The sequence below is a fragment of the Vibrio sp. EA2 genome (assembly GCF_033042495.1).
Lineage (GTDB): Bacteria > Pseudomonadota > Gammaproteobacteria > Enterobacterales > Vibrionaceae > Vibrio.
In genome coordinates this window covers 559,759-617,429 of the sequence record NZ_JAWLID010000003.1, presented here as the reverse complement: position 1 = coordinate 617,429, position 57,671 = coordinate 559,759, and the positions used below count along the sequence as shown (strand labels likewise).

At 46.2% G+C, this 57,671-nt stretch carries 43 protein-coding genes (1 of these 43 running past the window's edge); 19 read left to right on the top strand and 24 right to left on the bottom strand.

All coding sequences use genetic code 11. The annotated features are described in order from the left end of the window. On the bottom strand, positions 1-294 hold the 5' portion of the coding sequence (locus RXX31_RS10740) for a GNAT family protein (protein WP_317589283.1). Its footprint begins 231 nt before the window's first position; only the first 294 of its 525 coding nucleotides appear in the window; its start codon is at positions 292-294; its stop codon lies off the left edge, out of view. Positions 295-803: 509 nt separating this feature from the next. On the opposite strand from RXX31_RS10740, the gene RXX31_RS10735 reads away from it, so the two are divergent. After that, entirely contained in the window at positions 804-1,349 is a 546-nt protein-coding gene (locus RXX31_RS10735; protein WP_317589282.1) for a hypothetical protein, read from the top strand. A 54-nt stretch (positions 1,350-1,403) separates the two neighbouring features. Here the strand turns inward: RXX31_RS10735 and RXX31_RS10730 are convergent, their stop codons facing one another. The 9 genes from RXX31_RS10730 to RXX31_RS10690 all read right to left on the bottom strand — a co-directional run bounded on the left by RXX31_RS10730 (position 1,404) and on the right by RXX31_RS10690 (position 12,119). Then, positions 1,404-1,919 (bottom strand): protein disulfide oxidoreductase, encoded by a 516-nt coding sequence (locus RXX31_RS10730; RefSeq protein ID WP_317589280.1) that lies wholly within the window; start codon positions 1,917-1,919, stop codon positions 1,404-1,406. Next, complete coding sequence (locus RXX31_RS10725; RefSeq protein WP_317589278.1) at positions 1,919-4,027, bottom strand: protein-disulfide reductase DsbD family protein; 2,109 nt, start codon at positions 4,025-4,027, stop codon at positions 1,919-1,921. Before RXX31_RS10725 ends, RXX31_RS10730 begins: the two co-directional genes overlap by 1 nt. 62 nt (positions 4,028-4,089) lie before the next feature. Further along, positions 4,090-4,479, bottom strand: a complete 390-nt coding sequence (locus RXX31_RS10720; protein ID WP_317589277.1) for a hypothetical protein — start codon at positions 4,477-4,479, stop codon at positions 4,090-4,092. Positions 4,480-4,665: 186 nt separating this feature from the next. Continuing rightward, positions 4,666-5,784, bottom strand: a complete 1,119-nt coding sequence (locus RXX31_RS10715; protein WP_317589276.1) for an alkene reductase — start codon at positions 5,782-5,784, stop codon at positions 4,666-4,668. A 308-nt stretch (positions 5,785-6,092) separates the two neighbouring features. Further along, positions 6,093-6,962, bottom strand: coding sequence for a DUF1593 domain-containing protein (locus RXX31_RS10710; RefSeq protein ID WP_317589275.1), 870 nt, complete (start codon positions 6,960-6,962; stop codon positions 6,093-6,095). Further along, entirely contained in the window at positions 6,919-7,512 is a 594-nt protein-coding gene (locus RXX31_RS10705) for a DUF1593 domain-containing protein (protein WP_317589274.1), read from the bottom strand. Before RXX31_RS10705 ends, RXX31_RS10710 begins: the two co-directional genes overlap by 44 nt. A gap of 91 nt (positions 7,513-7,603) precedes the next feature. Continuing rightward, the gene (locus RXX31_RS10700; protein ID WP_317589272.1) at positions 7,604-9,172 is read right to left on the bottom strand and encodes a carbohydrate porin; all 1,569 of its coding nucleotides are present in this window, start codon (positions 9,170-9,172) and stop codon (positions 7,604-7,606) included. Positions 9,173-9,252: 80 nt separating this feature from the next. Continuing rightward, entirely contained in the window at positions 9,253-10,659 is a 1,407-nt protein-coding gene (locus RXX31_RS10695; protein ID WP_317589271.1) for a glycoside hydrolase family 1 protein, read from the bottom strand. 38 nt (positions 10,660-10,697) lie between these two features. Continuing rightward, on the bottom strand, positions 10,698-12,119 hold the full coding sequence (locus tag RXX31_RS10690; RefSeq protein ID WP_317589269.1) for a PTS transporter subunit EIIC: 1,422 nt from the start codon (positions 12,117-12,119) through the stop codon (positions 10,698-10,700). A 672-nt stretch (positions 12,120-12,791) separates the two neighbouring features. On the opposite strand from RXX31_RS10690, the gene licT reads away from it, so the two are divergent. Continuing rightward, on the top strand, positions 12,792-13,637 hold the full coding sequence (gene licT / locus RXX31_RS10685; protein ID WP_317589268.1) for a BglG family transcription antiterminator LicT: 846 nt from the start codon (positions 12,792-12,794) through the stop codon (positions 13,635-13,637). A gap of 14 nt (positions 13,638-13,651) precedes the next feature. Next, positions 13,652-15,586, top strand: a complete 1,935-nt coding sequence (locus RXX31_RS10680; RefSeq protein ID WP_317589267.1) for a beta-glucoside-specific PTS transporter subunit IIABC — start codon at positions 13,652-13,654, stop codon at positions 15,584-15,586. Between the two features lie 48 nt (positions 15,587-15,634). Here RXX31_RS10680 and RXX31_RS10675 read toward each other — a convergent pair whose 3' ends face one another. Both RXX31_RS10675 and RXX31_RS10670 read right to left on the bottom strand, forming a co-directional pair. After that, the gene (locus tag RXX31_RS10675; RefSeq protein WP_317589266.1) at positions 15,635-17,038 is read right to left on the bottom strand and encodes a HAMP domain-containing sensor histidine kinase; all 1,404 of its coding nucleotides are present in this window, start codon (positions 17,036-17,038) and stop codon (positions 15,635-15,637) included. Then, complete coding sequence (locus tag RXX31_RS10670) at positions 17,031-17,756, bottom strand: response regulator (protein ID WP_317589264.1); 726 nt, start codon at positions 17,754-17,756, stop codon at positions 17,031-17,033. The genes RXX31_RS10675 and RXX31_RS10670 overlap by 8 nt, the downstream gene beginning before the upstream one ends. Positions 17,757-17,933: 177 nt before the next feature. On the opposite strand from RXX31_RS10670, the gene RXX31_RS10665 reads away from it, so the two are divergent. Next, positions 17,934-18,272, top strand: coding sequence for a hypothetical protein (locus RXX31_RS10665; RefSeq protein ID WP_317589263.1), 339 nt, complete (start codon positions 17,934-17,936; stop codon positions 18,270-18,272). 101 nt (positions 18,273-18,373) lie between these two features. Here RXX31_RS10665 and rimK read toward each other — a convergent pair whose 3' ends face one another. The 6 genes from rimK to dalD all read right to left on the bottom strand — a co-directional run bounded on the left by rimK (position 18,374) and on the right by dalD (position 26,505). After that, entirely contained in the window at positions 18,374-19,279 is a 906-nt protein-coding gene (rimK, locus tag RXX31_RS10660; protein WP_317589262.1) for a 30S ribosomal protein S6--L-glutamate ligase, read from the bottom strand. A gap of 483 nt (positions 19,280-19,762) precedes the next feature. Beyond that, positions 19,763-21,220, bottom strand: a complete 1,458-nt coding sequence (locus RXX31_RS10655) for a DUF3360 domain-containing protein (RefSeq protein WP_317589261.1) — start codon at positions 21,218-21,220, stop codon at positions 19,763-19,765. A gap of 343 nt (positions 21,221-21,563) precedes the next feature. Further along, complete coding sequence (gene hxpB, locus RXX31_RS10650; protein WP_317589260.1) at positions 21,564-22,217, bottom strand: hexitol phosphatase HxpB; 654 nt, start codon at positions 22,215-22,217, stop codon at positions 21,564-21,566. A 58-nt stretch (positions 22,218-22,275) separates the two neighbouring features. Continuing rightward, positions 22,276-23,550 (bottom strand): MFS transporter, encoded by a 1,275-nt coding sequence (locus RXX31_RS10645; RefSeq protein WP_317589259.1) that lies wholly within the window; start codon positions 23,548-23,550, stop codon positions 22,276-22,278. A gap of 117 nt (positions 23,551-23,667) precedes the next feature. Continuing rightward, positions 23,668-25,128, bottom strand: a complete 1,461-nt coding sequence (gene xylB, locus RXX31_RS10640) for a xylulokinase (protein WP_317589258.1) — start codon at positions 25,126-25,128, stop codon at positions 23,668-23,670. Between the two features lie 9 nt (positions 25,129-25,137). Beyond that, a complete protein-coding gene (dalD, locus tag RXX31_RS10635) occupies positions 25,138-26,505 on the bottom strand; it encodes a D-arabinitol 4-dehydrogenase (RefSeq protein WP_317589257.1) in 1,368 nt (455 codons plus the stop codon). Positions 26,506-26,739: 234 nt separating this feature from the next. On the opposite strand from dalD, the gene RXX31_RS10630 reads away from it, so the two are divergent. Beyond that, positions 26,740-27,681 carry a sugar-binding transcriptional regulator gene (locus RXX31_RS10630; protein WP_317589256.1) on the top strand — a complete coding sequence of 314 codons (942 nt, stop codon included), beginning with the start codon at positions 26,740-26,742 and terminating at the stop codon, positions 27,679-27,681. A gap of 146 nt (positions 27,682-27,827) precedes the next feature. Here RXX31_RS10630 and RXX31_RS10625 read toward each other — a convergent pair whose 3' ends face one another. Then, positions 27,828-28,727 (bottom strand): diguanylate cyclase, encoded by a 900-nt coding sequence (locus tag RXX31_RS10625; RefSeq protein WP_317589255.1) that lies wholly within the window; start codon positions 28,725-28,727, stop codon positions 27,828-27,830. A 376-nt stretch (positions 28,728-29,103) separates the two neighbouring features. Here RXX31_RS10625 and RXX31_RS10620 point away from each other — a divergent pair, with 376 nt between their 5' ends. Then, positions 29,104-29,283 carry a hypothetical protein gene (locus RXX31_RS10620; RefSeq protein ID WP_317589254.1) on the top strand — a complete coding sequence of 60 codons (180 nt, stop codon included), beginning with the start codon at positions 29,104-29,106 and terminating at the stop codon, positions 29,281-29,283. Between the two features lie 200 nt (positions 29,284-29,483). On the opposite strand, the gene RXX31_RS10615 is transcribed toward RXX31_RS10620, so the two are convergent. After that, positions 29,484-31,028: a sensor domain-containing diguanylate cyclase gene (locus tag RXX31_RS10615; RefSeq protein ID WP_317589253.1), complete on the bottom strand. Its 1,545-nt coding sequence runs from the start codon at positions 31,026-31,028 to the stop codon at positions 29,484-29,486. Between the two features lie 451 nt (positions 31,029-31,479). On the opposite strand from RXX31_RS10615, the gene RXX31_RS10610 reads away from it, so the two are divergent. From RXX31_RS10610 to RXX31_RS10590, 5 genes are all read left to right on the top strand, one after another. Next, positions 31,480-32,937, top strand: coding sequence for a circularly permuted type 2 ATP-grasp protein (locus RXX31_RS10610; protein ID WP_317589252.1), 1,458 nt, complete (start codon positions 31,480-31,482; stop codon positions 32,935-32,937). Continuing rightward, positions 32,937-33,881, top strand: a complete 945-nt coding sequence (locus RXX31_RS10605; RefSeq protein ID WP_317589251.1) for an alpha-E domain-containing protein — start codon at positions 32,937-32,939, stop codon at positions 33,879-33,881. Before RXX31_RS10610 ends, RXX31_RS10605 begins: the two co-directional genes overlap by 1 nt. Continuing rightward, complete coding sequence (locus tag RXX31_RS10600; RefSeq protein ID WP_317589250.1) at positions 33,878-37,225, top strand: transglutaminase family protein; 3,348 nt, start codon at positions 33,878-33,880, stop codon at positions 37,223-37,225. Before RXX31_RS10605 ends, RXX31_RS10600 begins: the two co-directional genes overlap by 4 nt. Positions 37,226-37,328: 103 nt before the next feature. Beyond that, complete coding sequence (locus RXX31_RS10595; protein WP_317589248.1) at positions 37,329-39,902, top strand: circularly permuted type 2 ATP-grasp protein; 2,574 nt, start codon at positions 37,329-37,331, stop codon at positions 39,900-39,902. Next, positions 39,899-40,780: a transglutaminase family protein gene (locus tag RXX31_RS10590; protein ID WP_317589247.1), complete on the top strand. Its 882-nt coding sequence runs from the start codon at positions 39,899-39,901 to the stop codon at positions 40,778-40,780. Before RXX31_RS10595 ends, RXX31_RS10590 begins: the two co-directional genes overlap by 4 nt. 23 nt (positions 40,781-40,803) lie before the next feature. Here the strand turns inward: RXX31_RS10590 and RXX31_RS10585 are convergent, their stop codons facing one another. Both RXX31_RS10585 and RXX31_RS10580 read right to left on the bottom strand, forming a co-directional pair. Then, positions 40,804-41,412 carry a response regulator transcription factor gene (locus tag RXX31_RS10585; protein WP_317589246.1) on the bottom strand — a complete coding sequence of 203 codons (609 nt, stop codon included), beginning with the start codon at positions 41,410-41,412 and terminating at the stop codon, positions 40,804-40,806. 19 nt (positions 41,413-41,431) lie between these two features. Beyond that, positions 41,432-43,267 (bottom strand): PhnD/SsuA/transferrin family substrate-binding protein, encoded by a 1,836-nt coding sequence (locus RXX31_RS10580; RefSeq protein WP_317589244.1) that lies wholly within the window; start codon positions 43,265-43,267, stop codon positions 41,432-41,434. 176 nt (positions 43,268-43,443) lie between these two features. Between RXX31_RS10580 and dsrO the strand changes: the two genes are divergently transcribed. From dsrO to RXX31_RS10555, 5 genes are all read left to right on the top strand, one after another. Beyond that, complete coding sequence (dsrO, locus tag RXX31_RS10575) at positions 43,444-44,211, top strand: sulfate reduction electron transfer complex DsrMKJOP subunit DsrO (RefSeq protein ID WP_317589243.1); 768 nt, start codon at positions 43,444-43,446, stop codon at positions 44,209-44,211. Further along, complete coding sequence (nrfD, locus tag RXX31_RS10570) at positions 44,208-45,338, top strand: NrfD/PsrC family molybdoenzyme membrane anchor subunit (protein WP_317589241.1); 1,131 nt, start codon at positions 44,208-44,210, stop codon at positions 45,336-45,338. Before dsrO ends, nrfD begins: the two co-directional genes overlap by 4 nt. A gap of 17 nt (positions 45,339-45,355) precedes the next feature. Then, positions 45,356-48,448 carry a tetrathionate reductase subunit A gene (locus RXX31_RS10565; RefSeq protein WP_317589239.1) on the top strand — a complete coding sequence of 1,031 codons (3,093 nt, stop codon included), beginning with the start codon at positions 45,356-45,358 and terminating at the stop codon, positions 48,446-48,448. A 129-nt stretch (positions 48,449-48,577) separates the two neighbouring features. After that, positions 48,578-49,189 carry a c-type cytochrome gene (locus RXX31_RS10560; protein WP_411197976.1) on the top strand — a complete coding sequence of 204 codons (612 nt, stop codon included), beginning with the start codon at positions 48,578-48,580 and terminating at the stop codon, positions 49,187-49,189. 8 nt (positions 49,190-49,197) lie between these two features. Continuing rightward, positions 49,198-50,250: a c-type cytochrome gene (locus RXX31_RS10555; protein WP_317589237.1), complete on the top strand. Its 1,053-nt coding sequence runs from the start codon at positions 49,198-49,200 to the stop codon at positions 50,248-50,250. A 78-nt stretch (positions 50,251-50,328) separates the two neighbouring features. On the opposite strand, the gene melB is transcribed toward RXX31_RS10555, so the two are convergent. Further along, positions 50,329-51,702: a melibiose:sodium transporter MelB gene (melB, locus tag RXX31_RS10550; RefSeq protein WP_317589235.1), complete on the bottom strand. Its 1,374-nt coding sequence runs from the start codon at positions 51,700-51,702 to the stop codon at positions 50,329-50,331. Between the two features lie 361 nt (positions 51,703-52,063). Further along, entirely contained in the window at positions 52,064-54,184 is a 2,121-nt protein-coding gene (locus RXX31_RS10545) for an alpha-galactosidase (RefSeq protein ID WP_317589233.1), read from the bottom strand. 799 nt (positions 54,185-54,983) lie between these two features. Here RXX31_RS10545 and RXX31_RS10540 point away from each other — a divergent pair. The 3 genes from RXX31_RS10540 to RXX31_RS10530 all read left to right on the top strand — a co-directional run. Beyond that, entirely contained in the window at positions 54,984-56,225 is a 1,242-nt protein-coding gene (locus RXX31_RS10540; protein ID WP_317589231.1) for a carbohydrate porin, read from the top strand. A gap of 71 nt (positions 56,226-56,296) precedes the next feature. Next, positions 56,297-57,172 carry a MalM family protein gene (locus RXX31_RS10535; protein ID WP_317589230.1) on the top strand — a complete coding sequence of 292 codons (876 nt, stop codon included), beginning with the start codon at positions 56,297-56,299 and terminating at the stop codon, positions 57,170-57,172. Positions 57,173-57,257: 85 nt separating this feature from the next. Beyond that, the coding region (locus RXX31_RS10530) for a sugar-binding domain-containing protein (protein WP_411197975.1) at positions 57,258-57,671 on the top strand (414 nt) is incomplete at its 3' end.

Genomic DNA, 57,671 nt, shown 5'->3' with positions numbered 1-57,671 from the left:
GCAAGAGATTCCAAAGTGAATTTCAGACCATTCCGGCTTAAGAATAAGCACCAGACAGCCAATTGGCGTATGTGATGCGACTTCTTCAATGACTAGCACTAATAACTGTGCATTTTCCGCGTGGTACTGCTCTCTCCAATGTTGAATAGACTGCAGCGCTTGCTGTTTGCTTTGATATGCGCGACGCGACAGATATAAACAAACCGCTTCATTTCCTAAGTAGTTGTCAAAAAGCGCCTCTGCGTCACACTCTTCCGCGTGTCTTATCGCGACATAGGTTGATTCCATTCTCATACCTACTCCCTTTATATACGTGTTTCTGGTCCTTCCCCACATCTTGCTATAGCAGTTGAACTCGTCGTAAAAGCATAAGACCTTCTCGCCAACTTTCCATATCAGCTTATACAAAGCCCATGCTTTACCGCTGTCAATTGTTTAACATTCCTGCAATCAGCTAGCATCAATCATGCTATATGTAGCAAAAATCATGTATTGGACTTTTGTGTTCTGGAAGCGTTGTCAGAAAAATATGGTAACTATCACTTAATACTCACCGATAAATGAATAGTTGGACATAAAGTCAGGAAAATATATTTTTCAATTTAACCATTAAATACAAGCAAGTTAACTTTATAAAGTTAATAATAAAATCGATGTTTCATATGTATATAGAAACAATATTTAAATTAACATAAAAAACTCATCAGTTATAAAAATAAAGAAAAACAGACCACCAATAGATAATGTTAATCTATAATTAGTTCACTCTCATTCTCATGTTGTATTAACTTGAGGCCATATTTATGAAGTCAGCTATTTATATTTCAACTCTTATCTCGGCAAGCTGTGCTTTTAACGTATTCGCAGCAGATGATTCACAAGCTCTATTGGAAGATGCCCTAAGCGCTGCTCCTCCAACACTTCGCGATAAAGTGACGGTGATGGACTGGGATAAAAATGTTCTACAAGAAGGATCCAGTCAATATACCTGCTTCCCGACTCCTCCTCAACTCGCGGGTGAAGGTTTAGCAGCGCCTATGTGTATGGATGGTCCTTGGATGGAATGGGCAGATGCCTGGATGAATAAGAAGCCTTTCCAAGCTAAAGCGTTGGGTATTTCTTATATGCTGGGCGGCGATGGCGCCGGAGCAAGTAATATCGACCCGTATGCAGAAGGTAAAACCGATGATAATCAGTGGATTACCGAAGGCACACACTTGATGATAATTACCCCTGATCAAGCGTTACTCGATTCATTACCTACCGACACTGAATATGGCGGCCCTTACGTGATGTGGAAAGGTACGCCGTATGCTCACATTATGATTCCTGTTGGAGCCCGACCATAAATCTTTAATTAAACCCGATATTTCAAAAATAGAATATCGGGTTTCTTTGAAAAATTAACTGGCTAACCAAATTCTCGCTAATATTCCCACCGGAGTTGATATACCCGTGGTAATAGAAGCTATTTCACCATCTTTTATAATATAGATGGTTGGCGTCACACCTACTTGCCACGCTTTCATTATTTGGCTTTTGGGATCATTGATATTATCAAATTGATAACCTTTCGATCGCATAAACTGTTCAACTCGCTCGTTATTTCCTGAAGAGCCTGAAACACCAATCACCGAGTAATTCTCGCTTAACCAATTCACACTTGGGCTGACAAATTTACATGCCGGACACCACGTCGCCCAAAAATAGACAACGACAGGTTCTTTATGACTTTTTTCTATCGCATCAACATATCGGCCATTCCCTATGAACGCACTTAACGCCGGTGGATTGTGTTTAGGAATATCTTTTGTGCGGTACCAATCCATGCCAACGGCCACAACTGTCACAACGAGCACAATTTGTAGGAATTGGATTAGCCAATGTTTCCATGATTGTCTTGGTCTTTTCAAGTTCATTAACTGCTTCCCCCACTCGCCTGTTTGATCGCATTCACAACCACTTCCTCAGTCAGAATCACTGGCAGAGGGATCCCTTGTGGTGCTGCTGGTCCATAGACAATGTTAAAAGGGACACCGTAACGTCCATACTGTCGCAGAAAGTCCGTTACCGAGCTCTCTGGATGAGTCCAGTCTCCTTTCAAACTCGCGATACCCGGATTTTGTAATAGCGAATACACCGGATCTTGCCAGATCACCCCTATCTTGTTGGCTTTACAAGTGATGCACCAGTCTGCGGTGACATCAACAAATACAACCCGCCCGTTTGCTACATGCGAATCAATTGCCGTATTCGACAGCTTTTGCCAGGGAAGATCCTTTGGAAGTGGTGTTGCCCAGTAGCTTGCAGTGGCACTAGCGAGAAGCAATCCACCAGCAATGAACAAAACGGAGATTGAACCGGTTATCGCCAACATTCTTTCACCGTAAACCGTTTTGACCCTGGCCATGAGCAAAATAAACCCGGCTAAACCAACCACAATGACCCAGAACACTGGCAGGTGATTCGCTACCAAGGTCAATAGCCAAAGACAGGTCGCCAGCATCATCACGCCAAAAGCAACCTTTACCACGTTCATCCACTTACCTGGCTTTGGTAATTGCAGCGCAATGCCTGGAAAAACGGCGACCAAAACCCAGGGTAACCCCATGCCCAACGCCAGCGCTGTAAACACAGCGAACAGCGTCAATACATCAGCACCGAGAGCAAAGGCAACGGCGGTCCCCAAGAATGGCGCGGAGCAAGGTGTGGCAAGTAAAGTCGCAAACATCCCTTGAACATAGTGCCCCACAAGGGAGTTATTGCCTTTAGAGGCGAGCCAGGTATTCGTGCCAGATGAAAGACGGATTTGAAATAGCCCGAGCATGTTGGCCCCAAACAGCCCAGTCACGAGCACCATCAACCCAAGAAACCAAGGACTCTGGAACTGTACGCCCCACCCGATCGCACTACCTGTCACCTTAAGCACCGCAATAAAGCCCGCCAGGATCCAGAACGATGTCAGAATACCGAGTGAAGAGGCAATAAATTGAGCGCGAATTTGACGACGTTCAACTCCTTGGGTAGCGACAATACTACTCAGTTTCATCCCAAGCACGGGCAGAACGCAAGGCATGACATTAAGGATCAGACCGCCAATCAGAGCAAAAATAAATACGCTAGTTAAAGAGGTATACGGCAACGAATTCAATATCGCCGCCGCTTTCGTTTGGGTCACCTCTTCTGCCAATAAGTTATCGTCCTTTATTGAGACAAACAGTGGCTGGTTATTAAGGTCAACATCTCCTAGCCAAGTATTCACTTTATAGTTGGCCGTCAAAGTATTGCCTTCTATGTATGTGCCATCCAGCTTGAAACTGTAGTCTCGGGTTGAATCATTCACGCCGTCTACCAGCACCTGCGGACGGCTCCATCCTTGAACGTTTGTCAGTTTAATTTGTAGCTTAGACTGGTTGGCGTCCCAGTTTGACTGAGTCACTTCAACAAACGGTGAAGGTTGAGGAACATTGCTTATGGCCTGCGCGTAGCGAAACATCACATCTTCATCCACTCGTAAATCAGCCGGCAGAAACGTAAGCTGAATAGGATAATCAGTCAGCACACAAATTGTGGTACAGGAAGATAAGGTTAAAACGGCATCAATAGCGACCGGCTTTGACATATCTGAAATGTGCACCGTTATCGGGAATAATGTATCTCCTTTGTAACCCTGCGTCTCAATGCCTAGTAGCTGGAACTTTTGTGGGTATGGCCACAGCCAGTCCACTTTGGTCAAATTTTCCGACGCCTGCCAGTCAATAGAGGGGGCAACGCCACCTTCACCCGGTGAGCGCCAATAGGTTTTCCAATCTCCCGATAGCTTTACATCCAGATAGCCAGTGACCGTTTTGGCTTGCGGATCTTGCAAACCGGTCAGTATAAAGCGCGTTTGCACCGGTGGATGTTGCGGGTTGCTCATCCAGCCCGTATCGGGTGTCTGAGCGGAAAGCTGTAGAGAAAATAAACTTAACAGTAACGTTGTCATGAATATCAACGCGACTTGAGTCATTTTAGTCATATGGTTCATAGTGATTCCTGATTAAAAACAAGTGTAGAAGCTCGCTGACCACTAGGGTCAGAAATCACTTGTCACTCGCGGAATACACAAAATGTAAGATGAACACGATGTTTATGCCGTATCGGTTCTGTCCATTGACTGAACGGGGAGAAGGTATCACGTCGACAGACTGCCACCAGCGAGATACCTACAAACAAAACGACAATGAAAAAACCGAGGTGATGTTTGGCAAACAGAATAAGCTTCTCAGATAATTCACACTTATTGGCACTTTTGGCTTCAGTATCATGAGACTTTTCTGCGGAAACGACAGAGCTGGCAACCTGTTCACCTTTCATGGAACATGACGTTACGAAGCCAGAGTTTTGCATCAGGCACACGACAATAACCCAGCCAATGATAGCCAGGAGCCATTTCGCCTGTTTATGCGGCGCGCGATGTCGTGAAATCAATAAGCTCATAAAAAGTGGAATGAATACAGAAACGCTGCAAATAATACGCAAGTCGGGCTAAAGCTCAAGTCGAACTGAATTTCCTTCGCGAACGATGAATAAGTCTCGACGTTGCCAGGCATTTTTGCTGACAATTATGCGCCAACAAAAATGCCGCTGTTAAAAGCGGCATTGTTTAGGCTAGTAATTCAGAAATTAGGCGATATCGAGTTGTTCCTGGTAAGTCGGGTAATCGATATAGCCTTTTTCGTTACCGCCATAAAAGTGTTCACGTTGAGCTTCGCTTAGTGGCCAGTCATTCTGCATACGCTCGACAAGATCTGGATTACCGATATATGGTCGGCCAAAAGCCACCATGTCGACCAACTCTTTATCTAGATAGCTTTGTGCTTTATTTTTATCGAAAGCACCCGCAATCATGAGTACACCAGAATAAGCATTGCGGAACTGTTCCACAAAGCCGGCAGGCATGGTTGTCCCACCCTGAGGAAGATCTTGATCATTTAAGTGCACATAAGCTAAATCACGTTTTGCCAGCTCTGCGCCAAGTTTCAGCCAAGTCTCTTGTTCACCGTCAAACTCAGGCATATCACCATAACGCCCAAAAGGTGAAATACGAATTCCCGTATGTTCTGACCCAATGGCATCACAAACCGCATCGGTGACTTCAAGTGCAAAACGCAAGCGGTTTTCCATCGTTTCACCGCCGTACTGATCATCACGCGTGTTCAAACCAGCATTAACAAATTGCTCAATCAGGTAGCCGTTGGCAGCATGGATCTCAACACCGTCGAAACCCGCTTCCATCGCGTTCTTAGCTGCTTGAACATAATCGAGTTTAACTTGTTGAATTTCTTCAACAGTAAGGCCACGAGCCTGAGAAACCTCAACCTTACCAGCTTGATCATTCTCGTCGTACGCAAAACAAGTGCCGTTCGCTTTTGTATCCACACTGCTTACTGGCGACCCACCATTAGGTTGTAACGAGGTATGTGACATACGACCAACATGCCAGATCTGAATAAATATTTTACCGCCTTTATCGTGTACGGCTTTTGTTGTCGCTTTCCAGCCTTCAACCTGCGTTTTGCTATAAATACCCGGGATATAAAGGAACCCTTGTCCTTGCTTAGAAATTGGCGACCCTTCAGTGATCAGCAAACCGGCTGATGCTCGCTGAGCAAAGTAAATCGCTGTGTTTTCGTCGGCGGCATCATCTGCATTGTGTACTCGAGCTCTGGTCATTGGAGCCATAGCAACTCGATTAGTACATAAAGCGTTACCAACCTGGATAGGGGTAAATAATTTATTCATTGTGAGCCCTGATAATGTATTTAAATTCTAAGATTTGACCCTTAACTATCGGGTAAACATGAACCTAAATAAATAGTCGTTGAGGACAGACATTGAGGAATTCAATTCCATAATGGTATCGATAGCGCTCGCATCAACACTCACTATCGGTTGCAGACGTAGTGTTTGCTCAAACAAAGGTAGAAACCCTAACGTCAAAAGCGTTAGACGAGCAGCACAAAGGAAATACAAAATCCCACCCATTTTACAGGGCGGGATTATGGATATATGACTAAGTCATTATTTAGGTTGGCTTTAGTTGCGAACGGTTAAGGATTGACCGTTACGATGGCACGGCGATAAGAATACAGCTGCGGAGTACCATCATCACTAACTTCCAAAATAATGTGGAACGGCGTCGGTTTGTCTACTTTCGGGGCGACAAAACTTGTCGATACTTTATCGCTGCTCGCTAGCTCAACGGTGGGAGCAAAATGCACCTGTAGTGCATGAGCGGTCGGTTCACCATATTGCCACCAACGATAATTCAGTTTGTTATTATCCGGGTCTTGGCTGCCTGCTGCACTCAATTCAACTTTTTCACCCGACTCCACACTTATTTCTACTGGTTCGAGTCCGGAAACACCATTCAACTCAACCACTGGATTATGGTTAGCGTCTTGATAATTATCAGTCAGTGTCCACTGAATACGGCCAGCAAAATCATTCTGAAACTGATGTCGGAAACGCCAAATAGAGGCCGAAGCGTTACGATATTCACTACCATCAACACTCGTTACCGTATCAGATACACTGGTGCGTAGGCCTCCAGCATCATCATAAGCGACGGAGGCATAACGACCACCCCAGCCACCATATTCTGGATGCTCTGGTGCATTGAGGCCATTTTTCAGTAAGTACATAAATGACGGGCTGTCACCTTCCATAATGTACATCACATCCGGGTATTTCTCACCTAATGGACCTTTTTGGATATGCTGATGCAGCCACTCATTATTAACCTGTGACATATCTCCCCCTTCAGCCATTGGCGCAGAAATGCCAATCCAGGTCGATAGCCAGTAGTCGTTAAAACCGTGCAGACTGCTGATCCAGGTCATCGTAGGGAAATTACGGCGTATCCATGCTCCGGTGTTATCCTGATCTGAAATGGAGTAAACACGGATTTTGCTTGACAAATTTTGCCACTTCCTCCGTACTGCGGTTTTTCTTCACATCCCATAACGCTTGAGCAAGATCGACGCCGCCACCCCACAAGGTAATCCAAACCGGGCGTTCATCGGCTTTATCTACGATATCGATAATACTGCGTGACGCTTCACTACTCTTGCCGTCACCCACTACGTCCATACCAAACCCAGCACGACCGCTGATGATTTTATCTTTTAATGACTCTGGCGTCGGAAAGCCATCAGCATGCGCTTTAAGGTTGTCGTACACTTTCGCGTAAGCGTCTACACGCTCTTTAAGTAAGTCCGGTTGTACTTTATCGCGTTGCCAGGTCGACGTCGTAGCAATGAGCTTCTCGATCTCAAACTCATTGCTGTAAGTAAGAAGTCGAACAAAAGACTGTGAATCATCGGGCTCATTACCAATATCCGTCAGGACAATCATACGGGTCTTATCAATATGTGGGGCGTCTGTGGCTAGTGCACCGCTGCTCGCTCCGATACAAACCGTTGCAATTAGAGAAGCCACTGTGCTCAATTTTCGTTTGATTTTCATCATTTAGCCTATCTTCAAATTTGGAGATAACGATTTGGCCCCCTGCAGTAGGAGACCAGATCCGATTAAATTTAATAGGTTCTAGACTCTTCAGTTAGAACCACCAAACTTCTGCCTGTACGCCAAAGCTAAGTTGGTCATCTTTCTGGCCGTCGAATGAGAAGTCAGTAATCTCATTATCCTGCGCTTTGAGGTATGTGGCGTAAAAACGAATTTCAGGACGAGAACCCAGCATGCTCGTTGCCACTTTATAGGTGTGGTAAGCAGTCAGCTTGTAGCCACTTTCATCATAGCTTTCGCCATCAACTTTATTGGTCTGACTAAAGTAACCCAGCTCAACGCCTGTCTGGTTAAACTGATCCCAGATGTAACCTGGTCTTACAACAGCACGTACACTGTTAAAGTCCGTGTGATCAGTCGCTAAATCGTAGTTGTAAATGTCGTCACCGTGAGAAGCGACAAACGCATGGGCAACAATCACGTTGTTATCAAACAGATATTTTTCACCCTGAGAAACAAAACGTACCGCGTAACCATCAGTATGGTGACCTTGATAGTTATTCAGACCAGTAGAAAAATCAGGGTTAGCCCAACTGGTTGAAGCAAAGCTACTTGCAATTGAGTTAGTGGTGTATTGAAGGGTATATTCGTTGAAACCATTGTTGTCTAACTTCTGATTTACAATAGTTGCCAAGCTCAACGCATCTTTCACATCAGAGTACTGATCAGAGCGTTCTGCGTCTTTCGCGCTCGAACCTAAATTCGCCATCTGATACTTAGCGGCAAGACCAAGCTGTAATGAATCACTCAACTGATAGCCGTTGTAGCGTACGTCTAGAACATTACTGTTAATTTCGACGCCGTTGTCATCACCATTGTTATCAAGATAGTTAAAATCCTCACGCATCAGAACGACGTTCAGGCTTCCTTCCGGCAGAGCGATATTCTCCAGACCAATACCCGCCCCGGAGTTTGTGCGTGAACTCTTCCAGTCCAGCATTTGAATTTCTGAACCAGTAACCGCATGACGGCCGACCCATAATTCTGACTCAGGCAATGCAGGAATAAACCCTTTCGTTCTTACATAGAGATCAAGGAAGTGGAAATAGTTGTCATCTTGCCCTTCCATCTCGAAACCTTTGTTCAGACCCGTATTACCATCTAAAGTAATCACAGCCTCAACTTTCTTACCCAGCTGTTCATAAATACGTTGTTTGAATGTCAGGTCATACCAACCCGTCATTTCATTACCAAAACGACCTAAAGAGCCGACTGCGTACTCTTTTGGCGCACCTTCGTCGGCGGTGTACCAGCCTGCACGAAAGTAGCCATTGAAATTAAATCCACTGGTTACCGGCACCTGATCTGTGAAAGTGGGCAAAGACGGGTCAGCCTCAACTGCCGGAGTGCTTGATGCTGAAACAGCGACAACTTCATCGGTCTGCTCTGCAGGTTGTTGTTCTGCCTGTCCCTGTTGCGAAACCTGGAGCGCTTGTAAAGTCTGCTGCGCCGCCGCTATTTGTGCCTGCAAAGCGTCGATCTGACTTTGTACTGCTTCTGCAGCAAAACCAGACGAAACATAGCCACAGCTCATTAGTGCCAGGCAAACCGGCGTCAGTTTTTGTTTCCAAGTTTTATTGGTAAGCGTATTTTTACTGTTCATCTTAAGTCCTAAAGTTTTTATGTAGGGGACCCACCAGATTCAGGAGCCTCTGGTGAGCCGGGGGGGAGTAACGCTGTTTGTTATTGTTGTGGGCCTTGCAGTATTTCCCCGCGAGAGGAAATTACCGATTTGTACCAGTGGAAACTTTTCTTGCGTTTGCGTTCCAGCGAGCCATTACCCTGATCGTCACGATCTACGTAGATAAAGCCGTAACGTTTCGACATTTGAGCGGTTGATGCGCTTACGAGGTCTATTGGACCCCATGATGTGTAACCCATGACTGGCACACCATCCTGAATCGCTTCGCCAACCTGATACAGGTGGTCATTCAGGTACTGAATGCGATAGTCGTCCACGACTTCACCATTTTCATCCAGCTGATCCTTAGCGCCCAGACCGTTTTCAACGATGAACAGAGGAAGTTGATAACGGTCGTACAAGAAGTTGAGCAAGTAACGAAGACCTACAGGATCGATTTGCCAGCCCCACTCCGATGCTTTCAGGTGAGGGTTCGCGATCATACTCAGCATGTTGCCGCTTGCTTTCTCGATTTCTGCAGGGTCTGCACTTGCACAGCCTGTCATGTAATAGCTGAACGAAATAAAATCGATGGTCTCTTTAAGTGACGCTTTGTCGTCTTCTGTAATATCAAGCTCAACGCCCATTTCTTGGAATTTGCGAGTCATGTAGCTTGGGTAGTAGCCACGCGCCTGAATATCACCAAACATTAGCCACTCACGGTTTTGTGTCAGGGTCTGCATGACGTCTTCAGGTTTACAGGTCAACGGGTACTGCATCGCTCCCAAAATCATGTTGCCGATTTTGGCGTCCGGGATAATGTCGTGACACGCTTTTACCGCTTTTGCGCTGCCCACTAACTGATGGTGAATCGCCTGAAAACGGGTCTGCTCACTACAATCACGTGGCAGACCAGAGCCCGTAAATGGTTCGTGTAACGTCACGTTGATTTCGTTAAACGTCAGCCATAGCTTGACTTTATCCTTGTAACGGTTAAACAGGACTGTGGCGTAATTTTCAAAGAAACCAATGACTTCACGACTTGCCCACCCCTGGTAATTATCCGCAAGGTTAAGAGGCATTTCGTAATGGGAAATGGTTACCATCGGGGTAATATTGTGTTTCGCCATTTCGTCAAATACGCGGTCATAGTAAGCAAGACCCGCTTCATTCGGCTCAGCATCATTACCGTTTGGGAAAATACGGCTCCAGGCAATCGATACGCGCAAACAGGTAAAGCCCATTTCAGCAAATAGCGCGATGTCTTCGACGTAGCGATTGTAGAAATCGATCGCCACATCTTTAATATTGAAGTCACCTTCTTCGCGGTAGACCAACTCTCCCATGGCCCCAAATGGCTGAACATCAGAGGTCGACAAACCTTTTCCATCCTTTGTATGCGAGCCTTCAATTTGATTCGCGGCAGTCGCACCACCCCACAGGAATGACTCAGGAAAACTAAAACTCATCAATATCTCTCCTTAAAATAAAATCTTTGTTGTGACGGTTAATTTGCTTTGGCTGGGGTCAACTTATCTTTAGAAGCCTTCGGCGCACCGTTAACCTGACCAAACAAAATGGTCAGTACGGTTGCGAGAACAATAGAGAAGATGGAAGCAAACACAGAAACCCAAAGCGTTGAATCGATACCAGTTGGTGGAATGATTTGTGGGAATACCAAAATACTTGGCAATGCGAATGAATAGATGCGCACACTGAAGTACCCAATGATCGCCGCGCCGATTGCTCCCGAAATACAACCAATAATAAACGGTCGCTTCTTCGGTAAGTTGACGCCATAGATAGCAGGCTCAGTGATACCAAATAGGCCAGCGGTTGTCGCAGAACCAGCAATGGCTTTCAGCTTCACGTCTTTAGTCATCAAGAAGACACCAAACGCCGCACCAACCTGACCAAGTACCGCTGGTACCAGCAATGGCAGCATACTGTCAGAACCAATGACAGCCATATTGTTTAGTAAGATAGGAACAAAGCCCCAGTGAAGACCGAAGATAACGAAGATCTGCCAGCCTGCACCCATGATAAGACCTGCAACGACGGGACTTGCCGCGTAAATTAGCTCATAACCGTGCGCCAGAAGTTGGCTGACTTGTGTCGCAGCAGGGCCAATAACAAGAAACGTCAAAGGAACCGTAACGACGATACAAAGTAGAGGTGTGAAGAAGTTTTTTATTGCACCCGGTAAGACTTTATTGAAAGCAGTCTCAAGTTTACACGATACCCAGGCAGCAAAAATTATAGGCATTACCGAAGATGCATAATTCATAAAGGTGATTGGCATGCCCAAGAAGGTTAATGCTTCATAACCCGGAGCTTGAGACGCATTAAACGCCGCAATCATACTTGGGTGAACTAATGCACCACCAATTGCCATCGTAACAAAAGGGCTTCCGCCAAATTTAGCACCCGCGGTATAACCAAGCGCTAACGGAAAGAAGAAAAATAATGCATCACTACCAGCAAACAGCAGTTGGTAGGTTCCGCTGTCCGTGGTAGTCCAGCCAGCAGCGATAGCTAAAGCCAATCCCCCTTTGAGAATACCGGACGCAGCCATGATGCCAAGCAACGGAGTAAATATGCCGGAAATCAAGTCGATAAAGGTGCTGAGTACCCCTTCTTTTTCTTTCTTTTCCGCTTTATCTTCACTATTGCTAGCCGTGGATCCACCCATCACTGCCTGAATCGCTTTGAATACAAGATTCACGTGATTTCCCACGACAACCTGGTATTGGCCACCGCTTTCCACCGCTGCGATAACACCATCCAGAGCTTTGGTCTGCTCCTTATCTGCTTTCGCGTTGTCATTAAGTTTGAAACGTAACCGAGTCGCACAATGCACTACGCTAGCTACGTTACCAGCGCCTCCAACTGTTTTGATGATGTCGGAAGCAAGTTGTTCATATGCCATAACTATGCCCTATTTAATTAGCCCCGGGAGCTACTGACTGACAGGCATAAAAAAACCCGAGGATCCCAAATACAATGCATCTGGGTATCCTCGGGTTTTGCCCTGCTAGCGGTAACAATCCCGAAAAACGATAAAATCTGAATTTTATGTATAAAAAAACCTGACCTCTTACCAAGGTAAACCTTTGGGTAAGATGAGTCAGGTTTTGCTCGCCGTAGCGATAACAATCCATATTGCAGTAACAAGGAATTGGCTTAACACCCACCCTTGCCTGCTCTGTTGAGGTGGACAATAAATCCGGCGGTTTTTTCGATCAACTCACGAGAAAACCAAATGTGATTCAGATCTTATTCAATTCAAAAAGTCACTCTAAAATATCTACATAAATCACATTTGTAACCGGTTACAAATCTACTTTATATCCATTATTGTTCGTTGAGATTATGATATGCCCATAACAATGACCGTATATCGGAACAATCAAGTAACCGTGTATTGACTCCCCTCTCGCCTTTTATTGTTGAGATGTGGCGTTATTGATTTTACACCGTTCCTTATTGATAAAAAAATCACTGCCATTTTTTAGGCACAGCCTGAACTCTGGCAAAAAACATTGATCTCCTGCTCAACGCAGAATCTTTACATACAAAGCTGCCTATTAATCTAAACATTATGCATGTATCAAAAGTATTAAATAACAATGTTCTTATCTCTAACGACTCGAGCCAGCGCGAGGTCGTCGTCATGGGACGCGGTATTGGTTTTCAGATGAAACCCGGTATGGAGATTGCCGCAGACAAAATTGAAAAAGTCTTTACCCTGGCCAAAAGTGATGACGATGCCATAGACAATCGCTATCGAGAGTTATTGGAAGAGATCCCTCTAGAGTTGCTTACCGCCACAGAGCAAATCGTCGAGTTAGCACAAAACACACTAAGTGGTGAGTTGCACCCTAGTATCCGAATTTCTCTCGCTGATCACATTCATTTTGCGATAGAACGTTTGCGCACCGGTAAGGTGGTAAAAAACGGGATGTTATGGGAAATAAAACAGCTCTATCCCATGGAGTACGATGTGGGCCTGAAGGCACTAGCATTACTTAAATCCGCCTCAGGAGTGAGTTTTTCTGAAGACGAAGCCGGATTTATTGCGTTACATTTAGTGAATGCGCAACTTAACGAAGATATGAATAACACTATCAGTGTCACTAATTTGATTCGCGATATTGTGCATATGATTAAATATAATTTAGGTCTCGATTTAAATGAGGACAGCGATGAATTTCGCCGTCTGGTGACACACCTAAAGTTTTTCGTCCATCGCCTGATTCATCAAACCACTATTTCCGACGAGGATGATTCGCTCTTCCAGTCAGTGCGCCTAAAATACCCGGCCGCTTTCTCTTGCGTTAAGAAAATCAGCCGTTACGTCGATAAACAGTTCAGTCATGCTATGACGTCAGAAGAAATGATGTTTTTAACGATTCATATTGAACGGGTAAGACGTGCAGCACCTTAACCTTAAGATAATCTATGTCTAACCCAAACCAGTATTACGAGCGTCTAGCCCAGCAAATTGTTGATAGGATCGGAGGGGCATCAAACATTCAGCGAGTGTCCCACTGTACAACCCGTCTCCGCTTCCAACTCAAACGGCTTCCGACAGATGCTGTCAAAGAGATAAACAAACTGCCAGAAGTTATCTCGGTGATACATTCTGGCGGTTTTTTTCAGATTATCGTCGGTTCCCAGGTTGAGAAACTTTATCAATTCGTCTTACCGCTGCTAGGACAACCAGAAAGTACTGATATACCAAGTCACGTATCAAACCTGATTAACACGATAACCAATATTTTTAACCCTATCTTATGGCTACTGAGCGCTGCCGGTATTCTTAAGGGACTCATTTTTCTATTCGTTAACCTTGACTGGCTAGCCGTGGATAGCGGTACTTATCGAATTTTATTTTCCTCTGCTGATGCGGTGTTTTTCTATTTACCCATACTGCTAGGCTACACTGCGGCAAAACATTTTGGCACCAACCCGTTATTTGGTATTGCAATCGCTGGTGCACTGGTGCATCCGGACATTAACCGCCATGTCGATTGGCTATTTTCGCAAAATATCGCGGGGACAGAGATCAAATCTGAGTACTTTCTTGGCTTGCCTATAGAGTTCATCAACTACGCCAACTCTGTTATTCCGATCTTGTTTGCGACTTGGTTTAACACCCGACTGGAATACCTGATCCCTAAGAATATTCCCGACACCTTATATAAGTGGCTCACGCCTTTTTTATGCCTGATTATTACCGTGCCGGCGACATTCCTGATTATCGGCCCTGCGAGTACAACGGTAGCCAAATACATCTCTTCGGGCGTATTTTTCCTTTACCACTCCAGCCCAGAAGTTGCAGGCTTTGTCATTGGCGCGATATGGCAGGTGATGGTGGTTTTTGGTATTCACTGGAGTTTTGCTCCTATCGTAATGAATAATATTGCGGTTAACGGATACGATGTTTTACCTCCATTGCTTCTCCCTGCGGTGTTCGGTCAAGTTGGCGCTTGTGTGGGAGTCCTGCTCCTAAGTATCAAAAAGAAAGAGAAGAGTTATGCTGGTACGGCAGCTCTTACTGCCATGTTTGGTGTCACGGAGCCGGCGATATACGCGGTTACCCTACCACGTAAATGGCCGTTTATTTTTGGCTGTCTATCAGCGGCAGTTGGCTCTAGTATCGTGGCTTACTTCCAGACTAAAGCGTATTCTTTGGGTATGCTCAGCCTGTTCTCATTTGTACAACTCGTACCGCCCTCAGGTATTGATGACTCTGTGATTGCCACCATCCTGGCTACCTTATTAACGTTGGTCAGCGCCGCACTCCTTACTTATTTTTTCACGCCAATGCTAACCGCGCGATTAGATAGCAATCCGGCATCAACGGCCCAACAGACAACACCTCATTCGACAGAAGATAAGGACATAAGGCATTCACCCCAGTCCCACTCGGTAAACAAAGAATACCTTCAGATAAACAGCCCTTTGACAGGAGAAGTGGTTCCACTTGCCATAGTGGATGATCCAACCTTTGCCAGCGAGATAATGGGACAAGGTGTCGCGATCCGTCCCGATCATGGCGAGTTACGAGCACCATTTAACGGTAAAGTTTCCTCGGTATTTAAAACGCATCACTCCATCGGTCTTGAAAGTGATGACGGCGTACAAATACTTATCCACATTGGCTTAGATACCGTAAAACTCGATGGTGAAGGGTTTGAGTTGCTTGTAGAAGCTGATCAAGAAATCACTGTGGGGCAGCCTCTTATTCTTTTCGACTTACAGGTACTCACCACACTTGGCTACGATACCACCACACCCATAGTCATCACCAACAGCGACGACTACTTTGATGTCATCATCGCCAGTGATACCTACACGAAGAGCGGGAAAACGTTGCTAACGATTATTTAGAAGAAGGTATGGTACTGCAAAGGTAAGCAATTAATAGTGCCAGCACCATTACTGAACGACGCTGATAGTAAAAGTACAGATCAAGCCGTGGGGGGTATTGCTGCTTAGCGAGAGCTTTCCACCGTAATTATTAGCAAGTGCTTGAGTTGTCGCCAAACCTAAGCCGACGTTAGAGCTGTCTGTATCTCTGGCTTTATCAAGTCGGCTAAATGGTTTCAGCACTTCTTCAAATTTTGATGGGTCAATCCCGATTCCGGTATCGGAAACGGTAAATTCAATACACTCGGGCCGCTTCGTTACGCTTAAACGAATCTCACAACCCTCCCCGCCATACTGATACGCATTATTAATCAAGTTTTCCACCATTCTGCGTATGGTGATCGGAGGCATTGGCTCAACTAAATGGCCCGGGCTTGTGTAGTGAACCTTGACTGCCCTATCGTCGAACTCATCCACAATCGTTTGTAACAGACTATCGATATTTATAGGCTGTCTTTCTTCTAGATTACTGCCGTCTTTTGCAAAACTCATCGTTGCTTTGAGCATTTGTTCCATGATCGAAATGGATTTAAGCATTTGCTGTTTATCTTCTGTATCCTCGGCAAATTCTAGTCGGAGACGAAGACTTGTTAACGGTGTCCTTAAATCGTGAGAAATAGCAGCAAGTAGGCGTGTTCTTTCATCGATAAACTCAGAAATATCGACCTGCATCTTGTTAAAGGACTTAATCGTGGGGAGCAAATCTTTCGGGCCTTTATCACTCACCAAGGTGACTTTACGTTTCAACGCAAATTCTGTTGCGGCTTTTCCCAACGTTTGTACTGGTCTGAGCGCACGATGAATAATAAAAATAGATAAGGTCAGAGTGACAAACATGACGACAGCTAACGCAACGATGGCGCTAACAGACCAATTCGTAATATCTTCCTGGATGCCTGACGAAAAGTTTAACCACTTACCGTTTTTCAACTCAATTGAACCCTCAATCGTGGCCAGATAACCGATGTGGAGATCCCTTGGCATTGTCATGGTACGTCCAGACATCATGGCGTTGTGCATGTCGCTCATGTTCATTATTGGGCGTGTTCGTTTCACTAACGATAGATTGACTTGTTTTATTCCTTTGTCCCTAAACTTTTCTTCTAATAACCTCGTGTCATCAGAATTCACGTTGGTTTCTACGATCTGTGGATTTGAAGTAATCGAAAGAGAAAGATCCGAGCTACTGCTGGCTTCAACAATTGAGCGATCCAGAGATTCTGGCGTTTGACCCAAAATGTCAACAACAGACAGTACTCGTTGAACGGCTGCGTTAGAGGAAAGTAAGCTCAAACTTTTAGAGCTTTCCGAAGATAATAAGTTGATCGAAAGATATGAGCTAATCCCAAAGCCGATCAACACAATGGCTCCGATTTGGTATATCAACCCAAGGCTTCGAATCCACTTAATCATGGCTGACCTCGCAACTCAGTTGATAGCCTCCACCCCAAATCGTTTTAATCAATTTCGGCTCTTTAGGATCGGATTCGATTTTCTTACGTAGCCGGCTAATAAGCGTATCGATCGCTCTGTCATAAACATCGGCACCTCTGCCCTGAACTAACTTAAGTAAATTCTCTCTTTTCAGAACGACATTAGGGTGAGTCAGAAAAGCCAGTAGTAATTCAAATTCCGTAGAAGTTAAGGAAACCAATACGCCGCTCTGATCATATAACTCCCTCGTCGTTACGTTGAGTGACCAACCTGCGAAAACGTAATTTGTATGGGTTGTGGAGACTTGTTCATTAACATTGGGGATGGTGAAATGGCGTCTTAATACCGACTTGATACGAGCAAGTAATTCTCGGGGGTTAAACGGCTTAGCTAAATAATCGTCAGCGCCTACCTCCAAACCAACAATCCGATCGATTTCTTCACCTAGTGCAGTCAGCATGATGATCGGTATATTCGACGCCGCTCTGATCTCACGGCATAGAGTGACACCATCCTTCCCTGGCATCATCAAATCCAGAATAATCAGATCAAACTGCTGATGCTGCATGACCTTCTCCATACTTTCTCCATCGGCTGCCGTGACAACACTCAGACCGTGCTGAGTTAAAAATCGCTTTAATAAGTCTCTAATTTCCTGATGATCGTCAACGACCAAGATTCGATAGGCGTTTTCCATCAAACAACCTCAATGTCTTATACACATTATTCAATATAAACATTTCGAAAAGGGATGTGTGACAAAGTGTGTCAATCTGAGGGATTGCCAACATTTGTCAGAAACAAAAGGGATTGCGACACACTTCCATTGTCAAAAATTGCTGTAATAAAAATGAATAGAACAGATGGAGGATGAATGATGAAAACGTTCACTAAATTATTGGCCGTAGCGGGCGTATTGGCGATTTCAGCAAGTGTGTTCGCCCATATGAATAACGGCAACAACAACTTTGGTTTCATGCACTCTATGATGAACCCAGAAAGCCCTCAGTATCAGGCTATGCTCAAACTTCATGATAATCCAGAAGCCATGCAAGCATGGATGGAGGAAATGCACGATAACCCAGAAGCAATGCAGGAGTGGATGAACCAGATGCACGGTGGGAACCTAGCTAATAAACAAGCTAGAGGTAACTGTTTTGGCTACCGTTTCAATGGGCAAGAAAACACTCAAGAAGGCGCAACGTCTGAGTAATAAGTACGAGAGAAAAATCCCCCGATTGTTTATTCGAGGGATTTTTATGGGCTTCAGTGCAGAGACTGCTTAAGTTGCTGACCAGGCTGGAACCGACGGAATTAACCTTTGCCTAACGTTCTCGTTCTGTAAGGTTTGGCGTTTTTTTCGATAAACTGGAAAATCATATCTGCGACATCTTTTTTCGTTGCGGTTTCTATCCCTTCAAGCCCTGGCGATGAGTTCACTTCCATTACTACCGGTCCCCGCTCCGCTCTTAGAATATCGACACCACAAACTTTCAGCCCCATCACTTTTGCTGCCGCGATAGCAGTAGCGCGCTCTTCTTTGGACAATCTTACTAAAGTGGCAGAGCCGCCTCGATGTAAGTTTGAACGGAACTCCCCCTCAGCACCTTGCCTTTTCATTGCGGCTACAACCCTCTCACCGATAACAAAACAACGAATATCAGCGCCTCCCGCCTCTTTGATAAATTCTTGTATCAGAATATCAGCTTTGAGCCCCATGAATGCTTCAACGATGGCTTCAGCAGATTTTGCCGTTTCCGCTAACACAACCCCAATGCCTTGTGTGCCCTCCAAAAGTTTTATCACACATGGTGCACCACCAACGTTTTTGATTAAGTCTTTCACATTGTCTGGTCGGTTAGCGAACCCTGTCCGCGGCAACCCAATGCCTTTGCGAGAAAGCAGCTGCATTGAACGTAATTTATCTCGTGAACGGCTGATAGCAACAGACTCATTCACACTAAAGCTGCCCGTCATCTCAAACTGCCTGACAACCGATGTGCCGTAAAACGAAATACTCGCACCAATTCGTGGAATAATCGCGTCGTAATAGGGTAATTGCTCTCCTTTGAACCTTACCGCAGGTTTATTACTCGTGATATCCATATAGCAGTGTAACGTGTCTATGATGTCTACTTCGTGGCCGCGCGCCTCGCCCGCTTCCTTTAATCTACGCGTGGAGTAAAGGTTCTTATTCCTTGATAAAATGGCAATTTTCACTTTTACATCCTTCTTATTGTAGAAATTGATGATTTTATGTCGATTCCAGTCAACCTATGGTTAAACACGTTTTAATGTTCTAAAGAGTGTATTGTTCAGCATCGCTAACTGATACTTTTCATACTACCAAGCCTATTGTTGTTTAACCGACGAATAACTTTTTAAGTGGTCATATTAACAATAGCTTACTCAGAAAAGCATACAACGTCGTCACGCTCTCAGAGGTAAATAAATTTACGCTATATTACTGATTTAGTAATAATTTATATTGTTTCAAATTAGTATGGAGCAAATGAGTCTGGCTTCCACCACCAGCAACTGGTATTCCAGGTTTATCAATTTTGTCCGTTATTTTATAAACCGGCATATCGCTTGGTGGTCAATCAGCGAACTCGTCAATACAAGAAAGAAGTGGACAAGAGTAGAATAGGAATGAGAGAAGGCATAGGTGGTAACCAACTATGCCTTTAGAGCGAGATGATATTAACCGATCAGAGCAGGAATCCCCGGAAGCTGACCAACGACAGCAAGGGAACCAGCACACACGACAAAGGCGGCGCCAGGAATCAGATATTTATCTTTGCTCGATAGCTCGTTGGCACGCTCATGGTCGCCGATAAGTCCTAGATTATCCAGCAGCATAGTTATTGCCCAGCCAAACACCGGGTTAACGAATGCACAGGCAAAAATACAGATACCTGCACTGAGTGAATCTTTATGCTTATGGACCATCTGCATACCCGCTTCAAGAAGTGGCAAGAATACACCTACAATGAGCGCAACGCGTAGAACAGGCTCCCACATCGCTAGATCCATTGGGTAACCAATTACTGCCGCGGCAATACACATTAAACCCGTTAACAGCGCACCGCCTGGAATAGGACGTTTGGCAATTGCGGCAGGAATCATGTACGTACCCCAAGAAGAAGCGAGGTTACCGCCACCTAATAGCGAGCCAACCCCCTGACGAACAGACGCTCCGACCATAGTGTCGTCGACATCCATTAGTACGCCTTTCGCTTCTTTTGGATAGTTAAGTTCTTGAAAAACACGATGACCGAGGTAGTCAGGCGACCACATAGCTACAGCTAGCAGAGCAAATGGCGTAACGGCAATAAAGTGCTCTAGGGTTGGCCAGCCTAGTTGCCAGCCAGTATTTTCACCCCACCAATAGAATGGGCTGAAATTAGGCAGGCCCGGCTCAGTGGAAAAAGCAAACTCAGCCCCCATCGCATAAGCGACAATACCCGCGAGTGCAGAACACAGTGGGATTGCCAACCAACGTTTGTTGATCTTGGCTAAGTAGGCATAAACCATAATGGTCAGACCAATGACTACAAACGAGATGTAACCTTGGTCCGTACTTGCAGCCCACGCCTCAGTCTTATTAATCTGTCCGAGTAACCCAACGGCGCCGAGGTAGATGAGCAACCCACCACGAACCCCGATTCCAGTGAGGGTCATGAGTTTAGACCCACCTTTGGTAAGAGCGAGAATTAAACCAAAAGCACATACCATCAACCCAAGAGCCAGAGGATGTCCCCCTGCTGCAGCAATCATAGGAATCAGCGGTATCATGGGGCCGTGGGTACCAGCCAAGTTTGCGTTCGGGTTTAGGATTGCAGAAAACAGGATAACGAACAGAGCGCCCGCGATAAGCAACTCGTAACGCACGTTTTCTGCAACGAACTCCGGAGATAAGCCGAACTGAACAGCAAAAGCAGACACCATGGCGGTTACCATAACCACTTTACCAATGGTTGCTGCTAATGCAGGTACCCAGTCTTCGATTTCAATACTGTAATCACGTGATGGCAAATGAATACCCCAGCGACGAAAGCTCATGATGGTTAAATCATGATTTAGAAAGTCTTCTCGGTTTTCAAATTCATGCGGTTTTTTGCGCACATCCCTGTAAAAGGTCTTACTTGCGTCAGACATTGAGTTATCCTTTTTATGTTTCGAAGTTGAGCTATGCCAACTAGAGCTTCGCTTGGTTTGGTATACAGACCTTCAACCAATACGAGACGACATCCTTGGCGCTACCGAGCACCTTTATTGATATGAGCTTATTAAGCATGTGTTGCTATCGGTAGGAATATTAGACATTAGTAAAAGGACAACAAAAATCTCACTTATCAAACAAAAATTTAACATTAGATTAAAGAGCGCTGAGCTTTCTTGAGTCATTTTCAAACAGCAAGACAAATGAGGGACGGTCATAACACCAACCAGTGTTTGTATGCTAAAACCGACGCTTTTCTGGGGAAGCTAAAAGAGTTAATTATGCAACTAGGTTTGCATAGTTTTGTACAACACAATCTAAATTGGCATAACGTCCATCTGCGATAGAAAACTTGCTTTGTTGATAATATGGAGAAACCAAGTAAGTCGTCATGTTCGCTCTCTTCGCGGCAGTCAGGCCTGTAAAGCTGTCTTCAATGACCAAGCATTCAGTCGTACCGATTTGTAACTTACGTGCTGCAGTTAAGTAAACATCTGGTTGGGGTTTGCCATACTCCTCATCTTCGGCACTGCAAACAACACTGAATTTATCCCACAACTGTAGGCGATCGAAGACCGCTTTAATCACTACGTGGTTAGACGATGTCGCTAATGCAATCTTTAACCCTTGGCTGGAAAAATAATCTAACGCTTTGTAAACGCCGAGCATCGCCGCTCCATCAGTGGCAATAAGCTGACACAACTTAGTCAGAATCAGGGCTTCCAACTCTTGCGCTGAAACGGACAGTGAATAAGCTTCGCACCAAGTACGCGCTATCTCATCGACACGCTTCCCCATCGTCATCTGTTCACAATCTTGACGGGTTATCCCAACACCAAAGCCCGCAAGTGATTCCATCTGTGCCTGTTGCCACATTGGCTCAGAGTCAATGAGCACCCCATCCATATCAAAAATAACGGCTTTTAAATTCATACTTACCTCAAAAATAGAAAGAGTATGGCAGCCAAAACCACTGCCATACCCAAGTTTGCTACACTACGGTCGCTTTATTTTCACCAACAAATGTCGGTTCAAATCCTGGTTGCTCGACCTTAATCAAATAGGTGAAGAAAAAGGCCAGTATGTACAGCGCGGTATAGGCAACGACCACACCTATTGTGCTGAAATACGGTAGCAAGACCACCGCAATGGCTGGCGCAAGAAAGTTAGACAATCCGGCCGACAAGTTATAAACCGAAATCGCCGCACCTTTGTGGTTAGGCTCTAGCGCAGGAAATACCGCTGCCATCGGAACAAATGCCGCTACGAAGATCCCCAGAGAAATGGCTGGGATCAACGCCATATAAAAGTTGTTGCCGAAATGCTGAGGAATGTAATAGAACGCAAGACTGGAGAGTGCCATTCCTATACAGCCAAACCAACGCACCACTTTCATCCAGCCCAGTTTTTCTCCCATGATGCCCCAGAAAACGTTAGAAAAAATGGTGGTAAAGAAGAACACTGCCCACACCTGAAGCCAGTCGGATGTGGTAAAACCGAGATCATCAACAAACATCATCGGCATAATGACCGCAAAACCAAACAGTGACAGGGTATTAATGATGCGTACAAAACATGAATAGAGTACGTTTTTGTTGGTATAGAGTAACGTCACTGCACGGCTCAGTTCGGTTAGCTTCTGCTTGGTAGTCAAGTTATGCATGTGCGTTGGTGTTTTCACATTACGCAAAGCAATCATCGCGATCAGACCGCCCGCAGCACAAAATGCCAGCGATAACCACAAAGTGCCAAACTCACCAATCCAAGGGATGGTAAAGCTAGGAATATAACTACCAGCAACACCGATACCAATCGAATAGACCGTCCAGAACCAGCCAAGTGCCGAGCTTACGCCATCACTACGAACGTTATGTACGATTACCACGATAAACGAATACAGGAAAAGTGGATAAGCAAGGCCACGAATACCGTAAAATAGCAAAATCAGGGCGTAATTTGACTGGCTTAATCCAAGCGTTAAGAACAATACATGGAAAATACACCAGAGCATAAAACCAATTTTCATCGTTTTCTGCGGCGTAATGATTTCCGCTACAACACCGGATACCCAGGCGGCCAACGCAGCAGCCAGCCCGTAGAGCGTGAAGGCAAAAGAAGACTGAGCTGGAGTAAAACCAAGCTCGGTAATGTAGTGCGACAGAAATGCCAGTTCAAAACCATCACCCGTCATAAAGATAGCGATGGCGATGTATCCCCATATCAGATTGAGCGGCAATCCAAGCCACTGTTTACTTGCGTTTTCCATATATTCCTCGTTTCGTAGGGTAAAGGAATCCCACGCCCCCTCCTTTTTCTTTTTTGGGGGGGCGTAGTCCATTTTTAGTTGTGATGTTCTTTCTAAGTTGACTCTTAACGGCCAGTGTTACGACCGCAGAGTCAAATCGTTTTGGTAAAGGGCGCGAAAACGTGAATATCGCTCGGCCAGTCCTGACTCACGCTCGACATTAGGTTGATAAACACGGTGAATTTCAGGCTTTTTACAGACTTCATCCACCGATTTCCCTGACGCCAGGCAAGCCAGTCGAGCCGCCCCTAACGCCCCACCCGTTTCACCACCTTTGTGAGTGATCGTTGGCAAGCGAAGAATATCCGCGAGTAACTGTGCCCAATACGAACTTCGGGCACCGCCCCCCACCAATGAACACTGTTCAATGTGCGTACCACTTTCTTGCAGAACACGCAGACCATCTGCAATACCAAAGCTCACGCCTTCGATCACCGCATAGCCAAGTAAGGCGCGGTTGGTGGAATGGGTCATGCTGTGGAACATCCCCGTGGCATCCGGATCGTTATGTGGTGTGCGTTCACCAGACAGGTACGGTAAAAAAAGTGGCGCTTTGGCTTTATCTTCTTCACTGAGCTGTTCAATCTCTTCCAACAACTCCACTTCCGTTGTGCCTACTATGCGGCAGAACCATTGAAGACAACTAGCAGCACTTAGCATCACACTCATTTGATGCCACCGCTGTGGTAAAACATGACAGAACGCATGCACTGCAGACTCAGGTGCAGGACGATACTGATCGTTGACGACAAACAGCACTCCGGAAGTACCGAGAGAAATAAATGCGTCACCCGGACTGACCGCCCCAACGCCGATAGCACTTACCGCATTATCACCACCGCCACCAGCGACGATGACTGATGGGCTGAGTCCCCATTTATGGGCCAACTCAGCGGACAGCGAAGCCGATACCTCACAGCCCTCAACCAGTTCTGGCATTTGCTCACGGGATAACTGACATTTGTCGAGCAGAGAATCTGACCAATCGCGCTTAGCGACATCCAACCACAAAGTGCCAGCGGAATCCGACATATCAGAGACCTTTCGTCCGGTCATTTTGAAACGCAGATAATCTTTGGGTAGCAATACTGTGCTGATGCGAGAAAAGTTTTCCGGTTCATGCTTACGAACCCAAATCAACTTCGGAGCCGTAAATCCCGGCATCGCAAGGTTCCCTGCAACGTCATGTAACTCAGGTGCTAGCGCTTCAAGTTCCGTACACTCTTCGTGACAGCGTGTATCGTTCCATAAAATTGCAGGACGAATAACATCACCGAGATTGTCCAACAGTACTGCACCGTGCATTTGCCCGGACAAACCAATCGCTTTAATTGCCCCCCAGTGTTCAGTGCATTTCTCACGTAGCGCACCAATCAGATAGTTTGTTGCTTCCCACCACTCCTGCGGTGCTTGTTCTGACCAATGAAGATGCGGACGTTGAATCGTCAGCGGTGCGCTGTGAGTCGCAACCGTATCGCCTTGCTCATCAATCACCAACGCTTTCACTTCTGAGGTGCCAAGATCTATACCTAGATACATGCCCACTCCTTATTGAATCATTGAGTAAGCCGCTGCAATCTTCTCTCGCAGCAGTGTTTCGAAATCCGCACGCTCAGCCAGCTCGCCAAACAAAGCGACATCCTGCGCGTAGACAGCGATCGGGTCTTCAGCATCAAACATGCTATGCACGGCATTTTCATCAAGAATGCCATCCTGATATTCATAAGGCAGTAAACCTTTGTGCCACTGGTGCATAAACACAAAGAACAGCGCTGGCAGCATCGCGGTCGCATTCGGCGTAACACCACGCTGATAACATTCAATCATCGTCGGCGTGATCATGGCCGGAATTTTGGAGAATCCATCCGCTGCCACTCGTTGGTTAGTGTCTTTAATGTAAGGGTTGGTGAAACGCTCTAAGACCACTTCAAGGTATGTCGGCAAGTCGATACCATTGTCACCAAGGCAAGGAATCACATCCTGACTCACGTAATCATGCGCGATCTTGTAGATATAATCCGTTAACGTACTTTCGTGAATGAACGACTGGCCAACCAATGTTCCAGCCCAGGCAATACAGCTGTGCGAAGCGTTCAAAATGCGGATTTTCGCCTCTTCATAAGGAATGACCGACTCCACCATTTCCACACCCACGTTTTCCAGCGCAGGTCGAACGTCTTTGAAACCATCTTCAATTACCCACTGGATAAAGGTTTCTCCCATTACCGGCGCATTATCTTCAATGCCAGTTTGCACTTTAATACGATATGGAAGGTCAGCAGCTGGACGAGGGGTAATGCGATCCACCATGGTGTTTGGACACGTCGTGTTTTCCTTCATCCAGGTCAGCACATCCGCTTTACCAGTCAGAGTCAGAAATTCCATTAGACCATCTCGGAATCGCTCACCATTGTGGCGCACGTTGTCACAGTTCAGCAAAGTCACCGGTCCAGCGTTGTCCGCTATACGGCGTTCAAGGATTTTCGTCACTGTACCGTAAATGGTTTGGTGACCACCTTGCAGATCTTCGCTTAACACTGCGTTATCGACATCCAGAGAGTGGTCCGTTTTCAAGTAATACCCCCCTTCAGTAACAGTAAAGGCAATCACCTTCGTCTCAGCTTTCGCACCTTCATTAATCAGCGGTACCAAATCTTCCTGCCATGGGAGTAATGTCTGAATCGACTTGATGACTTCATATTCACGCTCACCAGCAGGACTAACGGTCTCTAACACATATTCGCCGTTTTGAGCACGTAGAGTATCAACGGTTGCTTCTGCGTCATTACGAATGTTACCTGCCGCGATGTGCCAGCTTTGATCACCGGATTCCAGCAATTTGTGTAGGTACCAGGCTTGATGCGCGCGGTGAAACGAACCCAGACCGATGTGAAGCCACGTATATTGGTTTTTCATGATATTTCCTCGTTTTTGTTTGATGTTGTCACTCTATTCGATCAAAACATCAATTAACGAGCTATAGATCAAAAATGAACAAAAGACCATTAAATGGTTTTTTGTTCATTTTTAGATAATTGACAGGTGTTGCACTCAACAAGAGTTAGAGAGAAAATAGCGGTTCTAGATGCGATGGTGGGCCGAATAAAGCCATTGAGATAAGTGCAGCAAGCTGAATAATAAGGAATACTTGTGGCTAGAGATGATAGTTTTAAAACCGATCAGATGGTTCGTGCCGCCTGGATGTATTACATCTCTGGTCGAAATCAGCGCGATATAGCGTCTGAACTTGGCTTATCACGTCCTGTTGTCCAGCGCTTAATTGCAGCAGCTAAAGAAGAAGGCATTGTCTCTGTCGGTCTGCACCATCCGATCTCTACGTGTTTAGACTATGCGGAACTGTTGAAAGAGAAGTATCAATTGGTGGAGTGCAATATCGTGCCAACCACCAGCGATGAGGAAACACTCGATAACGTTTCATTTGGCTGCTTTCAGCTAATGTCAAAATATGTAAAAGACCAGCAAGATCAAATCATTGGTATAGGCTCTGGTCTAACACTCAAAAAAGCCATTAAACGCATTAATTTTGAATCTCCAAACAGCAAGTGTGTCGCCTTAATAAGTGCGATGGGCGTCGATGGTCAGTGTAACTACTATGATGATGTACCGCTGATTCTGGCGCGAAAAATTCAGGCAAACTATTACCAATTACCCGCCCCACGCTACGCTACCTCTTTTGATGAGCTTAAAGTTTGGACCGGCATGCGTGTATTCAAAGAGGTATCCAACATTGCCGACAGTGCCAATGTGATTTTCCTTGGCATCGGTTCACTGAGCAAAGCCAGCCCTATCATTAAAGACGGTTTCATTTCTACAGATAAGGCTGATGAGCTTAATCAGCAAGGTGCAGTAGGAGAAATTCTCGGCCGCTTTATCAATGCACAAGGCGAGGTAATTGAGTGCGCAATCAACACCTTCATAACCAGTTACGACATACGTGACAACAACTGTCCTCGTATTGGTGCTGCTTGTGGTGAAGATAAACGCCCGGCTATTCTCGCCGCGCTAAGAGGACACTGGGTGAATGGTTTAGTTACTGATGAAGCGACAGCAAGATGGCTTTTAACCCAATAATTAAAACGTTAAGTTTATTCAGTTTCGTGTATGGCACTTGTGCACTCAAGCGCGCGGTAAATCGGATGAATATAAAATTTGTCCGTAGAGTAGCTTGTCGCTAAGAAGATAAATCTTAAATGATTAAACCTGGACGTTTCCTCATCCTATCTAGACGTCATGCTTGTATCCCAGTAACAGCAACGGTTGCGTCCCGCTTTTTTGGCAGCGTACATTGCTCTATCAGCCCTATCGATTGTTTCCTCTACGCTGACATTGGGTTCAAGCATAGCAATCCCAAAAGAAGCAGTGACATTAAGAAGCTTTGTGGAATCACCATCAATCTCAATGGCAGGGATGTTAGTGCGTAATCGCTCAACGACATCGAAAACGGCCTCTCTATTCGTTGTCGGAAAAGTAAGCAAAAATTCTTCTCCACCGTATCGATACACTTTGTCATAAGGCCGCAAATGTTCCTTGATGTGACGTACCCAAGCCACTAATGCCTGATCCCCGACAGCATGACCATAGGTATCGTTAACGGATTTAAAATAATCTAAATCCATCAATACAATACCGCATTCCTGAACGCCTCGTTTAACCAGCTCGCGTGTTGCTCTCAATTGAGTGAGCATACTGATACGGTTTTCAGCTCCAGTCAGGACATCACGGTTGTTGATCGACTCCTCCAGTTCTTTTTTGAGGGTGCTGACTTCCATTTGCAGCCGATCTGAAGCTTTGTGAAAGTTATCGTAATCTATTGATGAACATGGTTCTAAATGGGTAGAAGTGAGCAGTAATCGGCCGGCGTATTGATGCAATTGGCGATGCTCATTTTCAATCGCCAGAAATGCCGGATGCTCCCGAATGGTCAATGGTAAAGACCCATAATACCACTGACCAAAACGGCAATGGCAGTGTGCATCCTCCAACACGTCTCGGCTATCAAAAGGTAACTGACACACAATGGAACGAATGATTTCCTTAGACCATTGTTCATGATTATAAATAGCTTGCTCCAACTGCTGCAATGCCGCCTGTAACGCATCCCTGTCCATATTGAGCATAATTGTCACCTGTCACTTAGGAGGAACTATTTTCAACGTGAGTAAATATACCCCTCTATCAACATTATGAGTTCTGTTTAATATTTAATCTAGTTAAGCAGCTGTAACAATTAGGATGGACTGTCAACTAACCTAAGCGGAAATACCACCTTATAAACAATCATACTAATTTATAACACCTTCACATGTAAACGGTTACATTCTTCATTGACACACCGTTAAGTGTTAATACAAACTACCAGTGAAACTACTGGCATACACTTAATTTGCATATAAATTATAAGGCTATTATTGATTTGTTTTTGTTATAAATTTGAGTCTTGATAGCTCTACTCGCTGTGTATGGACGATTTATTTATACAAAAAGTTCAGGGATATGAAAAAAACAAAAGATACAGTTGGTCAAGGTAACAGTAGTAAAGCTCAACAGCGGCTACCCGAGATTGAAGGAGAAATGAGAAGAGCTAACTTACTTGAAACCATTCAAAATAAACGTAGAACGCAACTACTAAAAATAATTGAAGAAAAACACAAACGCTATCAGAGCCCACAATAAAAATGAGTGTTCTGTTCGCATAAACTGCCATAATACAAAAATCAGTTGCATTAAGCTGTGAGCATAATGAGTTACCATCGCAACCTAATTCATACCATACTGTTTAATGCAACTCGCAATGTCCGGCTCATACGGACATTGCACCTTCACTTTTACTCTCTAATCAAAGCGTGCCGGCAACTCAATTAGACGACGCTACCTCAGTATTGAACTGCCGTTTGATTCCTACCATTGCGTTTAGCTTGATACAGCGCATCGTCAGCATATTTAAGAACCGCATTAATAGGTTCATTGGTTCCATCCCAATGAGACACTCCGACCGAAATCGTTACGTTTCCAACAGTACTAAATTGATGAGATTCAACCGATTTTCTTACTCTTTCCGCAACCACAAATGCCTGATCCACGTCGGTTTTGGTCAAAAAGACAATGAACTCTTCTCCACCAGAGCGACAAACCACATCCCCTTTTCTCGCCTGATCCTGAATCAAAGTCGCGACACTTTTTAATAACGCATCTCCCGCATCATGGCCGAAGGTATCATTCACTCTTTTAAAGTAATCAACATCTAGGGCAAGTACAGAAAATGGGGTATTTTTCTCTCGGAGGCTTTCTACCGCCTTATCTAACCCTCTGCGATTCAATAAGCCGGTCATCGCATCGGTCAAGGTGTCTAAGTGAAGCTGATCAATGGTGTTAGAGACAATGTTCATTGCACTCAAAAAGCTACGTTTTAGATAACTGGCTTCAAAATACCATGGTTTAATCTGCGTAAAATCATTCTCGTCCGATGTATGGCTCTCTAAGTTCTTAACCGCGCTTGCCAATTGCCACAATGGTTTAGATATGAAAACAGAAGAGACCCATATGAGTAAGAGGGTTAACGCGCCAATCGGAAGTGTTTCAAGAAACACTCGCCACATTTGGTCATCAAGCGAGGATAGTGTCAGGCTTTTTGGTCTCTGTACGACAATACCCCACCCTGAATGCTGTACTGGTGCGTATCCGGCTAGCATCTCAACGCCCAGAGAGTTGACAATATCTAGTTGCCCCTGATTTCCCTCAATAACGGCATTGATTGCTTCATTAGTGACGATTTTCTGCCCCACTCTGCGTTCATCGGGATGATAAATCAGCGTGCGGTTTTGGTCGACAACATACAGATAAGAACCATCTTTGTAGCTATGCTGACCTAGTAAGGTCATTAGTATATTTTTTTGTTCGAGGTAAATGGTGCCGGCAACGTATCCCAGATACTCACCCTTGTTAGAGAAAATTGGGTATGAAATGCTGGTTAAATAGTTACCTGCAGGAGAGACAAACGGATCGGTAATGAGTGGGGATAGCGAATGCAGAGATTGACTCTTCAAACGAACGCCTTTTATTTGCAACGCTTCTGGCGAAACAGAAACGATTACCCCTTCCGAATTGACGATGACAACAGAGTTAAAGTAATTCGTTTGGAGTCTTAAGCGATCAACTTCTCGCTCCAAGATATCTGCATCATTCATTTCCGTGCTGAGGGTACTTGCACTGTATTCAAGCTGAGACATCGCAGATTCAATGAAAGCATCCGTCATTTGCGCCATTTTCTCAGCGTAAACACGATTGGATTCCATTGTATTGCTAATAATGAGATTGTGCTGCACTCGATAAAGTGAGTAAAAAGCATTAAGTAATGTAACAACAACACTGAACACACATAGAATCAGGATTAGCTTTCTTAAATTCAATTTGTCCCACATCTACCTATTCTCGACCACGTATTCTATGAATGCATTGCTTAATCTAAACGTTCGAGACAAAAGCTGCAACTGATATGCAACTAATAAAGACAAAAGAATCAAAACCTTATTTTTTGTATAGAATAATTAAATCGTTAGCCATCTAGAAAAACATCTCTAAGCAGTAAAGTGCTTCCACCTTAGTCTGTTGCTTTAACCCTCTCGACTAAAGTCATTTTTGTAATATTTATTATTGATGACACTTTAATTTCCGGTCTGTTATTTGCTTTCCTTATTATAATTGTAATGAGTTAGATGCATGCTTATGCAATAGCTAAAGAATAATACTAATCAAAACAGAAACATCAACTCGTGCCGGTCTCTTTCTTTGTATATAAAAAGTGGCTGCTAGGGATAAAGGTGAAGTACGGCCGGGAAATGAGTTTCAAAAGCTAGAGGATGGATCCCCGCTATGAGCAAATTAACCGATGGTTATGACTGTGGTGAGTATTTTGATGAACTCATCGACAACGAAGGTAAATACAGAGATTCGTCGTGCAGACTATTGAGCTATATCGATAGCTTGCCTGCTGAAGAACTGAATAAACGTAAGCTGGCGGCAGAAGCGACCATTCAGGAAATGGGCATCAGCTTTACTGTTTATACCGAAGAGGGCAACATAGACCGTGCATGGCCGTTTGACATTATTCCAAGAACCATTGATGCCAAAGACTGGGAAGCTGCAGAAAAAGGCTTAAAGCAGCGTCTTACCGCACTCAACCGGTTTATCGACGATCTTTATCACGATCAAAACTGCATAAAAGACGGCATTATTCCCGCTCATATCATTAAAGAATCGAAAAATTTTCGCCCTGAGTGTGTCGGTGTCTCTCCCCCTTTTGGTGTCTGGGCGCATATTTGTGGCACCGATTTGGTGCGAGCTGATGACGGACAGTTTTATGTGCTGGAAGATAACCTCCGTGTCCCTTCAGGCGTTTCTTATATGCTGGAAAACCGAGCCGTCACGAAAAGGGTGTTACCAGAGCTGTTTGAAAACGACAATATCAGAAAAGTGGACTCCTACCCTTCTCAGCTTCTGGATACGCTACAAGCGCTCTCACCAAGAGATATTCCGCGACCAGAAATCGTCGTTTTAACCCCTGGCATCTACAATTCAGCCTATTTTGAACACGCTTTTCTCGCCCAACAGATGGGCGCAGAGTTAGTCGAAGGCGGAGACCTCTATGTAGGCAAAGACGACTGCGTCTACATGAAAACCATCTACGGACCTGAACGTGTGGATGTGATCTATCGCCGCATAGACGACATGTTTTTAGATCCTGAAGCATTCGACCCAGACTCCATGCTTGGTGTTCCTGGATTGATGCGAGCATGGAAAAAAGGCAACGTTGCACTCGCTAACGCACCAGGCGCTGGTGTTGCAGATGACAAAGTGGTTTATGCATACGTGCCACAGCTTATTAAATATTATCTGGATGAAGAACCTATCCTGCCTAATGTAGAAACCTTCTTGTGTGAAAATAAAGACGACCGGGAATACGTGCTAAAAAACTTAGATAAGCTGGTTGTAAAGCCAGCCAACGAATCTGGCGGCTACGGCATGTTGGTTGGCCCTCATTCCAGCAAAAAAGAACAGGCCGTTTTCGCCGAGCTTATTAAGAATAACCCTCGCAACTATATCGCACAGCCGACGCTAAAGCTCTCTACGGCACCGACTCTGATAGAAAAAGGAAAACTGGAACCGAGACACTTGGACCTACGCCCTTTTATTCTGCAGAGCAAGAAAACCTACGTAACCGCAGGAGGCCTCACCCGGGTCGCAATGAAAAAAGGCTCGCTGGTCGTCAACTCCTCTCAGGGTGGCGGTAGTAAAGATACCTGGATCGTAAAAACAGAAGGAAACAAGTAATGTTATCAAGAGTTGCTGAACGACTGTTCTGGAGTGCCCGATACCTGGAACGAGTTGAAAACATCGTCCGTCTGATCAGTGTTTACGATGAACTATTATTTGACTTACCAAAGGATGTTCGCATCTCGTGGTACAACCTGATAGAGATAAGCGGCAGTGTGCCTGAGTTCACTAAAAAGTATAAAGATAAGAGCGAAAGAAACGTTGTGCGCTTTTTGCTTGCCAGTGAAGATCATCCAGGCTCAATGTTGTCTTCTCTTAAGATGGTACGCGAAAATATACGCACAACCCGGGATGTTGTCCCTGAAGAGATGTGGGAGCTTGTCAATGAGCTTGATATCTATGCCCGTAAGAACCTGCAAAAAGGTATAAACCGAGGCGACCGATACGACTATCTGAATACTGTGCTCGAAGGATGCAGAAAGATCATTGGCTTACTAAGCAATGCGATGAGCCGAGATGCCGCCTGGAGTTTTATCATTATGGGTCGTTATCTCGAGCGTGCGGACATGAATACTCGTATTCTGGATTCCGCCGTCAGTCTGAAGATAAAAGCCTTACCGGAAGAAGAAGTTCTGCTGGAACAGATTATCTGGCCAAAGGTACTCAAGTCACAAAGCGCCTATCAAAATTACCTGCGTACCATGCGCTGCGGTATTGATGGCGTTAATACCACGACCTTCTTACTTACCGACGAAGATTTTCCTCGTTCACAGGCTTTTTGCCTCAAGCAGATAAAGAGTGCGGCAATGTACCTGCCACGACACGAAGAGATTATCTTACACATAGAACAGTTGTTGGATACCACCTACAGCATTGAGCACAACGAAAGCATTTGTCAGGAGTTCAGTAATTACCTGAACGATATACAGTTAGCACTGATCAACCTTCAGGCAGAAATTTGTGAAACTTGGTTTAACTTTAATCACGGAGAAGCGGCATGACCATACGTGTAGCTATCCAGCACAAAACCTCGTATAAATTCGACCGTGACGTAAAGGTATCGCCTCACCTTTTAAGGCTGAGGCCAGCCCCTCACTCACGCACTCATATTCACGGTTATTCTCTTAAAGTAGAGCCAGAAGAGCACTTTGTTAACTGGCAACAGGACCCATTTGGTAACTATCAGGCCAGGTTGGTATTTCCGGAAAAGATGCGCGAGCTGAAGTTTGAGGTGGAAGTCATCGCCGATATGACGGTGATTAATCCGTTCGACTTCTTTATCGAAGAGTACGCAGAGAATTACCCGTTCAAATACGACGCGCTCTTGAGCGAGGAATTAGCACCTTATTTATCTGTTGCAGAGTCTAGTAAAGAACTCGAGCAGTGGCTGGCGGATGTCGACCGCAGCAAAAAGCGCATTGTCGATTTTCTGGTCGAGCTAAACAGCAAACTGGCTGGTCAAATAGAATACGGAATTCGTATGGAGCCGGGCGTGCAGACATGCCAGGAAACGCTAACCCTGAAAAAAGGTTCCTGCCGCGATACGGCTTGGCTGCTGGTTCAAATCCTGCGTAGCCTTGGGCTGGCAGCGCGCTTTGCGTCCGGTTATCTGGTTCAGCTGACCTCTGACATAAAATCGTTAGACGGCCCTTCTGGCCCGGAAGAAGACTTTACTGACCTGCATGCCTGGTGTGAAGTTTATTTGCCTGGAGCTGGCTGGGTAGGTCTTGATCCGACTAGTGGCTTATTTGCCGGAGAAGGACACATTCCGCTCGCCTGTACCGCAGACCCTATCTCCGCCGCACCGATTACTGGTGCGACCGACGAGTGCGAATGTGAATTTGAATACAGCAATACAGTGATCCGAATTCATGAAGACCCGCGCGTGACCAAACCATATACGGATGACGAGTGGGAAAACATCAAAGCACTTGGTTGCGCGGTGGACGAACAGCTGGATGAGATGGACGTACGCCTGACTATGGGGGGTGAACCGACGTTTGTCTCTATTGATGATATGGATTCAGCGCAGTGGAACACAAAAGCACTGGGCGCGGATAAGCTCAAACTGGCAAAAGATCTGCTTATTGGACTGAAGGACAAATTCAACACCCATGCACTGCTTCACTATGGTCAAGGTAAGTGGTATCCGGGCGAAGAGTTACCGCGATGGGCACTTGGCTGTTTTTGGCGTACCGATGGCGAAGCGTTGTGGCACGACCCCGCCTTGCTGGCACGGGTGGACAAAAACTACCAACACACTATCGAGGATGCAGAACGTTTTGGACAGCTGCTTTGTGAACGGCTGGGAATAAATTCTCAGTACTTGCAACCAGCCTATGAAGACTCGCTTTACTACCTCTGGCTAGAGCGATCCCTACCCGAGTCCGCCAACCCGAAAAAAGCTAAGCTGAGTGATGACTTGGAGAGACGCCGCCTCGCCAAACTGCTTGGACGTGGACTGGAGAGCATCAGCGGTTATGTACTTCCGGTTTCCTTTGACGGACAAGGCTGGCAGAGCTCACTGTGGCCAATGCGAAGTGATGTGATAACGCTGATCCCCGGAGACAGCCCGATGGGATACCGACTTCCGCTCGACTCTCTGCCGCAGGTCAGCGAAGAGGAAATACCGCCAGAACGCGACCCATTTGAAGCCAGAGAGGCACTGCCAGTCTATTCATTAACGGATAGTGTTGCGCAACGACAGCAACCTCAGACATCACAGATAGAACAAAGCAAAGATAACACAAAGACAGTTGAAGTGATCCGTACTTCAATTTGTGTCGAGCCAAGAGACGGCCGATTGCATCTGTTTTTACCGCCGGTGACTCATCTGGAGCACTATGTCGAACTCATCTATCACATAGAAGCGACAGCCAGTGCCCTCTCTATTCCGGTGGTCATTGAAGGTTACGAACCACCGAAAGACCATCGTTTACAGAAGTTCCTTATCACACCCGACCCGGGCGTGATCGAAGTTAATATTCATCCTTCGAAAAACTGGCAGGAGTTAGTTGAGAACACCGAAATTCTCTATGAACAGGCGCATCAGTGCCGTCTTGGCACAGAGAAGTTTATGTTGGATGGTCGTCATACCGGTACCGGTGGCGGTAACCACATTACACTTGGTGGCCCGACACCAGCTGACAGTCCCTTATTAAGAAAGCCGGATCTGTTGCGCAGCCTGGTTAATTACTGGCAACATCACCCAGGGCTTTCTTACCTCTTTTCAGGCATGTTTATTGGCCCAACAAGTCAGGCACCTCGCCCCGATGAAGGACGAGATGAAGCGTTGTACGAAATGGAGATCGCGTTCCAGAACTTCCCTGAGGGGCTGGTTGATCAACCCTGGTTGGCAGACAGATTAATGAGAAACTTGCTGGTCGATGTAACGGGTAATACTCATCGTTCCGAGTTCTGTATCGATAAACTTTATGCGGCTGGCACCAGTAGCGGCAGACAGGGATTATTGGAATTCCGCGGTTTTGAGATGCCGCCGCACGCCAGAATGGCATTGGTACAAACACTGTTGCTGCGCTGTCTGGTAGCACGTTTCTGGAAAGACCCTTACCACAAACCCTTGATACGCTGGGGTACGACCCTGCACGATAAATTTATGATGCCTTATCACGTCTGGCAGGATATCAAAGAGGTTGTAGACGATCTTCAACGTCATGGGTTTCCGTTTAAGTTGGAGTGGCTGGCGCCATTTGAGGAGTTCCGTTTCCCACATTACGGCAGGCAGCAGATAGATGGTATTGAAATTGAGCTTCGCTGGGCAATTGAGCCTTGGCACGTTCTTGGAGAGGAAATCACTCAAACTGGCACCAGTCGCTTTGTTGACTCCTCGGTGGAACGTCTGCAAGTTCGATTGAGCGGGATGACAGAAAGCCGCTATGTACTTACGTGTAATGGCCGCCGTGTACCTTTGAAACCGACCGGCAGACAAGGGGAATATGTAGCAGCTGTGCGCTATAGAGCGTGGGCGCCACCGTCAGCACTGCACCCGACACTGAGAATAGACTCTCCGCTTGTATTCGATTTGATCGACACATGGAACGGCGTCTCTATCGGCGGTTGTACTTACCATGTGAGCCACCCGGGAGGAAGAAGCTATGAAACCTTCCCGGTTAACGGCAACGAAGCAGAAGCTCGACGGGTAAACCGTTTCTGGGATCATGGTTTTACTCAGGGGACACTGAACCCACCTCCAGAGTTCAATGCCCTACGCAGCTTCTATGAGAACAAGACGGCGCCGCGCCCGATGGCACCACCTTCAGAGGAGATATGCCACGAATACCCAAATACTCTGGATCTACGAAAACGAAGTCGTCGTATTGGATGAGCGAATCGCTAAAGTTGAATCATATATTCACCGCTGAGCTGGTTGTCCTTTCCGGGTGGTATATACTAGGCAATAACTCTCAAGGTAGTAGCATAAAGGTAATATGAGTCAATTCGTTTCAGACTACGCCGGGGCGGAAGAAGATCCGCCCCTAATTGGTCCTTATCAGGCAGCAAAAAAGGCCTACGATGAGGCGTATGATGACATCCAGCAAACCAGATTGCACTGGCAACCTCTCTTTACTCATCTGGATAAACTGAAAGATGGCCATCTGGAAGATTTACAAAAGCGCGCTCAGCGGATTCTGCGAGATGATGGCGCGACTTATGATCTGAAAAACGATCCACTCTCTCCGACCGTCTGGTCTCTGGACGTGCTGCCGAATATTATCGACCAGAGTGAATGGCAAGAGACAGAGAAAGGCCTGGCTCAGCGCTCGGAGTTATTTGATCTTATTCTGAAAGATATCTACGGCGAACAACGACTCATCAAAGATGGCGTGATACCGGCAGAGATTATTTATTCCCACCCTGGCTTCTTGCGCCAGTGTTACGGGATTGATATTCCAGGATTGAAAAATCTTATCTTCCATTCTATTGACCTTGTTCGCGACTCGGATGGTTCCTACGTTGTCATCAGTGACAGAACACAAGCACCTTCCGGAGCCGGCTATGCGTTAGAAAACCGCACCGTAATATCCAGAGTATTGCCATCGGTATTTCGTCGTAGCAATGTAAGACGCCTTTCCAGCTTCTTCCAGACCATGAAAAACACCCTCAGTCAGCTTGCGGCGCACAAAACCGACCCCCCAAGAATCGTGCTTTTAACCCCAGGTTCAGGAAGCAGTACCTACTTTGAACACACCTATCTGGCCAACTATTTGGGCTACCCTCTGGTGCAAGCCGGGGACTTAACGGTCAGAAGTGGCAAAGTATGGCTGAAATCCCTCTCTGGTTTAACGCCAGTCGATGTGATTCTGCGCCGCACTGATGACAATGACTGTGACCAATCCGAACTGCGACCAGATTCTTTCTGTGGCATTCCAGGGCTGCTCGAAGCCGCCCGAAGTGGCAATGTCGTGCTCGCCAACCCACTGGGTAGTGCGGTACTCGAATCTCCGGTTCTAATGGCCTTTCTGCCAAAGATATGTGAATACTTATTGGGTAAACCTTTGAAGCTACATAGCGTTGATACTTACTGGTGCGGTATCGATGGCACGATGGAGTTCGTAACACAGAATCTGCAAAACCTAATTATCAAGCCGGCTTACCGTAAAGCACACAGCAAAACCATTTACGGCCACTGTTTATCAGCGGAAGAAAAGGTAAAAACGCTGGAGATGATTAAGGCGAATCCGAAACAGTATGTGGCACAGACTTATATCCCAGGCTCTACGGTTCCTGTCTGTTCAGGTTCGAAAATAAAGCGCCGACATAGCCTACTGAAAGCCTTTACCGTCGCTGATGGAAACCGATACTGCGTGATGCCAGGCGCGTTAAGTCGTGTGACTCAATCAGATAACGACTATATCGTCACCAGTCTATCCGGTGCTCGTAGCAAGGATACCTGGATAACCGCCAATGAGCCGGACCTGACGCATCAGTCACTGCTCGACGAACCAGGCTTTCATGTTGCTCAGCATGGGAATGTGCCGAGCCGGGTAGTCGAAAACTTCTTCTGGTTTGGACGTTATGCTGAGCGTGCAGAGCTAAGCATCCGCCTGATGCGGGTGTTATTTAAACAACTAAATGGTATCGAAGAGCTATCATCACCGGCAAGAGATACGCTCTTAAAAGCTATCTCGTTGCAAACCAACTGCCTGCCTGGGTTCGTTGAAGGTAATTCCGAACTGCTCGAAAACCCAGAGGCAGAACTGGCCGATTTGGTGGTGAACGGCAACCGAATAGGCAGTATCAAATCCAACTTACTGGCCATGCTTTCTTGCAGTGATAATGTGCGAGATCGCCTGTCTGCCGACACCCGAATTGTACTTAACAAACTGCGTGACAACCTCAATGAGTTGGACAGAGCTTACGTCAGCGGCTTACCTGAAGCGCCAGAAGAATCGCTGGATAACTTGATGACCATGTTGTTGGCGCTGTCGGGATTGAGTAACGACAGCATGCTACGAGGGCAAGACTGGATATTTCAACAGATTGGTCAGCGTACCGAAAGGGCAATTCAGACCGCAAAACTATTCCAGTCGACTTTAAGCATCAAACTAGAGAGTTTACCGCAGCAACAAGTACTGGAATCCGTGCTCCTTAGTATGGAAGCACTCATTTCGTTCAGGAGACGCTATCGCACCAGAACTCGAGTCGCCTTTGGCCTGGATCTGTTAATGGTCGACCCTTCGAATCCACGTTCACTGGTCTACCAGACCGAAAAACTGAAAGAGTTTCTGGATATGCTGCCGGATAATCACACCTTTATTCCAGGTGGATTAACCAGCGAGAACAGGTTGATATTGCAAACGCTAAACGATATTCAGCTTACGGATTTAGAACAGCTATCGAAGGCAAACCCAAACAACCAGAGCAGAGAGGAATTTAGCGCTCTGATGAATAAGGTTATCGCGCAACTGGAGCAATTTACTTCACTGGTCAGCGATAAATACTTTGATCACACAGCTGGGCCACAACAGCTGATTAAACCCAAATGGAAATTGGATGTATGAGATACAAAGTTCAGCATAAAACGACCTACTCCTACAGTTCGCCAGTGACACTTTGTTATAACATGGCGCACCTGCTACCCAGGGATACAATAAATCAGCGCTGTTTTAACCGAAAGATTAGGGTGACGCCAAAGCCGTTGTACCAGAATGAAGGGCAGGATTATTTCGGCAACGAAACCTTTTACTTCTCCATTCAGGAGCCACATAAGGAACTCACCATAGATGTCACCAGCTTTTTGGAAGTCCAACCGCACAACTGGGCTGAAGTGATAGAAAACCATCCGCTTACCTGTGGTGAACTTCGAGACATTATGGCTCGTGCAGAAAGTGCCGAGATTAGGTTAGCGCAAGAGTTCTGCTTAGACTCATTGCAGATAAAGCGCTCAGAGAACCTCAGGCAATATGCACAAGAACTGTTTAGTGATCATCAGCCGGTATTAAAAGCGGCAATGGCGTTTACCCATAAAATATTTACCGAGTTTACTTTTGATCCGACCGCCACCGATGTCACAACGCCAACCGAGCAGGTTCTGAAAGAGAAACGAGGCGTGTGTCAGGACTATGCCCAGCTGGCGATAGGCTGTCTGCGATCGGTTGGTTTTGCGGCACGTTATATGAGTGGTTACATAGAAACCCTGCCGCCTCCGGGCAAAGAAAAACTCGTCGGTGCTGATGCCTCTCATGCTTGGTTTGCCATTTTTATTCCTGATCTTGGCTGGGTAGAATTTGACCCGACTAACGATTTGATCGCTCACGATCAGCATATCGTTACTGGCTGGGGACGTGATTATGCCGATGTTCCACCGTTGCAGGGGGTGATATTTGATGGTGGTGAGACACACAACCTCAGTGTGTCAGTGGATGTAGCCAGAGTCTGAGCCAGTTTACTCCTACTCCCCGCCTACTGAAGCGCTAACTTGCCATAGATGTAAGCCAGTTCCGCTACCGTTTTAGCTGAAAACTTTTTCATTAAACTGGCGCGATGAACTTCGACCGTTCTCATCGCGATGCAAAGCTCATCGGCGATGCGGATGTTGCGTTTGCCTTCAATGATCAAACGTAAAATATCCTTTTCACGCGGCGTTAGTGACTCATAAGCCGATTTTGCTGCGGCCATATCAAGACTGGCTGCTGATAGTACCTGCCCTTGCAAAATGGCTTGGGCTAATTCATCACCTTTGACTGGCTTTTGGAAAAAGTTGACCGCCCCCGCCTGCAACGCGTCAACGGCCATCGGTACATCACCATGACCCGTCAGGTAGATAACAGAGAGTGGGCTACTCGCCTGGTTAAGAATTTGATGCACCTGCTGACCACGCAGGTTAGGCATTCGGCTATCAAGAATCACGCACCCCGCCTGATGAATGTCTACCTCATTTAGAAAAGACGGTCCGTCTGCAAAAGTCGTAACGTTGAAATCATGTTCCTCTAACATAAAAGCCAGCGAATCACGTACCGATTCGTCATCGTCGACCACATAAACGGGCAATTGTTTTTCACTGTCGGTCATTGAATGATCCTACTCCTAGTTACGGTTGATATGGAAACACGAGCTCAACCACACAGCCGTGCGGCGTAGTCGAATGGATAACAAACTCGCCACCGTGTAATTCCATGACATCGCGACAAATTGCCAGCCCCAACCCAAGCCCTTCTGCTTTATTGGTCACAAACGCTTCGGTCGGGTTTTCTTGCTGTAACCCGGTGCCATTATCCAGCACTCGAATGGAAAGCTGATTCGCCTGATAGTCACTATGCAGCGCAATTTTACCTTGATAACCGGAAGTGTGATATTTTTCCTGGAACAATGCACAGGCATCAATCGCGTTATTGATCACATTAACCAAAACTTGCTGAACGCCTACAGCATCCGCCAATATAGAATGCGTCTCTCCTTCGCAACTGGTTACGATGGAAACATTCTGCTTTTGCAGTCGGAAGTGAAGCAGCTCAATCGTGTCATCGATTAGCGCTTCAATATCACAAGGCGCTTTATCGACACTTCTTTTACGAATTAATGTTCTCAAGCGCTGTATGATCGCATCGGCTCTTTCGACCTGTCCCTGTATTTTCTCAAGGACCGGGACAATGTCTTCGTGGGGACGTTTCTTGGCCAGGCGAAGTAACCCACCCTCGCTGTAATTACGAATCGCCGCCAACGGCTGGTTGAGCTCATGCGCCAGGCTGCTGCCAATCTCTCCGACAATCGCGACTCTCTGTGAGTGCTCTAGTTGCTCACTTTTTTCTTTCAGTCTTAGCGACGTCTGCTCCAAAGCCTGCTTGCTTTTACTAAAGCGATACTCAAGCCAAAAGTGGTAAGCGTTCAACACAATCACAAAAAGGAACAACGCCCACGCCCATTCTTGATGGTTCTTCAGCCAGCGGAAGGCATCCTGCCACCATGGTTGTTGCAGGGGGTGAAGGTCTAACGCCTGATAAAGTTTGTCAATGCTCAGCAGGCTGACGGGTGATGTCCATCCCGACGCACCAGCCGCAATACTCGCAGGATGATCTGCAGGCATCGCCAATAACACCTGGGCGACTCTTTTAGCCAATAGAGTGGAACCCTTCTCGGTTTTGGCAAACGACCAATTAGGGTATAGCGGCGTCGAAACTGCACATGGTGAACCTTGGTTCGGCTGCTGATTTAACACTCGGTAGCCACCTATCTGCAACAATCCTTCGCTTTGCATCCGCTCCAATAAACAGGCGGGCACCACGGCCGCTTCCACATTGCCATCACGTAATTGGTAAAGGTTGGCATCAATAGGAAAGCCGAGATAGCGAACATCAGCAAAGAAATCATTCGGATCCAGCCCCATTTCTACTATCTGGTAGCGTAATGTTAAATAACCACCAAATGCTTTTTCTGATACCGCAGCCACTGGCAACCCCGCTACGTCTTGCAATGTTTTATAGGTCGAATCGGCACGAACCACCAGCGCCGAGCCAATGCCATAGTTGGAATGTTGCGGGGCGCGACTGGTCAATGTAGCCATCCAGGATAGCGCGTATTGCCTGCCTAATCGCACTGCTTGACCGGGATTGGTTAAGATGAAATCCATGGTCTGCAACTTCACCGCGTCACCCATCTCATCTAAGTTAAGTGGATGAAGTACAAAATGCACATCAGGAGTTTGTTGATTCAGCCAATCGATGGTCGGCTGCCATCTCTGCTCGGCATAGAAGTGTCCACGTATCGCCAATACACCAACTTCAACGGTCTGCTTAGCCTCTTGTTGTTTCACTTGTGAAAGTTTAACGCCTTGTTGCTCAGTTTGTGGCAAAGCGGTTGCCAGAGCCAAAGGTGACATGACAGCCAAGCAAAGCATCCAAAGTTGAAACAGCCGCGGCGTTTTTTTCATGATGAATCGAATCGCTCCGTCGAAAGTGATGCAACAAGAATAACAGCTACGTTAGGTAATCCACATTTGTTTTAGATCAAGTTTGATCTGGGTATGTGGAAATCCACTATATCGACCTCTCGATTCATTTCTCACAATGGAATCAATCAGTTCAAATTCAACTAAGCAGGTGAGTTATGGATTCCACCAAACGTCGCTTTCTCAGTGCCGTCACAGCTGGTGCCGCACTAATCCCTATTGCTGGCATTGGCACTGCAACGGCAGGAAATGTCATTCGCAATAACCACTCCGCCGACCGAAAAGGACAAGTCGGTAAACGTTATGCCATGGTGATTGATCTACGTAAATGCGTCGGCTGCCAAGCCTGTACTGTGGGTTGCAGTATAGAAAACCAGGCGCCTATCGGCCAGTTTCGTACCACGGTGAAACAGTACGAAGTCACGCTTGATGATGGCTCTAAAACCACCCGAGAAGCGAAAGCCTTTATGCTCCCTCGCCTTTGCAATCACTGTGACAATCCACCCTGTGTGGCGGTTTGCCCGGTTCAAGCCACGTTTCAACGTGAAGATGGTGTGGTCATGGTCGATAACAGCCGCTGTGTGGCCTGCGCTTATTGCGTACAAGCCTGCCCTTACGATGCTCGTTTCATTAATGAAGACACACTGACGGCAGATAAATGCACCTTCTGTGCTCATCGTTTAGAAAAAGGCTTGCTGCCGGCTTGTGTCGAGACCTGTGTTGGCGGTGCACGTGTGATTGGCGATTTGAACGACCCATCCAGCGAAATTCGCTGCTTAATCGCGGAACATCAACACGAGATTAAAGTGCTGAAACCTAACGAAGGCACCAATCCGCATGTGTTTTATATCGGCATGGATGAACGCTTTACACATCACATAGACGGACAACCTGCTATTTACGACCCAGAAGGAGAACACGCATGAACATCACCGAAGTGTTAGTCCAACCTCAAGCGATGGCCTGGCTCCCGTGGGCAGTGCAGTATTTCTTCTATATCGGCTCCGCATATGCCGCCGCAATTCTTTTCCTGATCGCATTGCTGTTTGAACAATACACCAGCCACCGGCTCCGTGCAGCACTGGTATTGACGTTAGCGTTCGGCGCTATCGTGGGACCTCTGGCATTAACGGGCGATCTTCATCAACCTGGTCGTGCGTGGCATTTTTACGCGCACATCACCCCATGGTCGTGGATGTCACTAGGATCATTATTCCTTCCCGTTTTTTCAGGTTTAGCGGTGATAACAGCCTGGCTGTATCTGCGTCAGGATTTTATCGCACTGCGCAACCAACCTGGGAAAGTGTTGCCGTTTCTGTCTAAGCTCTCACTGGGTGATTGGACGATCTCACGCAGAGCCATGCTCAGGATATCTATCACCACTGTGTTATCGGGCCTAAGCATCGCGCTGTATACCGGTGCTGAAATCGCCGTTGTTCAGTCACGCTCTTTATGGCACCAACCTGCTTCGCCTATTCTTTGGTTCGTCACTGCATTTATGGGCGCAGTTGGTTTTGCTCTGCTGATCTGGCTACTACTACCAAGCAACTCAAAAAGCCTATCCTCGGGCGATACCAATTTACTGAAAAAGTCTGTGTTAATAAGCGGAGGCTTAACCCTGATTCTCATGCCAATTTGGGCATCCAATAACTCTACATTCTCACTTTATTCAAGCGACCAATGGGTACAAAACATAGCCCTGCTCACCTTGATAATTTTAGGCAGTGTGTTAATCGCGTTCATTACGTTGAGAGACAGTAACACGTCCACATCTTGTCACTTTCGCCGCATCTTTGGGTTGTCTTGTATGTCATTAACCTCTCTTGCAAGCGCGTGGCTGGTTCGCTGGTTCACCATCATGGAAGTACAGACCATCGCCAAATTCGATGCAGGTCTGTATCCGTACCAATTGACTATGGATGAGAATGGCTGGCTAGGCATCATCGGTATGTTCGGGTTGTGGCTAGCACTGGCCACACTAGGCACTGAATTGATTCAGCCAAAACAAAGCACCAAAACACACACTACACCACTCACCTCAACCGAACGCTAATTGAAGAGGATTTCATTATGGATAACAAACGCCGTCAGTTTTTGAAATCAGGCATTGCAGTGGGTGGGCTGGGCGCATTCGCTGCTGGATATGCTACGACCACCAAACACATGGTAGAAGGTGCGCTTGAAGGCACCGCAGGCGAAAAAACTCGTGATATTCACCACGGTAACTCTCTTGAACCAGAATACACCGTCAACAACAAAGGCAACCTGATTCCGAATCCGAACCAACGCGTCGCGCCATCAATGTGCTTTGGCTGCTGGTCATTATGTGGATTGCGCGTTCGCATCGATAACCGCAGTGATGAAATTTTACGTATCAGTGGCAACCCGTACCACCCGCTTTCACAACAACACTCTATTCCCTTCGAAACACCAGTCAAAGACGCTTATTTAGGTTTGGCCGGAGAGGCCGGTCTTGAGGGTCGTTCGACAGCCTGTGCGCGTGGCAATGGGATGCTAGAAATTCGAAACAGCCCGTATCGTATCACTCAACCACTAAAACGTGTTGGTAAACGCGGCGAAGGAAAATGGGTTCCGATTAGCTACGAGCAATTGTTAGAAGAAGTCGTCGAAGGAGGAGACCTATTTGGTGAAGGCCATGTTGATGGGCTGCGTGCGATTCGTGATTTAGAGACTCCTGTCGATCCTGATAATCCAGAATATGGTCCGAAAGCCAATCAATTACTCATGACCAATGCCGGAAACGAAGGTAGAGACGACATATTCAAACGCTTCGCTTTCAATAGCTATGGTACGCGTAACTTCGGTCACCACGGTTCATACTGTGGCTACGCTTTCCGCGCTGGTAGCGGTGCATTTATGAATGACTTGGATAAGTTTGCCCACTTGAAGCCAGACTTTGATAACGCGGAGTACATCATCTTTATTGGCATGTCACCGGCTCAAGCTGGTAATCCATTCAAGCGTCAAGCTCGTCAACTTGCCAATGCACGAACCAATGGTAATTTGGAGTACACCATCATTACGCCGAGTTTGCCTGCAGGATCGTCAAGTTTGGCGGCGGGTGACAACAATCGCTGGATTCCCATTAAACCCGGTACCGATTCAGCCCTTGTGCTTGGTATGATCCAGTGGATTATCGACAACCAACGTTACAACAAAGCCTTCTTAGCACAACCGGGGGCTAACGCGATGAAACGCGCCGGAACCGCACATTGGTGTAATGCAACACACCTCGTGATCAGCGATGAACAGCATCCAAGAAATGGGACGTTTTTGCGTGCTTCCGATCTGAATCAACCGTACGACGGCGAAGCACTGTCTGATTCAGATCCGTATGTCATCGTGGATGCGCAAAGCGGCGACTTTGGCATTCATACCCAAACGGGTGAGGCGGCACTGTTTGTCGATAAAACCGTGGCACTATCTTCGGGTGACGTTCGGGTAAAATCTTCCCTGCAAAGACTCAAAGAAGAGGCGTTCAAATACAACCTGGAGTTTTACAGTCAGCAGTGTGAAATCCCTGTCGAACAAATTGTGGAATTAGCAAAACGTTTCACCAGTCATGGTACAAAAGCGGTGGTCGATACCCACGGTGGCAACATGCACACCAACGGGTTCTACAATGCGTTTACCATCATGATGCTCAACGCACTGATTGGTAATATCAACATGAAAGGTGGCGCGATGGCGAAAGCGGGTGGCTATCCAACATCCGCCAATGGCCCTCGCTACGACTTCACCAAATTTCCCGGTAAAGTTGGTCCAAAGGGCGTCTTTCTCTCTCGCAGTAAATTTCCGTATCACAAGACCAGTGAATATAAACGCCGAGTATCGGCTGGTGAGTCCCCTTACCCAACTCGCGCACCTTGGTATCCGTTTGCTGCACCACTGCTGACGGAACATCTGTCTGCTGCTATTGATGGTTACCCCTACCGCGTCAAAGCTTGGATCAACCATATGGCGAACCCTATGTATGGTGTACCCGGTTTAAAAACGCTGTTGGAAGACAAGCTGAAAGATCCGCAACAACTTGGCTTGATTGTCTCTGTCGATGCGTTTATCAACGAAACCACTGCTCTGTCGGACTATATTGTTCCAGATACGGTAACCTACGAAAGCTGGGGGATGGCAACACCGTGGCATGGTGTGCCAGTGAAAACCATCACCGCTCGCTGGCCGATTGTGGAATCACGTACAGAGAAAACAACCGACGGTCGAACGATTTGTTTAGAGAACTTTTTGATTGATGTCGCCAAGAAAATGCGGCTGGGCGGGTTTGGTGAGAATGCCATTCAAGACGCACAAGGCAATTGGCACAATCTTCATAGCGCTGAAGATTTCTACCTACGCTCAGCGGCCAACTTAGCCTACGTAAAAGGTAGCGTTCCGGAAGTTTCGGCGGAAGACATCGCGTGGTCAGGGTTAGAGCGTTTGATGCCAGCGATGCAAAAAACGCTCACCCCCGATGAGATGAAACGCGTGGCCTTTATTTTTGCTCGTGGCGGGCGCTTTGAAAATGCCACCGAAGCCTATCAAGGAGAGCAAATGAAACATAAATGGACACGCCCTGTCGCAATATGGAACGAACGTGTCGGCAGCGCAAGAAACACCATGACCGGTGATTTCTACACCGGCTGTCCGACATGGCATCAACAAAAACTGGCTGATGGCACCCCGATGGAAGAACAATTCCCGAGCTCGGAATGGCCATTCCATCTGACCAACTTTAAATCCAACATTCACAGTGCGGTATCCAATTTATCGCCAAGATTGAACTCCATTAAAGGCGTGAACCCGGTGTACATCCACCCTCTCGATGCCGAGCGTGCCGGCATTAAAACGGGTGACGAGTTTATTATCCAAACCCCGTCAGCCAGCACCAAAGCACTCGCAATGGTAGTCAGCGGGATCCGCCAAGGCTCTCTCGGATTTGAACATGGGTTTGGCCATACTGAACTAGGACAACGCTCGCACTGGATTGGCGATAAGCAACAGCCAGTAAAGGTTCGTAGCCAAGATGGAGTCAACATCAATGACATTGGCTTGATAGATCCAACCCGAGAAGGAAAAGGCGTTTTATTGGATTGGGTGGTCGGTGCAGCGGCACGTCAATCCCTGCCAGCTAAGATAGTCAAAGCTTAACCTTCGGGGCTGTCCTTTTGGGGCAGCCCTCTCACGTTCTCAGCGTCAAAAATGTGGAAATCCACAATACCGCCAATTATTGATAAAGAAGACAATATTGCGATTATAAAAACGACAAAGTGAGTCAGCATGTTAAAAGTTCTTTCAGTGGTCACAGCCTGTTTGCTGGCCACCACAATGGGCGCTAACGCCTCGTCTATTCCTGAAAAGGCTGGCGTATGTAGCGGTTGTCATGGTCAAGATGGTATGGGCCAAGCCAATATCGCTCCTATGATTGCCGGTTTAAACGCGAACTATCTCAACACGCAAATAGAGCTCTTCCTTAGTGGTGAACGTAAAGATCCGGTCATGCAAGGTATGGCTCAAGAGCTAAGCGACCCTAACGTTCGTAAAGAGGTACTTGAGTACTACGCGAGCCTGCCAAGTTATGAGTTCTCAAACCCAGAGAAACGCGGTGACCAAGCCAACATTCGCAGCCCTTATCGTAAGCTAATTTTCCAGGGAGATTGGGATCGCAACATTCCCGCTTGTGCAACTTGTCACGGTGCCAGCGGTATGGGAGTCGACAAATTCCCTCGCCTTGCCAGTCAACATGCTGACTATTTAAAAGCACAATTAATGGCATGGAAAAATGGCACTCGTAGTGGTGACCCGCTCAATATGATGAGTTCCATCGCAAAGAATCTCACCGATAAAGAGATCGAAAACCTTTCCCACTACTTTGCCTCATTACGTTATTAGGAGCAGACATGAAACGTTTCTATTCTTTATTTGTGTTACCTGTCATTTCTGCTACTGCTATAGCGAATGAACAATTACCTGATCGCCAAAAAGAACTGCCAGCAGTTGAAAAAGAAAGTCAGAGTGAGTATCTGAAGCCACGCGACCTCAGCACTATTGCCAATACCGAATTTGGCGAGCAAGTAAAACGCGGCTATTCGCTATTTGTGAACTCTCAGCAGATGCGCGGAAAGTACGTCGGCAATGAGCAAAATTGTGTGAACTGCCATATGGAAGCCGGACGCAAAGCCAATGCAGCACCATTGTGGGCAGCCTACATGGCTTATCCGGCTTACCGTAAGAAAAACGATCGCGTCAACAGTTATGCAGACCGTATCCAGGGCTGCTTCGAATATTCCATGAACGGTAAAGCACCAGCTTATGACTCACCAGAAATCGTCGCGCTGAGTTCTTATGCCTACTGGCTAGCCATGGGTGGCTTGCTTGATCAGCATGGCATGAGCGATGAACCAATTCCTGAGATAGACGCCAAAACGCTGCAAACAGGCGGAAAAGCGCCAGACTTCCCACTGCCAGAAGTCATTGCTCAGGCGTTACCGGTGGAAGAGCGCGGTAAACTTGCTGGTCGTGGCTACCCTAAAATACCAGCACCAGAGCAAGCGCCGTCACCTGAGCGAGGCGCATTGGTTTACGCAAAGAACTGCGAAACCTGCCATAGCGTTGATGGAGCTGGCATAAAAGACAGCTATGGTCACTCTTACATCCCACCACTTTGGGGCGCAAACGCGTATAACTGGGGCGCTGGTATGCACCGTATCAACACCGCGGCTTACTTTATTTACGAGAATATGCCGCTTGGCAAAAGTGTACAGCTTACAGAGCAGGAAGCATGGGATGTGGCCGCGTACGTCAACAGTCACGATCGTCCTCAAGACCCTCGCTTTAAAGGCAGTGTCGCCGCGAATGCGGAAAAATACCACCAGCATCAAGGTTACTACGGTAAAACATTGGACGGTAAAAAAATGGGCGCAAATGCGTTTGAAAGCAGCACCGTTGAATAAAAAAGAATGATGAGTAAAACAAAGGGGAGCGTCCAGTATTGGACGCTCCCTTGTAGTTTTGACTGACAACTTTAGCGATTAGGCTTCAGCTGGAGAACTTTCTGTCAGCACCTCTTGCTCAGCGTCGTCTTTATTAAAGCCTTCGTGTAAACGGTAGTAACGTCGGTAGATAATACCGCTGATGATCATCATGATGGCAGGTAGACCAATCATCATAAATTCAAGACCCATAATCGTGCTTTCTGATTGTTCAACGTTTGGTACATAACCAATAATCGATAAGCCGACACCCACAATGAAACCACCCGCTGCACCAGCGAATTTCACCAGCATGGTTTGTACTGAGAAAATAACACTTTCACTGCGACGACCTGTTTTATGCTCACCATAGTCAACAACGTCAGCTAACATCACCGTTTGTAGTGCGTTTGCAATGCCCACACCAAACTTAATTGCAGCACCTGCCATACCAATCATTAGCGCATTTGCCGGAGCAACGAAACCCATAACAAGCAGCAGCACACAGGAAAGAACAGGGAAACCACAAGCAATTAGCCATAGGTTTTTACGTGGAAGTGCTGCCGCTATACGAGGAAATAAGAAGACGCCTGCCACTTCTGCAGCGCCTGCAACCATCATGTAGACAGGGAATAATTCCGCATCGCCTAATGCGTAAGAAAAGTAGTAAATCGCAAAACCACCAACCAAAAGGTTTGCAATTTGGAATGAAAGAACAGTACCAATCAGTGCTTTCAGCTGGTCGTTTTTTCCAATAATGGCCAGCACATCTTTGAAGTTAAATTTTTCTGCAGTTTTTGCATTTGTAGGTGCATCCTTCTCTTTGACGTTACGTGCAATCAGGAATGCACTCATAACAAACAGAACCGCAATCAGCATTGCGACGTTAAAGAAACCATCACCTTGGTTACCGTTACCTAACTCACCCACAATGTGTAAGCCATAAGTACCCGTGATGAACCATGCAAGGCTAGCGAACAGACGAGGCCAAACGACTAACTTCTCACGTTCCTCGCGAGAGCTAGATAACGCTGGAATCATTGACCAGTATGGAATATCCATGATGGTATAAGTCAGTCCCCATAAGATGTAGGCCGCTGCCGCATAGATGTAGAGAGCGGTACCTTCGAACATATGCGTACTAAATAGACCAACCAATACAACCGCGTTTAATAGCGTACCAATCACAATCCATGGGCGGAATTTACCAAATCGTGATCGCGTGTTATCTACGATCACCCCCATCATAGGGTCGGTGACTGCATCTACGATACGAGCTGCCAGAAAGATGGTACCTACAAATGCCGCAGACAAACCTGCCACATCAGTAAAGTAAAACATTAAGAAGATATAGATAGGAGCACAGGCAAAGTCTTTACCAAGTGCACCAAGGCCGTATGAAGCCTTGGTTTGTAGAGTAATTTTATCAGACATAATCTTTCCTTAGTGCCGTACTGCTATGTATTCCCCTAACTAGAATCCATAACGTCGACGTATTGTATTTATATTTCGATGATAATGTTACTGACACACCTACTGCCTTACTGTGATCCACAACCACTTCATGGAAACGTTTACAGTAAAGTTCTCAAAATGAGATATAGAACACTATTTTTGTCTTTAAAGTTGGACAAAAATTCAAACAAACCCTTAATTATCAATAATTAAACCCAACACTTAATGAAAACGATTTCATGAATACGTGTTAAAATGCACGCAAAAAGCCGCACAAACTTAATGTCTGTACGGCTTGAATAAACAGCGCGGGAATCAATTAAGGTCTCGTTTTATGGTGCTATTCGCAAACCCGATCAAACTTCACTAACATCGCAGTCTCTGGATCTAAAATTGGCATGGTTAAACCAACTTCAGCACACCACGCACCGGAGAGTTCACATTCAGACTCTGTCCATGGGGGTTGATAATTGACAATATCGTCGTAGTTAGAAGGTTTATCTAACACCGACACACGATATATCCCCTCTGGATCCAACCCCGGCACGCGGAAATGCCCGCTGAGTGAATTGGTCGGCATCGCGAGCTGAGCGATCATTACGACAGCCTCGGATTGCTCCTCAGAAACAACCGCATGAATCTGATGTACTTTATCATCCGTTGGCACTCGCCATGTTCTGCCAGCGTGTAGCAACGGACGCAATACTTTGTGTAGCCTGATGTAACGCTCAAACCCCTGTTTTTCTTGTTGCTCTTCTTTCACTGGATCAAGCTCGATGCCCATGTGACCAAACAGAGCGGTTAGCCCGCGAAATTCTATACCGTGACGACGACGCGTACTGTGACAATGACTGGCTCCGATATGGCTTCCCATCACTTCAGGTGGGAAGAAGTAGCTCATACCACGTTGAATGGTTTGACGTTCAAGAGCGTCGTTGTTGTCCGAAGCCCAGAAACGATGGGTACGTTTTAGTACTTCGTAATCAATACGACCACCACCCGCCGCGCACGATTCAATCTCTACTTGAGGGTGCTTTTCACGCACTTTATCCACTAACTCGTAGTAACGTAGAGTTTGACTGTGCGCTGCCGCTCGACCAAGGTGACCAGGCTGAACAACTTCACGGTTCATGTCCCACTTGATGTAATCAATGTTGTAACTCGACAGGAAGTGATCCAATCTTTCGAACAAGAAGTTAAAGGCGTCATCATTTTGCAGGTTAATCACGTACTGGTTGCGACCTGTCGGCTGCTCGTATCCATCGACTGCAAGTAACCAATCTGGATTCGTGCGGTACAAGTCAGAATCTTTGTTGATCATTTCTGGCTCGAACCACAAACCAAACTCCATACCCAGTACATTTACGTGGTCCACAATCGGTTGCAAACCTTTTGGATACTTGGATTCACATAAGAACCAGTCCCCTAACCCAGCTTTGTCACCATTGCGACCTTTGAACCAGCCATCATCAATAATGAATCGCTCTACACCCATTTCTGCCGCTTGAGATGCCATCGACATGATGTATTGCGGATCATGGTCGAAGTAAATGCCCTCCCAGGTATTCAAGTGAATCGGACGTGGTTTTTCGCTAAAGTTACGGGGTAAAATTGAATCGCGAACATGAGAGTGGAAGTGATGGCTCATGCCATTTAAACCTGCATTGCTGAAGCTTGCGTATAGCCAAGGGGTAGTAAGGCTTTCGCCTTCTTCGAGAGCCACTTCACCGGGTAGATAAATCACTTCTGCCTGCATGTATCGACGTCCATCCGCTTTCACATCCGCACGTAATCTGTGGTTTCCACTCCAGGCAAAGTGGAATCCCCATACATCACCATTCATTTCATCAAAGTGGGAGGTTCCTGCAACGAATGCAGGGTAATGCTCATGAGATGTGCGACCACGACGATTTTCTTGTTGGTAACCACCTTGGGTTAAAGGTTGGCGTACAGTTTGGAATTCATGCACCCAACGTCCGTAATACGTCATCAATTCATTTGCTCTTGCCGGTAACGGAAGTGTATTTGCAAGACGACTGACGTGATACGTCCCCTTTTTAGTGTTCGTTAGCGTGTGACGAGTCTTAACCACATCATTCTCATCCAATGCCAAAGTGGTTTTTAAGCGCAGACCAGCAATCTTGTCTTCGCTTTCGATAATAATACCGTTTGTACTCTGTTCGATTTGCGTAATGACGAATACTGGCGCCCAATCCTGCCCATCGCGATGACCTTCCAATCCAGGGCTACTAAACACACCTCGACCAAGCTCAGGATTCAGAGTCATGGATACATCTTTATCTAAACGTCCATAAGGCACTGGGCGTTGCAAAGTTATACGATAACCTTCAATATCACCACTAACCTTCGGTCCCCAATGCAGGATCTCCGCATACTCACCCAGTTCTATGATCAGTTGAGTCTCGTTACCTGCTAGCTCAATCAGTGTTTTGTCCGTCATCTTGCCTTACCTTTAAACTGGAAATTAGGTCGCATCATAATGAAAAGAACAAAATAATCTGTGAGCTGCACCAAAATCATGGAAACGTTTACAGATAAACTTTCCATACTGAGGAGAGCGACGTATGATCTAATTCCCTCTTATATTTAACTCAAGTCAGAAAGAAAACGTACGACTTTACGGTGGTAACATAGACCAGCAATAACACAACAACCATCTGTAAATTGAAGATAAAAATATAAAACCTTGTGCTAGAGAGTTCAAACAAGGCTAAACACCACGCAGTTAAACATTCAAACTCTTGCAGTAATTAACCGACACTCGTATTCTTAATGCTTCGAGATTTATAATGAAGTGTCTCCTTGGGTCCTAACTTTATACTCCAGCTGACAATTCAGCACGCCGCCGTGTGCATTAAGCTCGCGAACGACATGTTGTTTATACTTCCTTGTCTCACATGCCCAACTGAGTTCAGTTGGGTTTTCTTTCCGATTGCCTTTTCAATCAAGCCCCGTCATTTCAAAAACTTAATAATCATTTGTCACCGTACCTCTATCAGAAAAACATCCCTCTTAAAGTAAACGATTCCAAGCCAAAACCATCAAAAACAACCTAAACGCCCTCTAAACACCTCAAATTAAGAGATCAAAATCACACAAAAAAGCAATATCCTCATCATTTCGACAAAAATGCCAATCTGATCATGAAAACGTTTCCAGCGTTTATTTACACTGCTCACCGAGTTAGGACTCAAATAAAAAAATAAATCCATAAATAAAAAATAGAATGGAGACACTTCATGAAACAAAAGACGCTTGTAAGAGCGCTTGGGTTAACCCTTGCCCTAGCACCGCTTGCTAGTATGGCCGCAGTGGAAAACATGACCTACTTCGGATACGCAAAATGGGGCAATATCTATACCGATAATGACGAACACAACGATGGTAAAGGCGAACGTAACGACGTAATTCGCGCAGGTCAGGGTTATGGTAATTACCGTTTGGGTAACGAACTGAACTGGTGGGAAGCGGGCTTAAAAGCTGACGTATGGCAGCAAGGCGATGCGTACTTTGATACCACCCTTTACCTGGGAAGTGGCGAAAGCTGGGGTGACGTTAGCTTGATCCAAATGTGGGCAGCTGGTTACGGGCTCTTCGAAGGCCAAGAAGATGCTTCCGTCTGGGCAGGTGAACGTTTCTACCGCCGTCATGAAGTGCACATGATCGACATTAAATACTGGGATACCTCGAGCACCGGAATCGGTATTGAGAACTGGGACCTCGGATTTGCTAAAGGCCATTTTGCCTGGATGGCGCCAAATTCGAGTGCTGATGGACGTAGCTTACACAACTTGGATGCACGTTTAAGCGATATTGAATTAAGTGACAGTGCGGATCTTACCGTTGGTTTGAACTATGTTTTCGCCCAAAACTCAAGCTACGACGAAAGTGACATCACCACCTCTGGCGCCATGTTTTCTGCCCTTTATCGTCAAGCCTGGAGCTATGGTTCAAACACGTTTGCATTCCAATATGGAACTGATGCGCTTGCGGGTGGCTTAATGAGTGCAGAGGGCGGTTCTAATCGTAAATACAGCACAGGCGTAGAACATGATGGTTACAGCTGGCGAATCTTTAACTCTGGTGACTTAAACGTCAATGAAGATTTCCAAGTGATGTACTCCATCGCCTATCAAGACAAAAATCTGGATAACAACGAAGGCGAAAAGTGGTTTAGCGTAGGTGCTCGACCTCAATACAGCTGGACAGAATACATGGCGACCGCACTGGAAGTCGGTTACGAGTCAGTAGATGCACAAAATGATGCTGGTACTAACGATATGTACAAAGTCACGTTAGCGCAGATGTTCCAGGCAGGCAAAGGGGTTTGGGCCCGTCCATCACTGCGCTTATTCGCCACCTACTCTGAAAAAACCGATGAATGGAACCGCGGTGGAGACGTTTATGGCGCGTCGCAAAGTATCGGCAAGCGCGACGTAGATGAAGTGACGTTTGGCTTTAACGTCGAAACATGGTGGTAATGCACCAAAGCTACTATTTTTGAACGCAATGGGGTGAGGAAATTCTCTCGCCCCGTAAAAGGACAAAACCGATGAAATTAAAACCGTTGGCAACTCTACTCATGGCACTGTCTCTTGGTGCGTGCAGTAGCTTACCAGAACAAACTTTCAATACTGACCTCAACACACAGACTTGTTGCTCAACACTAGATGCGCTACCTCTGACGGCTTTGTCTACGCCTTTCCACCAGCAAGTGGTTATGGACGCCAATTTGCCAACATTGAGTACTGAGGTTTTATCGGGTTCAGAAATAACTTCACCACAAGCACTTCCTGTCACGGGCTACCGAATCACCGTCGATACCCCTTTCTCACTGCTTGTTCGGTCTTATATCGATAACAATGCACTATTTGCGGCAAACATTCGCATTTATGACGGCAATTGGCAGTTAATTTCCGACTACTCAGCTGAAACGTTTGACTACCAAACGACCGGAATGCGCGGATTGGAACACATTGAAAGTGTCGTCACTATAAATCCACAACTTAATGGGGCGAAATACATTGTTATCGCGTCCGATACTGCCTTACTGGGTAAGGAATTAACCCGTATTCACCCTGAACAAGTCTACGCAAACTCACAAAATGTAATCGGCAATAAACAATTACCTCTCACAGCCGAATACCAACCATTCGGTGTGATTGACGTAACCACAAGCGCTTCAGACAACAACGCAGTACTAACACTATTGGCAGAACTCGGCAAGAATCCTGACGCTCAACAACAAGCGACCGTAGCAGATACGTCATTAATCACCTCGCTAGATGAGTGGCCACAATACCGCGAACAAATTGATGTGGCTCTGGAAAAAAATAACGTAAAACAAGCGGCAGAAATCGCAAATAAAGCCGAAGAACAAGGCATCCCCCAAGCAAAAGACTATCTCGTGCAGCAGTTAGCTAAGTAGTGAATGACAAGAACAAAGATTTTTTCATTACGGGCGCAACTGGCGTAGTGAAGCAAGATTAGAAATAAAAACTTAAGTAGGAAACATGATGGCATTTTCAGATATTATTCAACGACGCGATTGGGAAAACCCACAATCAGTGAACATTCACTGCCTGAAAGCACATAGCCCGCTTTCTAGTTATCGCAATATTGACCATGCCCGTGACGAAATTCATGCTCAGCGACAATCTCTCAATGGTTTGTGGAAGTTTAAGCTATTCGAAGCACCAGAGCAGGTCGATGGCAAGTTCATTGAAACGCACTTCAATGATACCGATTGGGATGAAATTACTGTTCCTTCAAACTGGCAGATGCAAGGTTACGACAAGCCTATTTACGCTAACGTTAAATATCCATTTGAAGTGAACCCGCCGTTTGTACCAGCAGACAATCCAACCGGATGTTACCGCACGACGATTACTCTTACTGAAGAAACCCTTGCAGATACACAACGCATC

Coding starts and splice junctions, on each gene's coding strand:
- RXX31_RS10610 (WP_317589252.1), top strand. CDS start 31,480: ATGAGCAAATTAACCGATGGTTATGACTGTGGTGAGTATTTTGATGAA.
- RXX31_RS10655 (WP_317589261.1), bottom strand. CDS start 21,220: ATGTCTGACGCAAGTAAGACCTTTTACAGGGATGTGCGCAAAAAACCG.
- RXX31_RS10695 (WP_317589271.1), bottom strand. CDS start 10,659: ATGAGTTTTAGTTTTCCTGAGTCATTCCTGTGGGGTGGTGCGACTGCC.
- RXX31_RS10670 (WP_317589264.1), bottom strand. CDS start 17,756: ATGGAAAACGCCTATCGAATCTTGGTCGTTGACGATCATCAGGAAATT.
- RXX31_RS10595 (WP_317589248.1), top strand. CDS start 37,329: ATGAGTCAATTCGTTTCAGACTACGCCGGGGCGGAAGAAGATCCGCCC.
- dalD (WP_317589257.1), bottom strand. CDS start 26,505: ATGAAAAACCAATATACGTGGCTTCACATCGGTCTGGGTTCGTTTCAC.
- RXX31_RS10600 (WP_317589250.1), top strand. CDS start 33,878: ATGACCATACGTGTAGCTATCCAGCACAAAACCTCGTATAAATTCGAC.
- licT (WP_317589268.1), top strand. CDS start 12,792: ATGCATGTATCAAAAGTATTAAATAACAATGTTCTTATCTCTAACGAC.
- RXX31_RS10535 (WP_317589230.1), top strand. CDS start 56,297: ATGAAATTAAAACCGTTGGCAACTCTACTCATGGCACTGTCTCTTGGT.
- RXX31_RS10725 (WP_317589278.1), bottom strand. CDS start 4,027: ATGAACCATATGACTAAAATGACTCAAGTCGCGTTGATATTCATGACA.
- RXX31_RS10690 (WP_317589269.1), bottom strand. CDS start 12,119: ATGGCATATGAACAACTTGCTTCCGACATCATCAAAACAGTTGGAGGC.
- RXX31_RS10615 (WP_317589253.1), bottom strand. CDS start 31,028: ATGTGGGACAAATTGAATTTAAGAAAGCTAATCCTGATTCTATGTGTG.
- RXX31_RS10665 (WP_317589263.1), top strand. CDS start 17,934: ATGATGAAAACGTTCACTAAATTATTGGCCGTAGCGGGCGTATTGGCG.
- RXX31_RS10680 (WP_317589267.1), top strand. CDS start 13,652: ATGTCTAACCCAAACCAGTATTACGAGCGTCTAGCCCAGCAAATTGTT.
- melB (WP_317589235.1), bottom strand. CDS start 51,702: ATGTCTGATAAAATTACTCTACAAACCAAGGCTTCATACGGCCTTGGT.
- xylB (WP_317589258.1), bottom strand. CDS start 25,128: ATGTATCTAGGTATAGATCTTGGCACCTCAGAAGTGAAAGCGTTGGTG.
- RXX31_RS10565 (WP_317589239.1), top strand. CDS start 45,356: ATGGATAACAAACGCCGTCAGTTTTTGAAATCAGGCATTGCAGTGGGT.
- RXX31_RS10555 (WP_317589237.1), top strand. CDS start 49,198: ATGAAACGTTTCTATTCTTTATTTGTGTTACCTGTCATTTCTGCTACT.
- RXX31_RS10540 (WP_317589231.1), top strand. CDS start 54,984: ATGAAACAAAAGACGCTTGTAAGAGCGCTTGGGTTAACCCTTGCCCTA.
- RXX31_RS10560 (WP_411197976.1), top strand. CDS start 48,578: ATGTTAAAAGTTCTTTCAGTGGTCACAGCCTGTTTGCTGGCCACCACA.
- nrfD (WP_317589241.1), top strand. CDS start 44,208: ATGAACATCACCGAAGTGTTAGTCCAACCTCAAGCGATGGCCTGGCTC.
- RXX31_RS10705 (WP_317589274.1), bottom strand. CDS start 7,512: ATGATGAAAATCAAACGAAAATTGAGCACAGTGGCTTCTCTAATTGCA.
- RXX31_RS10590 (WP_317589247.1), top strand. CDS start 39,899: ATGAGATACAAAGTTCAGCATAAAACGACCTACTCCTACAGTTCGCCA.
- RXX31_RS10700 (WP_317589272.1), bottom strand. CDS start 9,172: ATGAACAGTAAAAATACGCTTACCAATAAAACTTGGAAACAAAAACTG.
- RXX31_RS10620 (WP_317589254.1), top strand. CDS start 29,104: ATGAAAAAAACAAAAGATACAGTTGGTCAAGGTAACAGTAGTAAAGCT.
- RXX31_RS10720 (WP_317589277.1), bottom strand. CDS start 4,479: ATGAGCTTATTGATTTCACGACATCGCGCGCCGCATAAACAGGCGAAA.
- RXX31_RS10730 (WP_317589280.1), bottom strand. CDS start 1,919: ATGAACTTGAAAAGACCAAGACAATCATGGAAACATTGGCTAATCCAA.
- RXX31_RS10625 (WP_317589255.1), bottom strand. CDS start 28,727: ATGCTCAATATGGACAGGGATGCGTTACAGGCGGCATTGCAGCAGTTG.
- RXX31_RS10585 (WP_317589246.1), bottom strand. CDS start 41,412: ATGACCGACAGTGAAAAACAATTGCCCGTTTATGTGGTCGACGATGAC.
- RXX31_RS10735 (WP_317589282.1), top strand. CDS start 804: ATGAAGTCAGCTATTTATATTTCAACTCTTATCTCGGCAAGCTGTGCT.
- dsrO (WP_317589243.1), top strand. CDS start 43,444: ATGGATTCCACCAAACGTCGCTTTCTCAGTGCCGTCACAGCTGGTGCC.
- RXX31_RS10605 (WP_317589251.1), top strand. CDS start 32,937: ATGTTATCAAGAGTTGCTGAACGACTGTTCTGGAGTGCCCGATACCTG.
- RXX31_RS10675 (WP_317589266.1), bottom strand. CDS start 17,038: ATGATTAAGTGGATTCGAAGCCTTGGGTTGATATACCAAATCGGAGCC.
- hxpB (WP_317589260.1), bottom strand. CDS start 22,217: ATGAATTTAAAAGCCGTTATTTTTGATATGGATGGGGTGCTCATTGAC.
- RXX31_RS10545 (WP_317589233.1), bottom strand. CDS start 54,184: ATGACGGACAAAACACTGATTGAGCTAGCAGGTAACGAGACTCAACTG.
- RXX31_RS10645 (WP_317589259.1), bottom strand. CDS start 23,550: ATGGAAAACGCAAGTAAACAGTGGCTTGGATTGCCGCTCAATCTGATA.
- RXX31_RS10715 (WP_317589276.1), bottom strand. CDS start 5,784: ATGAATAAATTATTTACCCCTATCCAGGTTGGTAACGCTTTATGTACT.
- RXX31_RS10580 (WP_317589244.1), bottom strand. CDS start 43,267: ATGAAAAAAACGCCGCGGCTGTTTCAACTTTGGATGCTTTGCTTGGCT.